Source organism: Pseudomonas sp. AA-38 (assembly GCF_029457475.1).
Classification (GTDB): domain Bacteria; phylum Pseudomonadota; class Gammaproteobacteria; order Pseudomonadales; family Pseudomonadaceae; genus Aquipseudomonas.
In genome coordinates this window covers 173,015-229,803 of record NZ_CP120359.1, presented here as the reverse complement: position 1 = coordinate 229,803, position 56,789 = coordinate 173,015, and the positions used below count along the sequence as shown (strand labels likewise).

Here is a 56,789-nt window from a genome sequence, read left to right as displayed (position 1 = left end):
TCAAACCTAATCCTCGGGGGGTATTTGCGCGGCATTGTTAGCAGCAAGAACCAATACATACTCAGCCATGAAAGCAACATTGCACTCAATGATGTTGCGCATCATACATCTGCTTTTTTCTCTAAAAAAATATCATTCGTGGAGCTTTCAAAAAATTTAGCTAGCCATCTATATACCTCGACACATCATCCCAACATAGCAGCAGGCGATCTTTTTGTAATTCAGTTTGAAAACCTAAAAATAGATGACAAATACAGCCCCGCCATCGGCATTTACAAATCAGAATCAAAACAACAGTACATATCAGCCCACACAGATGGGGGAACTAGAAAACTCGAAGTTTCCAGCGGGATTAACCCCGAACTGATTGATAAAGGTGTTCTTATCATCGAGAATTCCAAAACAATTTATGCCATTGACCGTCTTAGCAGTCGCACAAAGTATTGGATTGATGATTTTCTGAAAGCAAAACAACTTCCAGATGAAAAAACAAAATCTGCTGTGGCTATTGGACTAGTAGAGAAAGTCCGAGAGAACATTGAAAACCCTGCTGCCCGCCATAAATTCTGTGATGAAGTAGCTGCATTATGCGTAGATAGAGATGAGATTCTAAGCAGCGAAATAAAGGAAGTCTCAGAAAAATATGTACCCCTTAACATATGGAATACTGAGCTAAATCGGATCATTGAACGAAAAGGCTTGGTGAACCACGAAGAGATGAGCATCCCAACCAAAAATTTCAACGCAAAGCTAAAAAAGGCTTTGAGTCGTATTGATCTAGGCCACGACATTACCTTGGCAATCCCCAAAAATCTCTCATTTAAAAGTGTGGATTTTACGATCAATGGTCAAACAGTAAAAATAGACGTGACGTTGGAGACTGGCAATGGGTGAGTCATCGAAAACCTCCGGCGAAAACGGAGAAAAAATTACAGAAGAGCTTTTAAAGTTAATTGGATGGAGCAACCTTATTAAGGGACTTAGTGTACCCTGCAACAACAAGACTCACGCTCGAGAAAACACTCATGGAAACGACTTCGTTTTCATCTATAACAACCCACTCCATGACAACCGAACTGACGTCATTTATGTATCGTCAAAAAACGCCAAGAATGGTTATCCAAAAGGAGAGAAAGGAGTCAAAACAGAATTCAAAAAGCATCTCTCCGAGCTTGACGAGATTGTCTCATGTTCAAAAATAAGCCCTGAAATATCTCATAAGTTAAAGACATTCCAAGGCCGTAGCCAAAAGAAGCACATAGGGCTACTTGTGTGGCTCCATGGAGATAGAGGAAGCCTGGACAGGGATATAAAACCCTACCTGAATAATATTCAGCTAGATCTTTCATCAAATTATCCACTTTACCTTATAGATATGTCGCGCGCCTCTTTCATCAAAGAGGCCATCAGCCACTTTCGAGGCATCAAGCAAGGAAAAGAGTACCATTTTTACTATCCAAAGCTAGGGAACGTCATCGCTTCTGCAGATGAGCGCTATGGCGAACTGCTACCAATTGAACTCATAGCTTCCGATCTTATCCCTATCAGGTTCATGTTAGGGGAAAAACCGTCACTCTGCTTATACGCCAAACAATCCTTTTCAGAAGACACTTTGAAAAAACTTTGCAGCCTGGCTTTCGACTTTGCAGATGGCTGGGTAGAAGACATTTTCATTGGATTGGAAAGCTACCATCCTGCTGATGACCTTCAGGAAAAAGACTCCGTTCTCATGGCATACCAAGAGAGGAAGGCAAACATTAAAGTGTTTTGCTACAAAGAGTCCATTCTTGATCTTTTGGAGTACTAGCTATGAAAACAGCAGCCAAGCAATTTGACTACGAGCGCGCTATATTGTGGGGTGATCGTTTACGCATACTTCTGAATAGCGACCACATCAGCCGCGGTGAAATAGTAGAGACGCTAAAAGAGAAAGGAATATTCGTCGGAAGCACCGATAAGTCGGACACTGTACCGCTCCTAAGTGCGTGCCTACTTACTCCAAATGAATTCAAACGTCTCATTGAAAAATCATTCATACGCGAATCCGGCAAGAAATACTCATCTGACAAATTCAAACTCACCTCCCCAGAGGCAGACTGGAAAGCAGAGCTGTTAGATAATTTCGATTCTGTAATCGGTGGTATTACTCTAGATGAAGGACGCGAATTTGCTTCTGAACCCGAAATATCAGTAGATGCTAATGGAGAATTACGAATTGCATACTCACTGCGAGTACTTGACTTTAGCACGGATTTCATAGAGCAAGAAATGACTTATCCAGGCGAGATACGTCTAAAACAATCTGATAACAGTTTGGAAATTGAGGCCAATAAATTCAGAACATCAAAAGACACCAACAGGCTCAATGAAGCATTGACTAGCGCCATTGGAAAATTCTACAAGTCAAGAGGAGTGACAACGAACGAAAAACCAGAGGCTATTATCTTCGATGACTTCACGAACAGTGAGCGAATTCGCTTCTTCCTTCAATTAACGTCCATGAGAACCCCTGAGTTCTCCTTCAAAGAAATTGGAACCTTTGAAATCATCCGAGATCAGGAAGCTGGAGCTTTACCCAAGGAGCAAAGGATAGAGTGGATGGAAGGCCATGTTAATAAAATACAAATAAAAGGTAAAGACTTGGGGAAAATATTTCTTCTTGAAGAACCAGCCTATTATCAGTACTACTACCTGGTAAAAATGACAGCCATTTACGCTTTCAAATTTGGCACAAGCGTTGGCGATTGCAGTATTGAATTTGCTTTCTCCGGCAAGGCTTCAAGGGATGACAACTACTCAAGAACAGTTTTCGACTTCAGCATAGAAAAACTGCCGCGACTGGAAGAAGGTAGTAAAAACCAAGTAAGGAAATCCATTATTCAAGAAATTCAAAAGGGAAGAGATGCAGCTTTTAAACATGTTAAGCCTTCATCATGAAAGAAAAACAGGAATAGCCTTCCCCCGGATCAGTTCCAGAGCACCCTTGGAGAAAATGCTTTATTTCTTCTGTAGTGGTACACCCGGATCGGTGTACCACTACCCGGCACGCATCAGAGCTTAATCCGAACCCGCATCATCCCCTCCACTGATACCAGCCAACTCATCCTCAAAGCGCTTCACAAAGCTGCTCAAGCTAATGCCCAGCACCTGACAGATATCCCGTAGCTGAATCAGATCCAGCCGGCGCAGCCCGCGTTCTACGTCGCTGACGAACGACTGCGGGCGGTCAAGCGCTTTGGCGAAGTCGCCTTGGGTCAGTCCTGCCTCGACCCGACACTGTTTGAGCAATTTCAAGAAAACCAGGTTTTCGTCTCGATAAACCGACTTTTCCACAGGAGGCATCCGTCCGTTGACAGGACAGGTACGGTATATCTAATCTCCAGATATCTGATTTTCAGATAATGCGAGTTAGATTGCTGGAGGCCTTATGGAAGACGCCTATACCCCCATCGTACTAATGCGCCATAACCGCCCCTTACGCGGGGTGATGATCGACCGCCAGCCGTGGGTCTGCGCCCGCGAGTTTGCGCGGTTGCTGGGTCATCGCCACCCGGAGCGCATCTGTCGGTTGATGGATGCCGATCAGGTGCAGGTGGTGCACTTCCAACTGGCCAGCGGGCAGTTGGAAGCGGTGGAGGTGCTCAGCGAGTCGGGCATGTACAGGGCGTTATGGCGCTTCTCGCATCCAGAGAACCGTCATCTACGCCGCTGGCTTAGCCATGTGGCCTTGCCGGCGCTGCGCGACAGTGAGACGGCGGCAGCTCATGAGCCGTCGCGCTGCCTGATGGCATGGGACAACCAGCAGGTCAATCTGCTGGAGTGGCAGGGTGAACTGTGGATCGCGCTAGGCGAGTTACCGCGCTTCCAACGGCAGGCCCGGCCAGTGCCGCACAAGCCTCAATCGTGGTTGGCGCGCTGGTGGCGTGGACGCTTTCGAGCCGGGGCAGCGCGTTGAATGCCAAATAATCCGGGAGATAACAACGCAGGTAGTTTTCAATAACCTGCTAGCCCAAAAGCCCGCGCAAACCTTGCTGCAGGGTAGAGCGGACGGCCGCATCGCTAGCCACCAGTCGATACAACTCCAAGTCCTGGCGGCGACGCATCAACATCACCTCATCGAAAATTTTCTCGAACGCCAGATTCTTGTGGTCATTGTCATGGCTCTGCTGGTACTTGCTCTCGAAGTCCGGATGCTCCTGAATGCCCTTGAGGATGCTGAGAAATTTCACCCGTTTTTCCTCGGTGGTCACACCCCAACCCTGGAACCAGCGCTCGTTGAAGGTGTGGATGATCTCATCCAGCGGATCCTTGTCCTCGTCCCCACCATGAATCCCACGCGGGTTGGGGTTAGCCGGATCCAGTTCGGTATCCGCCTCATCCAGCACGATCTGGTGGTTGAGCTTGACCCGCTCCAGTCCGTAGGACGCCAGATCGACTGAGTTGAGCAGGGCATCGATCTCATCGGCGTCCTTGTCCTGCACCTTGAGCTTGGGAATCAGGAGCTTGAGGAACCAGAACAGCTTTTCCCAGGCAACGATCTCATACGGCATGATCGAAGCCATCTGGCCATAGATCTTCACGAACTGCTTGGCCTTGATCTTGAAGTCGATCTTGGCCTCTTCCTCCAACTCCAGCTCATGGTCGAAGCGTTCGACCGCTATATCGATCAGCACAACTAGCTGGCCCGCCTCGACATTGTCGAAATATTGCCTGGCGAACGCCTCCACCTCGGGCCACTCATACACACCCACCTCGTCGAGCTGATCCTTGAGCTCGTGCAACACGTTGATGTCCGTCGCGCGCGACAGGCTGGTCGCGGTATAGAACGGATCGAAGGACTTCTTGATGGCGTCCACTTCATTGAAGAAGTCGAGCACGAACAGATCCTCGGTTTTCTTGCCCCATTTGGGCGCCGAGCGATTGAGGCGCGACAGCGCCTGTACGGCGAGGACATCCTGCAGCTTCTTGTCCACATACATGGCACACAGCTTGGGCTGGTCGAAGCCAGTCAGATACTTGTTGGCCACCACCAGCAGGCGGTATTCCTCGGTATCGAACCGATCTCGCGTATCGGCCTCGGGAAAGCCATTGATCTGCGCTTCGCTGTACTCGATACCATCGACCAGCTTCTCCCCGGAAAAGGCGATCAGCGCCTTGAATGGCGTGCCGCGCTCCGCCAGCAGGCGGCTTATGGCCTTGTGGTAGCGCACGGCCGCCTCGATGTTCTGGGTGATGGCCATGCCCTTGGCCTGGCCCTTGAGCTTCTTCGGCGTGACGACCTGATCGATGAAGTGCTCCAGCATGATCTCTGCCTTGGCATCGATGGTCTGCTGGTCGCGCTCGACATAGGCACGCAGCTTCTTCTGCGCCTTCAGCTTGTCGAACAGCGGGTTGTCCTGGATGGACTTCTTGATCTCGTAATAGCTGCGATAGGTGGTGTAGTTGGCCAACACGTCGAGGATGAAGCCCTCCTCGATGGCCTGCTTCATCGAATACAGGTGGAAGGGCTCGAAGCGGCCATCGGCCTGCCGCTCGCCGAACTTTTCCAGCGTGCTGTTCTTCGGCGTAGCGGTGAAGGCGAAGTAGGAGGCATTGCCACGCATTTTGCTCTTCTTGATGGCGCTGAGGATCTTCTCCTGCGTGTCATCCAGCTCGTCGCCCCCATTACCCGGTTCATCGTTCCGTGGGCGCTGCCATCCTGCGAACTGTGCGCCTCGTCGATGATCACGGCGAAGCGCTTGCCCGCCATGTCGTCGATGCCATCGACGATCACTGGGAATTTCTGGATGGTGGTGATGATGATGCGCTTGCCCTGCTCCAGGGCCTGCTTGAGATCGGCGGACTTCAGCGCCGGCGCGACGATGTTCTTCACCTCGGAGAACTCGCGGATGTTCTCGCGCAACTGCTTGTCCAGCAGGCGGCGGTCAGTCACCACGATCACCGAGTCGAACAACGGCTCGCTCAACGCCCGCGCGCCAGCAACCGCCAGTGAGGCCGGGTAGGTTTCGATCAACTGATAAGCCGCCCAGGTAATCGAATTGGACTTCCCCGAGCCCGCCGAATGCTGGATCAGATAACGCTGCCCCACGCCATGCTCGCTGGCGTGCTTCACCAGACGGCGCACCACATCGAGCTGGTGATAACGCGGGAAGAACAGCGTGCGCTTGGCCAGCGGTGTCTTGCTGCTGCCATCCATGCGCACGAAATGCTGAATGATGTTGGCCACGCTCTCGCGACTGAAAATTTCGCGCCACAGGTAGGCGCTGCGATGCCCGTCGGGGTTCGGTGGGTTGCCGGCGCCGTGGTTGTGCCCCTTGTTGAACGGCAGGAAGAAGGTTGCGGCGCCAGCCAGCCGGGTGGTCATATAGACCTCGTCGGTGTCCACCGTCATGTGTACCAGGCAACGGCCAAACTGCAGCAGCGGCTGGCTGCTGTCACGTTCCTGCTTGTACTGCCTCTGGCCGTGATAGCGCGCTGTCTGCCCCGTCCAGGGGTTCTTCAGCTCCAACGTGGCGAAGGGCAGGCCGTTGATGAAGAGCACCATATCCAGCTCTTCCAGGGTGTTGCTCAGGGAGTAACGCACCTGGCGCGTGCTGCTGAAGATATTGGCTGCGAACTGCTGCTTGATCCGTTGCGAGCTGTTGGCCAGCGGCGCCGGGTACATCAGGTCGAGATGTACATCATCGATGGCCAGGCCGCGCTTGAGCAGGTGCAGTACGCCGTACTTGCTCACCAGGCGGTCGAAACGCTCCAGGATGCGCAAATCCCAATCGGTGTAGCGCTGCTTGAGGCAGTCCAGCGCTTCGCTCTGGCTGTCCTGCAGAAACTGCCAGAGCACACGGGTATCGACCGCATAGCGGGCATTGAAATCCTGGGCGCGCCCGAGGCGATAGCCATGGTTGGCACTGAAGGGCTGCTCGGCGGCACCCTCGCGAACAGCCGCCAACTCTTCCAGGCAGGTGCCGGTCAGATACTTCTCGATGCTGGCTTCCAGCGCCCGTTCGTTGGTCTTGCTTACCATGCCGGCTTCCTTGTGCCTGTCCTTCTTGCCTGCGCCAGGCTAGCCCGGCGCGGGGTACAAATGTCTAAACCATTTGACCAGGAAGGGCTTAGACATTTGCCATCACCTACCTGAACTGCCACTAACCCACTGATTTATCTGGCATCGCAGCCAGTAGCGGAGCTGGCTGAGCGCCTGCCGAATGTCTAACGAATCGGCTTATTCGTCCAGCGCTAGACATTCAGTCAAATGGCCGGCAAATGAGCGACAGGCCGGCAAGCGCCTAAAACCGGGGCCTTTGGCCTGATTTCCCTGTCGCCAAGAGTGCGCCAGTCAAATGACCGTCAAATGAGATCGGTCAGGCCCAGCAAGGCACATAACGATAAGCCTTGCGGTTGGCAGCCGGATCATACAAACGGATCAACCCCGCCTCGATGGTCTGCTTGATGATACGGCTGACCATGGCGCTATTGCCTTCGTCGATTTGGAAGCGCTGACGCAACGAGGTGTTGTTCATTGGTTCGCGATTCACGTACTTCAGGCAACAGTGCTGGTAGCAGGCACGAATACGATCCTCCTGGCCCATGTCGCGGTAGTCCTGATGGGCGAACAGAACCACGCGGGTGTGTTCGTCGGTCTGCTCGAAGATCGGCGCCGGTAGCTGGTACAGCTCGGTCTGCGCCACCACCTTGTCGATGCCGCTGCCACGTTCCTCACAGATGCCGATGCGGCGCATGAAGGAGGCCAGCCCTTCGTTACGGCTGCGCGGCGGGCTGTCGAGAAAGCGCTGCGGGTCGACCAGCGGCACGCCGGGGTTGGTGATTTCCAGGCGGCGCTCGAACAGCTCGATCATCGGCCCGGTGCCGCTCAGATTGAAGTCCTGGTGGATGATGGCGTTGGCCACCAGCTCACGCAGGGCCAGCTCCGGATACATCGGCACTTCCTGGCGGAACGCCTTGCCGATTTCCTCGTTGGCTGGCAGCAGGGTTTTCAAGGTGTCGATCAAGCCCTCGAAGCCCAGGGCATAGCCCTTGTTGCCGGTCAGCTCGCGCAGGGTTTCCAGCTTGCCGTTGCCCTTGTAGTGAATCAGCCGCACGGCCTTGCGCCCTAGCACTGGGAAGTCCTGCAGACGCTTGGCGAAGAGAATCGCGCCCAGGTTGCAGATATGCCATTGCCCGCTGTCACTGCGCTGGATCATACGATCGGCAGCCAGCGCAGCGAGGATCGCCTCGCGCCCTTCCGGCAGAGGCTGATGGGTAAGGTCGAAGTAGGCCGAATAGTCGAGCAGCTTGAGCACCTGGTCGATGCCAAGATTCTGCGCGGCCAGTTGCTGCTCGAAGGGCACGCGGTCGAACACGCGCCAGAGCGCCCGCTCCTTTTCCGGAAACTCGCGCAGCTTCTTCTTGTAGGAGCCGACGCGGATATATTCCACGCCATCGAACTGCACCGGGGTATGGCGAGCCGCCTGGACTTCCATAATCACCACCGGCAGCCCCTTGGCAGCGACGAACTCGAAGAAGCGGAAGTGGATCTTCGGCGCGGTCTTCTGCAACAACCAGCTTTCCAGCTCCTGCTGCTTATGGCGTGCGGTGGAGGGCTTGAAGGCGGTGCCGGTTACGGCATGGCTGGTATCGTCGATACCCCACAGCAGGTAGCCGTATTCCTTGCCGAGCAAGGCAGCAGCATTGGCCAGGGCGGAGATGTATTCGCCAATCAGCGGCGCATCGTCGTTGCCCTGCTTGAACTCCACCCATTCGGTTTCCTGCGGCAGCGCGCACAGCTCCCGCAGCAGCGATTGCAGATAGCTGAGGTCGCGCTCCACGCTCATCAGGCGAACTCCCGTTCCTCGATCTCGGTTGACTCCACCACACCCGGCACCTTGATCTTGCCGGTCACGGCGCTATTGATCAGGGTGGCTTTGTATTCTTTAAGTTTGGTTATCTGTTGTTCAAGCAGATCGATAGCCTTGTTTAGCTTTCCTGACTCAAGATCAAGGTGTGCCACTATTTCATCCTGTTCCTCACGGTCTGGAAAACCAATTTCCATGGCCATAAACATATGGCCGTAGAAGCGCAGGCGTGAAGAATGCAAGCCAGTTGAGACCTTGTTGTAATGCGCAATATAAGCCGTAGTTTTCAGAGGCATCTCAAGGTACTGCGAATTTAACGAACCTTTTGCCGCGTGATACCCGCCAGCGAAGCCAGCGCGGCCTGCGTCAGCCCGCGATTCAAACGGCGCTGCCGAAGCTGCTCGCCAAGCCGCTGCGTGATAAGGGAATAGTCCATGTTCTGTATACGTGACAATTCAGGTTGGATGTAACGTATACCGAACCCATCCGGGGGAAGCAAAGCGCGAGCAGATCTTGAAAAACCTGGGCGAGGCGGCCAGCGCAATACCGACCGCGACCCCACCCAGGTTTCTGGGATGCACAGCGCCCCAGCCGTTAACTGCCCTCCGTTTCCACCTCCCCTGCCATATAAACGCCACACTTTTCCCTGAACCTTTGCCCTTATCGCCCAGTCGGTTTTAAGAACCGTCGCGCTTCGCGACGCCAGCAAAGGATGCGCGATATGCCAACCCGCGCCAGCAGGATCGACGCCTCACCTTCTCGACTCGAACAGCTATGGCAGTGCTACCAGCGGGTGCGTGCCGCCAGCGAACGGCTCTGCGAGCCGCTGGAACCGGAAGACTATGTGATCCAGAGCATGGCGGACGTGAGCCCGCCGAAGTGGCATCTGGCCCATGTCACCTGGTTCTTCGAGGCCTTCGTGCTAAAGCCCTTCCTGCCGAGCTATCGCTCGCTGGATGAGCGCTACGACCATCTGTTCAATTCCTACTACCAGACCCACGGCACGCCCTTCGAGCGGGCGCGGCGGGGTTTGTTGTCGCGGCCGACGGTGAACGAGGTGTACGCCTACCGCAGCCATGTCGACCTGGCCATGGAGCAGTTGCTCCAGCCCGGCAGCGCGTTGGCCGAGGAGGTGCTGCAACGTATCGAGCTGGGCCTGGAGCATGAGCAGCAGCATCAGGAGCTGCTGCTGATGGATATCAAGCACATCCTGGCGCAGAACCCGTTGCGGCCGGTTTATCGCCGCGACCTCAAGCCGGGCGGCGCAGCGGCAAGCGAGCTGCGCTGGGTCGACTTTCCCGCCGGGCTGCGCCATGTCGGCCATGCCGGCGATGACTTTGCCTTCGACTGCGAGCGGCCGCGCCACCGAGTATTCGTCGAGGCCTTCCAGCTCGCCAGCCGGCCGGTGAGCAATGGCGAGTATCTGCAGTTCATCCGTGATGGCGGTTACCGCAGCACGGCGCTGTGGCTGGCGGACGGCTGGGATCATATCCAACGCGCCGGCTGGCAGGCGCCGCTGTACTGGCTGCGCGAGGGCGACGACTGGCTGGAGCTGACCCTGGGCGGGCCGCGCGAGCTGGATCTGCATGCGCCGGTCTGCCACCTGAGCTACTACGAGGCCGAGGCCTTCGCCACCTGGGCGCAGGCGCGCCTGCCGCGCGAGGAAGAGTGGGAAGTCGCCGCGCAGGATGAGCCGCTGTGGGGCAACTTCGTCGAGAACGATCACCTGCAACCGGTGGCTGCCGGCGCGAGCGATGGCCTGCAGCAGCTCTATGGCGATGTCTGGGAATGGACGGCCAGCGCCTACCGGCCCTACCCCGGTTTTCGACCGCTGGGCGGCAGCCTGGGTGAGTACAACGGCAAGTTCATGTCCGGGCAGATGGTGTTGCGCGGCGGCTGTTGCGCCACGCCGGAAGACCACGTGCGCCCCACCTACCGCAACTTCTTCTACCCCACGATGCGCTGGCAGTTCTCCGGCCTGCGCCTGGCCAAGGAGCTTTGAGCATGGCATTGGCAATCCGCACCCACGAACAATCCCTCAGCCCGGAACAGGAGTCACTGCGCAAGGAAGCCTTGCGCGGCTTCGCGGCCCAACCGAAGGCGATGTCGCCGAAGTTCTTCTACGATCATCGCGGCTCGCAGCTCTTCGAGCTGATCTGCCAGCAGCCGGAGTACTATCCGACGCGCACCGAAGAGACCATCCTGCGTCTGGCGGCCAAGGATATCGCCGAGCTGGCCGGGCGCAACGCCAGCCTGGTGGAGCTGGGCAGCGGCGCCAGCCGCAAGATTCGTCTGCTGCTCGAAGCCCTGCGCCCGGCGCGTTACCTGGGCATCGATATTTCCCGCGAGTTTCTGGAGATCTGCACCCGGCGCCTGGCGGCCGACTATCGCTGGTTGGATGTGCACGCCCTGTGCGCCGACTTCAGCCTACCGCTGAAGCTGCCCGCCGACGCGCTGGGGCAGCGCCCGCTGGCGTTCTTTCCCGGCTCCAGCATCGGCAATTTCGACCCGAGCGAGGCCCGCGCCTTTCTGCGCAACCTGCATCAGGCCTTGCCGGCCGGCAGTGGCTTGCTGATCGGCGTGGATCTGGTCAAGGATCGCCAGGTGCTGGAGCGCGCCTACAACGATGCGGCCGGGGTCACTGCGCTGTTCAACCTCAACCTGCTCGAGCGCATGCGCAACGAGCTGGACTGCGATATCGACCCGCGCCGCTTCGAGCATCGGGCCTTCTACAACGAGGCCGAGTCGCGCATCGAGATGCACCTGGTCAGCCGCCAGGCGCAACGAGTACGCATCGAAGACCGCGTGTTCGACTTCGCCGCCGATGAGACACTGCACACGGAGAATTCCTACAAGTACACGCCGGGCGGCTTTCGCGAGCTGGCAGGCGACTGCGGCTTCGCTTCCGTGGCCATGTGGCGCGACCCGGCGCAGTTGTTCAGTGTGCATTTCTTGCGGCGGGAGTGAGGGGCTTCGCCATTGAGAAGTGGCGGGCCGTAGCCAGGGGCGGATAAGGAAATTGCAGCGATATTTTCTGCCCTCTCCCCCGGCCCACCCTGTGCCCCAGCCCTTCGCAGAGCTCAGGTCGCGACAGCGGGCGAAGCAGTGCTTCGCTGTTTCCGCTGTCGCCCCGCAAGCGGGAGAGGGGAGAAAGCGCGTTCGACGTTATGGGTAGGCGAATGGGCTCGGAACAGACCTCAGCGCTTGGCGATGATGTACACCGCGTGCACGATGCCGGGAATGTAGCCCAGCAGGGTGAGCAGGATGTTCAGCCAGAACGCGCCGCCGAAACCCACCTGCAGAAAAACGCCCAGCGGCGGCAGCAGGATGGCGATGAGGATACGGATAAGATCCATGCGGTGCTCCTTTGCATTCCATGAGGGGTACTTAAACAGACCCGGCCACACGCCTCGCAGTTCAGTTCGCCTTTCTCATCCACTGCTGCCCTCTGCCAGGGCGTGCAAGCACCTGGAAGATCCCCCACTCGGTGAGCGGAGGAACGGCAGATATGCAAAAGCCCCGGGTTGGCAGCCGGGGCTTGCCGTCACCAGCAGAGCGCGATCAGCTCAGCGCATCACGGGTATGCACGCCATCCACCAGGCGCTGGATGCCCAGCGGGTTGGCGTTCTGCAGGGCTTCGGGCAGCACTTCATCCGGGTAGTTCTGGTAGCACACCGGGCGCAGGAAGCGGTGGATCGCCAGGGTGCCGACGGAGGTGCCACGGGCATCGGAGGTGGCCGGGTAGGGGCCGCCATGCACCATGGCATCGCACACTTCCACGCCGGTCGGGTAGCCATTGAGCAGCACACGGCCAGCCTTGGTCTCCAGCAGCGGCAGCAGGTCACGGAAGGCACTCAGATCGTCACGCTCGGCGATCAGGGTGGCGGTCAGTTGCCCGTACATGCTCTGCAGGGCACGGGTCAGTTCGGCGCTGTCGGCGGCTTCGACGACGATGGTGGTCGGGCCGAAGACTTCTTCCTGCAGCAACGGGTCACCTTCGAGCAGCATGCTGACATCGGCCTTGAACAGTTGCGGCTGCGCCTGGTTGCCGGCCTGCTCGTTGCCCGCCAGGTGGGTGACCTTGGCGTGGCCGTGCAGGTGCGCCAGGCCGCTGGCATAGCTGCGCAGGGTGCCGGCATTGAGCATGGTCTGCGCCGGTTGGCTGGCGATGGCGTCGCTGAGGGCCGCGACGAAATCGCTGAACGCGGCGCTGCGTATGCCGATGACCAGGCCCGGGTTGGTGCAGAACTGGCCACAGCCCAGCACCACGGAACCGGCCAATTCCTTGGCCACGGTAGCGCCACGGGTCGCGAGCGCGCCCGGCAGGACGATCACCGGGTTGACGCTGGACATCTCGGCGAATACCGGGATCGGCTGCGGACGGGCGGCAGCCATGTCGCACAGGGCGCGGCCGCCCTTCAGCGAGCCGGTGAAGCCGACCGCCTGGATGGCCGGGTGCTTGACCAGAATCTCGCCGACGCCGCCACCGAAGATCATGTTGAACACGCCCTTGGGCATGCCGGTTTTCTCGGCGGCGCGAATCACCGCATCGGCCACGCATTCGGCAGTGGCCATGTGGCCGCTGTGCGCCTTGAACACCACCGGGCAGCCGGCCGCCAGGGCGGACGCGGTGTCGCCACCAGCGGTGGAGAAGGCCAGGGGGAAGTTGCTGGCACCGAACACGGCGACCGGGCCGACGCCGATCTGGTACTGGCGCAGATCTGGGCGCGGCAGCGGCTGGCGATCCGGCAGGGCGCGGTCGATACGGGCACCGTAGAAATCACCCCGGCGCAGCACCTTGGCGAACAGGCGCATCTGGCCACTTGTACGACCACGTTCACCCTGGATGCGGGCAGCCGGCAGCGCGGTTTCACGGCAAACCAGGGCGACGAAGTCATCACCGAGGGCGTCGATCTCGTCAGCGATGGCCTCGAGGAACTCGGCACGGCGCACGGCCGACAGGCTGCGGTAGCTGGGGTAAGCGGCAGCGGCAGCCTGGGCGGCGGCATCGACTTCTTCCGGCGTGGCCTGGATGAAGCTGTAGGGCAGCGCTTCACCGCTGCTGGCGTCGAGGCTCTGGAGCGAGGTGGTGCCGGCGGCGCGGCGCTCACCGCCGATGTAGTTGTGGCCAGTCAGACTCAGCATGGTGTTCTCCTGTCAGAGGGGGCGACGATGTCACCCGGGGACACTGAATGAGGCCCGGCTGCAGCGCCGGGATGAACAACCGTCTATGCAGTTGTCAGACGTATGATAAGTGACAACAATAGATTTGTCCCCCGGCAGATCCAACAATCGACGGACGCGCTCGGCTGCTGCTCAGGCGCCGCCCTCGAGCGCAGCAGGTGTGAGCCGATAGTGCTGGGGCGACACGCCGAACCAGCGTATGCAGGCTTTGTGGAAGCTGCTCTGGTCACGAAAACCCAGTTGCGCGGAGATGTACTTGAGGCTGCGCGTGCTGTTGCGCAACAGGCTGGACGCATGCCGCCGCCGCGCGTCGTCGAGCAAACGGGTGAAGTTCACCGCGTCGCGCATCAGGCCATGCTGCAGGCTGCGCCTGCTCATGCCGAGTTGATCGGCCACCTCGCCCAGGCCAGGGCTGATACCCAGGCTGAGCTGGGCGCTGAGCACCCGGCGGACTCTGGCTTCGAGCGAGCCGTCGATCTGCTCGTCCAGCCAGGTTCTGGCGTATTCGACATGCAATGGATGCAGAGCTGGCGCTGCCGTCGGCAAGGCAATCGCGCCATCGGCCAGGCTGAAGGTCATGCAGTTCCTGGCAGCGCCGAAGCGCAGCTCGGCGCCGAACAGCCGCCGTAGTGCTCGGGTGTCCTCGGGCTGCGCATAGGTCAGCTCCAGCATCAGTGGCATCGGCCGCTGGAAGGGCGCCAGCCAATGCACCGCAGCCAGTGCCAGGGCCGCCCCGGCATCGATGAAGGCCCGTGGAGCCTGACGCCGCACGGCCCCTATTTCCAGCCCCACCAACCTGAGCTGCTCCTGATCCTGCTCCAGAAACAGGTGCGAGCCATCACTGGTCAGCGGGTGGTAATCCACCATGTGCTGCAATGCGTCCTTCAGGGTCGCGCTGGACATCATGGCGTAGCTCTTCACCCCCAGCAGGCTGGGATGGAAATGTGCGTAGGCACGCAAGCCCAGATCCAGGTCACCGCTCTCGGCCACCTGCGCCTCGAGAAAACGGTAGACCTGCAGCACGGGAATCTGGGCAGCGCTGGCAAGCATCTGCTCCAGCCCCGGGATAGCTGAGTCACGGCCAGCAAAGGCCTTGAGCAGCACCTGGAAGCAGGACGTGGTAAGCGAATGCATCGAAACTCCTGTATCTCGTTCGAGCCACGGGCCAGCGGGGGTGACTCCGTGGACATGCGATTGGTATCTGAGAACACTTCTCCTGCCCAGCCCCGGAATGGGACGATAGTGTCTAGCCGTTCACAGCCTTCGCCGAGAACAGCGGAGGCCTGTCAGCCCACTGCCGCCAGGCTGCCTGCGCGGCGGAGCGCCCTGCCCAGGCAGGCGCAATCGCGACAGCGTCACCACTCTCCAGGCTCTGTTTAAACCCGCATCGGCAAGGGCGTTTGGCTCTCGCCGTCACCCGCGTTGCTCTGCTCGACAACGGCCTCGCCAAAGGAATGAAAGATGTACGGCCCAGCGATATGCAGGTTCTGCCAAGAGGCGCGGGCATGATCCGCACCCCCTCTCTCATGCCGCCCATTGCCCCGGAGGCACTGGACGACCTGCAACGCGCCCATCTGTTCTACGACGAACTGCAGCGCGGACACTTCTGCCTGGCCTTCCAGGCGGTGGTCGCCGCGCATGACCCCGAGCAGATTCTCTATCGAGAAAGCCTGTTGCGCCATGAAGGTGGCGGGCTGGGCTTCAACCCCTTTCCGCTGCTCGAACGCCTGCACGTCATCCGCCCGCTGGATCACCGAGTGCTGAGCACCCTGATCAGCCTGCTGCAGGCGCATCCCACGCTCACCCTGGGCTGCAACATCTCGGCCCTGAGCACGGTCTGGGATCAGGACTGGGACAGCACGCTGGAAGCGCTGGAGGCAGACCATGCGGTGGCTCGGCGGCTGGTCGTGGAAATCACCGAAAGCACCGTACCGCCCTGCCACAGCAGCGCCGTGGAACTGGTGACGCACCTGCGCAACAGCGGTTGCCAGGTGGCGGTAGACGACTTCGGTTCGGGCTTCGGCACATTGGCCTTCATCCAGCAAAGCCAGCCGGACATCATCAAGATCGACCAGAGCTATATCCAGCGTGCCCGCACCACCACACAAGGCGAGCGAACCCTCAAGTACCTGCTGGAGCTGTGCAAGACGCTGGCGCCCTGCGTGATCGTCGAGGGCATCGAGACGCAAGAAGACCTGCAGCGCGCCAGGAGCCTCGGCAGCGACTGGCTGCAGGGTTACCTGTTCGGTCGCCCGGACTTCGCACTCGCCGACCTGCCCGGCATTCAGCGGATACCTCGCTAGCGCTCACCCCGCCCGTCCCGCTGAGCCGAGCCAAGCTCTCCGTTCTGTCATGAGGTTCGTATGTTGTTGAGAAAACTCCGTATCGGTACGCGAGCGGCGGCGGGCTTCGCCCTGCTGGCCCTGCTGGTGTTACTGCTGGGCACCATCACCCTGGCGCAGATGAAGCGCATGGACGAGGCATCCGATGCCATCGAAAGGAAGTGGTTGCCCGCCGTCCTGGCCCTCGAAGACATAAGCATGAACATGTCCAGGGTGCGCGCCTTGACTCTGCGCGCTCATATCATCCGCGACGCCCAGCAACGGGCCGCCGATCAGGCGAAGATAGAACAGTGCAAGCATCTCCTTGAGCAAGCCGAGCAGGCCTATGTCGCGCTGATCAATTCAGACGAAGAGCAGCATGTCTATGAGCGTTTTCGGGATGAGCGCGAACGCTACATGAACACGCAGGCGCAGGTCATGAATGCGATGAGCGCGGGCGATGAAGCTCAGGTTCAACAACTGGTCGCAGGCGACTTGAGCGCGCATGCCAATGCCGTCGTCGTCGCCTTGCAGGCCTTGGTACGGCAGAACGAGAAAGGCGCCAAGCTGGCTTCTAGCGAAAGCAAGTCAGCCTACAGCAACGCCATCGAGGTCGTGCTCATCGCCCTTGTAGCCGCCATCGCCAGCACCATTGTCCTCGCGCTGCTGCTCACGCGGAGTATCACCCAACCACTCGCTCAGGCCGTCAGCATCGCCCAAGACATCGCCGCTGGCGACCTCAACCACGACATCTCCGACGCTGGGACGGATGAACCGGCACAGTTGCTCCAGGCACTCGACGCCATGCGCCATAACCTGCGCGACACCCTGCAACAGGTCGCCGACTCCTCCAGCCTACTGGCCTCCTCGTCCGAGGAGCTGCACGCGGTCACCGAAGACGGCAGGCGTGGCCTGTATCAACAGAATGCCGAAATCGAGCAGGCCGTCACTGCCGTGACCGAGATGACCGCAGCGGTGGAGGAAGTGGCGCGCAATGCCGTGAGCACCTCGCAAGCCACACGCGATACCGATCAGAGTGCGCGCCATGGTCATGCCCAGGTCGGCCGAACCATCGACTCGATCCGCCTGCTGACAGCGGACATCGGCAGCGCGGGGGAAGAAGTCAGCCTGCTCGCCGGCAACGTGCGCAATATCGGTCAGGTGGTCAATGTCATCCGCGCCATCGCCGACCAGACCAACCTGCTGGCCCTCAACGCAGCCATCGAAGCGGCGCGTGCCGGCGATCAAGGACGTGGCTTTGCCGTGGTAGCTGACGAAGTACGGGCGCTGGCCCAGCGCACCCAGCAGTCCACCGGCGAGATCGAGCAAATGATCGGCGCCATCCAAAAGGAAACCGAGCAGGCCGTGGCTACCATGAACGCCAGCATGGAGCGCGCCGACTCGACCCTGGAACTGGCGCAGTCCGCTGGTGCTGCACTGGATACGATCACCGAGGCCATCGGAACCATCAACGAGCGCAACCTGGTCATTGCCAGCGCATCGGAACAGCAGGCGCAGGTGGCCCGCGAAGTTGACCGCAACCTGGTCAATATCCGTGATCTGTCGCTGCAGAGTTCGGCTGGTGCCGACCAGACCACTGCGGCGAGCCAGGAGCTGTCGCGCCTGGCCGTGGCGCTGAATACGCTGCTGACGCGTTTTCGGCTTTAGAGCCGCGCGACTGGAGCTGACAGGCATGCGGGCCTGGCAGCGCAGTCGCCGGGAATCCCCCCGCATGGATCATCGAATGCGGCACAATCGGCCATCGCTGGAATAGGACAGGCCCATGCTGATCGATGAAGAACTGACCCTGAAGAAGCTGGAGGTCTTTCTCGCCTTCATGCGCAGCGGCAATCTGGCGCGCGCGGCCAGCGAGCTGCAGACCAGCAATGTCAGCGTGCACCGCGCCATCCACTCGCTGGAGAGCGCGCTGCGCTGCCCGCTGTTCAAGCACGAGGGGCGCAACCTGATCCCGCTGGAAAGCGCCTACGTGCTGGAGGAGAAAGCCCAGCGGCTGATTCAGGATGCCCAGGAGATGGTGCGCCTGACCCGCCAGGCGGCGGGCTTCGGCGCCGAGCGCTTCAAGCTCGGCGCGCTCTATTCGCTGACGGTGAAGACCGTGCCGCAACTGATCATGGGCCTCAAGCTACGGCGCAGCGAGCTGAATATCGACCTGGTGCTCGGCTCCAACGTCGACCTGCTGTACAAGCTGAAGAACATGGAGCTGGACGCCATCCTCATCGCCCTCGACGACGGCGTCAGCGACCCGGACTGCGAGCAACTGGCGCTGTTCTCCGATGACATCTTCCTCGCCGCACCGAACGACTCGCCCTTCGCCGATCACGCCGAGGTGGATCTGGCCGAGCTGCGCAACGACACCTTCATCACCCTGACTCAGGGCTACGCCACCTTCCGTGACGGCGAGCGGGTGTTCCAGCAGGCCGGCTTCGAGCCCAAGGTGGCGATGCAGGTCAAGGACATCTTCACCCTGCTCAGCATGGTCAGCTCCGGTGTCGGCTATGCCCTGCTGCCGGGGCGGGTGGCGGCGGTGTACGAGAACCGGGTGAAGCTCATCCCGCTGCAGGCCAAGTACCACCTGCAGCAGCATATCGGCGTGGTGTTCCTCAAGGCGCGCGAGCGCGACCCGAACCTGCTGGCGCTGCTGGCCGAGTGCCGGATGTACAGCCGGCAGTCGTCGTGAAGGCGACTGGCAAACCGGCCAGGCCCTGAACCCGCGCAAAGCTCAGGGCACTGGCAACGCGCGACTCAGACCGGCTTCGGCTTGCGCCAGGCCGAGAGCAGCGGGCGCAAGCCCAGCAGCAGCACCAGCACGGTGAAGGCCAGCACGGTCGCGCTGATCGGCCGCTCGACGAAGGTCATGAAATCCCCACGCGACAACAGCATGGCGCGGCGGAAATGCTCCTCCATCATCGGCCCGAGCACGAAGCCCAGCAGCAGCGGCGCAGCGGGGAAACCGAGCACACGCATGGCGTAACCGAAGGCGCCGAACAGGGTCACCACCAGCACGTCGAAGGCGCTGTGATTGACGCTGTAGGTGCCGATGCAGACGAACATCAGCACCGCCGGGAACAGCAGGTGGTACGGCACCATCAGCAGGCGCACCCACAGGCCGATCAGTGGCACGTTGAGGATCACCAGCAGCAGGTTGCCAATCCAGAAGCTGATCACCAGGCCCCAGAACAGCGAGGGCTGCTCGGCCATCAACTGTGGGCCGGGGGCAATGCCGTGGATCATCAAGGCACCGAGCATCAGCGCCATGGTCGCACTGCCGGGAATGCCCAGCGCCAGGGTGGGAATGAAAGCGGTCTGGTCAGCGGCGTTGTTGGCCGATTCCGGGGCGACGATGCCTTCGATAGCGCCCTTGCCGAAACGCTCCGGCTCGCGCGCCAGACGACGCTCGGTGGCATAGGCGAGAAATGCCGCGATGGACGGGCCGGTGCCTGGCAGGGTGCCGAAGAACGAACCGATGCTGGAGCCACGCAGCATCGGCCACCAGGAGCGCTTGAGGTCGTCACGGCTGGGCTTCATCGCCGCCAGGCGCAATGAGCGGCGGTCGACCTGACCACCATCGACCTTGCCGATGCTGGCGATCACCTCGGCGACGCCGAACAACCCCATGGCCAGCGCCACCAGGTTGATGCCGTCGGCCAGGTCGAGCACGCCGAAGTCGAAGCGCCGTGTGCCGGTGTAGATATCGCTGCCAACGGTGCCGAAGAGGATGCCGAAAGCCACCATGATCAGGCCCTTGAGCAGCGAGCCGCCGGAAATGTTCGAGGCCGCCACCAGGCCCAGCAGCATCAGCGCGAAATACTCCGCCGAGGAGAAGCTCAGGGCGTAGTGGCTGATGGTCGAGGCCAGGCTCATCAGCAGGATGATGCCGAACGAACCACCGAAGAACGACGCCACGGTGGTCATCAACAACGCCACGCCGCCGCGACCTTGCTGGGCCATTGGGTAGCCGTCCAGGCAGGTCACCGCACTGGACGGGGTGCCCGGCACGTTGAGCAGGATCGACGCGGTGCTACCGCCGTAGCTGGTGCCGTACCAGATACCGGCGAGCATGATCAGCGCGGCGGTAGGCTCCAGGTGGAAGGTCATCGGGAACAGCATGGAGATGGCCGCCAGCACACCGATGCCCGGGATGACCCCGAGCAAGGTGCCCATGAACACCCCGACGAAGCAGTAGAACAGGTTGTACCAGGAGAAGGCGGTCTCCATGCCGATCAGCAGATTGTCAGCGAAGGACATGCCGGCACCCCTCAGAACAGGTCGAAATTCATATCCAGCGCGAGCTGGAAGATCAGGTAGGCGAGCAGCGCCAGCGCGGCGGCGAGCAACAACGCCTGCTTCGCGCGAGTCTTGCGGTCGGCCATGGCGGAGATCAGCACCACGCCGAGCACGGCCGGGATCAGCCCGGAGAAGGTGACCACCACGGCGAAGAAACCGATGGCACCGAGCACCAGCAGCGCCGGGCGCCACTGTACCGGCATGCCCTCACGCAGGCCCGGACGCCACCAGGCGAACAGGGCCAGCAGCGCGCCGAGCACAGCCAAAGCGGTACCCATGGCGACCGGGAACATGCCCGGCCCCATACGCTGGATGCTGCCGATGTTGTAGTGGTTGACCGCGTACAGCGCGACCACCACGCCGAACCCCGCAATCAGCAGGCCGCTGATCGCGTCCTGATAGTTACGCTGTGACATTGCGAATTCCTCGGCAGGCCGGGCGCGATACACGCTGCGCCCGGCAACTGCAGCCTTAGTTGACAGTGGCGCCGGAGACCTTGATCACGTCGTGCCAGCGCTCGATCTCCTGGGTCAGCAGGTTGGTGAAGTAGGCGCTGTCTTCGTTGAGCACGGTGCTGCCCTCGGCTTCCATGGCCTGACGCACCTTGTCCGAACTCAGGGCTTCGTTGATCACCTTGTTGAGCTGAGCGACGCGCTCGTCGGAGAGCCCTGCCGGGCCGACCACGGCCTTCCAGTCGGCGGTCTCGAAACCGGCGAAACCGCTTTCGGCCACGGTCGGCACGTTCGCCAGGATCGGGCTGCGCTGCGCCGAGGTAACGGCCAGTGGACGCAGCGAGCCGGCGCGGATATGCGGCAGGACGCTGGGCATGCTGCCGATGTAGATGTCGACCACGCCCCCCATCACGTCACTGATGGCCTGGGCGATGCCCGGGTACGGCACGTGGGTCAGCTCGATGCCGGCCTTGCTCTGCAGCAGCTCCAGCGACAGGTGAGCCACGGTGCCCGAGCCCGGCGTGCCGAACAGCAGGCTACCCGGCTCGGCCTTGGCATCGGCGAGGAAGCTGGGCAGATCCTTGATCGGCGAATCACTGCGGGTAACGATGACCATCGGCTGGGTGGAGATCACCGCGATCTGGCGGAAGTCCTTCAGCGGGTCGTAGGGAATGTCCTTGTACAGGCTGGGGTTGACCGCCAGGTTGGAGGTCTGGCCGATGGCCAGGCTGAGGCCATCGGCCTTGGCCCGGGCCAACTGCGCCAGGCCGATGTTGCCGCCGGCGCCGGGACGGTTCTCGACTACGAAGGTCCAGCCGGTGCTTTCGCCGATCTGCTGGGTCAGCTGACGCGCGGAGATGTCGGTGCCGCCACCTGGCGGGAACGGCACGATGAAATCGATATTGCCCTGCGGATAGTCATCCGCATGAGCCGGGAGAGTCGACATGGCCAGGGCAAACAGGGCACTGGCGGTTAGCTTTCTTGTGATTTTGCCGATCATGGGGACGATCCTCGTTGGGGCTTCCTGATAGCCGTGGCAACTACTGCCTTGGCCCTTTTTCTCTATGCAAAGGCGCCCCGGCAAAACCCGGGCGCGCCGTTCTGACGACCGGCAGGCAGGCCGGTCAGATCGTCAAACAGCAGGAGACAGGCGCCAGCCGGGCAGCGGCAGGCGCAGGCTGCGGCGCAAGGCAGCAGACGCATGAGGAGTGGGGCTGATAGCTCGGCGCAGCAGCGCCAATGGACAGCGGGCAAGGCTGCAGCCAGGCGCCCGCCAGGGAGATGCTTCGACTCATGGTGCGAACCTTGTTGTTCTATTTCACCAGGGGCAGATCGGGCCTGCCGCGAATAGGCTGAAGCCTAACATATAGAAATGACATTTCAATAACGACATTTCAGTTTCATTGCAGTCGCGCCCACAGGGAAACCTGTGCAAAGCACACAGATCATGCGGAATGAAATGCTTTATCCCGAAAAAACAGCAGAATCGCGATGAAGGCAACCCACAGCCCAACCAGCCAGCCCCAGGCCACCAAACCATATAAATGAAAACATCGTTCCATTATTTAAAGTCTAGAAACGGTATAGCCGAGCCGGGTTGTCCACCAGACAGGCCTGCAACTGACGGCTATTCAGCTCGCGCTGCAGGAACGCCAGCATGTCCGCCGACTGCGGCAACGGCTCGGCCGTCATCACATGCGGCCAGTCGCTACCCCAGAGGCAGCGTTCGAGGTAGTGCGTGAGCAGATGGCGCAGCGGCGCGGCGAGGTCGTCATAAAGGCCAGGCCGACGACTGACTCGGGTCGGCGCCAGCTTGACCCACACCCGCCCGCTGTCGAGCAGACGGCTCAGGCCGGCGAGATCCTCGGCACTGCCGGGAGCGATCTGGCCGAAGTGATCGAGCACCAACGCCTGCCCTGCCGGCAGTTCACCGAGCCGAGCCTGCAGCGCCGCGTAACGCTGCGGCTCGGTATTCAGCTCGACATGCCAGTCCTGCTCGGCCGCCCGCGCGGCCAGGGCCGGCAGGCGCGGCAGGTCGTTGATACCGAGGCGAGTGCGATCCTGAATGCGGATTGCGCGCACACCGGCGGCGGCCAGATCAGCGAGGTTCTGGCTGTGCTCGTCGATCATCGCCACGCCGCGCAGCTCGATATCCGTGGTATTGCGCAGCACCTCGAGCAGATGGCCGTTGTCACTGCCATCGATCGATGCCTGCACCAGCACCGCACGGCGCATGCCATCGACCTGCGCCTCCTGGCGGAACGCCTCGATGCTCTTGCGCGGCGGCTGATAGCTGGCCTCGGCATAGGCACGAGTCGGCGAGAACACATGGATATGGCAATCGCACATCGGTGCTACGGCTGGCAGGCGCATGATCAGACTCCGCGACGCGCCTGGCGCAGGTGCTGCCAGGCCGCCCCGAGCATGCACAGCAGGGTCACCCCGAGCAGTGCCAGGACGATGGGCGAGTTGAGGAAGATGTCGGCACTGCCGCCACCGGCCAACAATGCCTGGCGCAGGCTCTGCTCCAGCGGCTGCCCGAGAATCAGGCCGATCAACAGCGGCGGCAGCGGGAAACCGGCACGGCGCAGGGCGAAGCCGACACCACCCGCGGCGAGCATGACGCCAACGTCGAACAGGTTGTTGTTCACCGAATAGGCGCCGAACAGGGCGAGAATGGCGATCAGCGGATAGAGGTGGCGCGCCTGAATGCGGATCACGTGCACCGCGCCACGGAACATGGCCAGGCCAAAGATCACGCAGGGGATCGACAGCAGGATCAGCGCCAGGAAGATCGCGTAGATCTCCACGCCGTGGTCACGGAACAGGAACGGCCCGGGGGTCAGGCCCTGCAACATGAAGGCGCCAAGGATCACGGCGGTCACCGCATCACCGGGAATGCCCAGTGCCAGGGTCGGCACCAGCGCCCCGCCGGTCACGGCGTTGTTGGCCGCTTCCGGCGCAGCCACACCTTCCGCTTCACCCTTGCCGAAAGCATCCTTGCGTGACGAGCGCGAGCGCGCCAGGTTGTAGCTGACGAAGGCCGGCACGGTGGAGCCGATGCCCGGCAGGATGCCGACGAAGGTGCCGATCAGCGACGACAGCAGCAGCGTACTGCGCATCCGCCACATGGCCAGAAAGCCCACCTTGCCGCCATCCACCGCCACCGGATCGGCCTGCGGCAGCTCGCCACGACGGCGGTCGAAGACCTGTTGCAGCACTTCGGACATGGCGAACAGGCCGATCAGCACCGGAATCAACTGCAGGCCATCCTCGGCCGAGAAGCTGCCGAAGGTGAAGCGCGGCAGGCCCTCGATGGGATCGAGACCGACGACGCCGGCGGCGATGCCGACCAGCACCATGATCGCCGAATCGAGCCGGGAACCACCGCCGAAGAGGACGATGATCGACAGCGCGAAGAACATCAGCGCAGCCATCTGCGCCGGGCCGAAGTCCAGGGCGAAGGCGGCCAGCGGCTGTGCCAGCAGAACCAGCACCACACAACTGAACAGGTTGCCGAACACGCTGGCATACAGCGCCACGCGCAGCGCTTCCCCCGCTCGCCCCTGTCGCGCCATGGGGTATCCGTCGATCACGGTTGCAGCCGATGAAGGCGTACCCGGCACGCCGAGCAGAATGGCGGAGATCGAACCGCCGAAGATCGCGCCCTGGTAAACCCCCAGTAACAGGATGATCGCCGGAACCGGCGACATGCCGAAGGTCACCGGAATCAGCAGGGCGATGGCCATGGTCGGGCCAAGGCCCGGAATGGCGCCGATGATGATGCCGACGACCACACCGCAGACAGCCGCGACCAGCACCCAGATGTCGAACAATGCATAAAAGGCTTCGAGAAGCATGGCAGGCTCCGCCAGTCAGGGAAGAGGAATGTTCAGCGCGTAGCGCGCACCGAAAGCGACCAGCACGGCAACCGCCAACGGCAGCAGCAGGCCAAACAGCAGCCGCCGCTCACCCAGCACCCAGGCCAGCAGCACACCGACCGCCGTCGCACAGAGCAGAAAGCCCAGCGCATCCATGAGCAGCACGGCAACGGCGATCAGCAGGCCAATCAGCAGCACACGCCCCCAGTCCAGCACCGCGCCCGGCGCCTCTTCGAGGTCTGCGCGCCGCAACCACAGGCGCAGGCCGGTGACCAGCACCAGCAGGGCGAGAATCAACCGTGGGAAGAACCGCGCATCCGGGCCACTGTCGCCGAAGTCGAACACCAGCACCTGGCTCTGCAGGGCCAGCAAACCGGCCAGCGCCAGCAGCAGAATGACCAGGGTAGCCAGGCTCTGCTGGCCGAAACGGCAGGGTTTGGCGGACGCACCGCCGGATAGCTTGGCACTCATCGTTTCAGCTCCTCGGCCAGGTTGCGGTAGACCAGCAGATTGCGCTCGATCACCTCATCCATCTGCGCGCCGGACATGATCCGTACCGGCTGGCTGAGCTTGTCCATGTCACGGGCGAAGGATTCCGACGCCGCCGCTTCGGCGAACGCCGCGCGCAGACGCTCGACGCGCTCGGGCGGCACACCACGCGGCACCATCAAGCCAACGATGGAGGGAAATTCGATGGCATAGCCGGCCTCGGTCAGGGTCGGAATCTGCGGGAAATCCGGGTCGCGACTATCGTCGAGCACACCCAGCAGACGCAGGCGCTCGCTCCTGACCATATCGCGGTAAGCCGGTACCAGAGCGATGTCGATATGCCCGCCGAGCAGCGCCGCGGTGGCACTGGAAGCACTGCTGAAGGGCACGTGCTGCAGATCCGCCTGGGCCTTGCGCGCCAGCGCAGTGAAGGTCAGGCGCGGGCCACTCAGCGCCCCCGCCGTACCGTAGGTCAGGCGCTTGCCGGAAGCTGCCGCGCGGATCAGCTCATCCAGCGAGTGATAGGGACTGTCGGCCCGCACCAGCACACCGTGATAGGGGCCGGAGTAATTCATCAGCGAGACGAAATCGGCAATCGGGTCATAGCCGACCGGGCGCAGCGCCGGGGTCACGAACAGCGGCGACGAGGTGGTGGCGATCAGTGCGTAGCCATCAGGCTTGGCCGCCGCCAGCGCGCGCATGGCATTGATGCCACCGCCACCGGGGCGGTTTTCCACCACCACCGGCTGGCCCAGCAGCGGCTCGGCCAGAGCCGCCAGACGCCGGGCGGAAATATCCGTGGTACCACCCGCGCCGTAGGGCACGATCAGCGAAATGGCCCGGCTCGGATAGTCCGCCGCCTGCGCCATGGGCAGCAGCAGCGACATCAGCAGGGCAGTGGCAGCCAGAAGGCCATGGCGAAGTGCAACCTTCGCAAGCAACGTTTTCATGAGCTTTCCCTTGTTTTTATTGTGGGAATAGCGAACACCGCACGCATGCGGCGCTCAGTGTGAAGCCAGGTATCCGTTCGGGGCGCTAGCGAGCCAGCTCAGGCCGGCTCGTGTCAACGGCCCGCAGCGCCGCTCAGGCCCCTGGCAGCAGGTGGCGGTTGACCACGCAGCGCGGCTCCAGCGTTTCGCCGGCCCAGTGGGCGACGATCTGCTGCACCGCCAGCAGGCCTACGCGATCCTGCGACGCCTGCGTGTTGGCCCCCACATGCGGCGTGGCCACCAGGTTGTCCAGCGACCACAGCTCGCTGTCGGCTGCTGGCGGCTCCTGCTCGAAGGTATCCAGGCCAGCCCCACCGATCTCGCCGGCACGCAGCGCGGCGGCCAGCGCCTGGCTGTCGATCAGCTCACCACGCGCCGTGTTGACCAGGATGCTCTCGGATTTCATCAGCTTGAGCTGCTCGGCGCCGATGAGGTGGCGGTTATCGGCGGTCAGCGGGCAGTGCAGGCTGATCACGTCGCACTCTTCGAGCAGGCGCTGGAAGTCGCTCTCGCGGCTGACATTATCGCGCTCGGGCAGATTTTTCAGGTAGGGATCGAAGATACGCACCTGCATCTTCAGCGGCGCGACCAGATCGAGCAGGATCCCGCCAATCGAGCCCAGACCGACCAGACCCAAGGTCTTGCCGGACAGCTCCACGCCCTTGGCGGTGGCCTTGTCCCAGTGCCCCGCACGCATGCGCCCGTCCAGCCAGGCCACCTGACGGGCCACGGCGAACATCAGCGCGAAGGCATGCTCGGCCACCGACTGGGCGTTGGCCCCCAATGCGATGGTCACCGGAATATTGCGCTCGGCAGCAGCCTGGATGTCGATGGTGTCGTAACCCACGCCATGCTTGGCGATGATCTTCAGATCGGGCGCGGCCTCGATCAGCTCACGACCGAACTTGCCCTGACGGACGATGGCCGCGCCGGGTTTTTCGGCGGCGATGATGGCGAGGAGTTCGTCGAGCGGCGCGTAGGGCCGGGTCGGGATGACCTTGACGCCCTGTTCGGCGGCGAATGCCATGGCAGATGGCGAAAGCGCCGGGCCTGTGACCAGGATGCTTCGATTCATGGTGCGTACCTTGTTCTTTTATGTTCACCAACGGCAGGGCTACCCTGGCCGGAACTGCTGAAAGACTACCATAAAGAAACATCGTTTCAAAAATACGCAATTCAGAAAATCTGACATACGGCCTCAAGCAAGGAATATCCCTGCATCAGGAGGAGAATTAGCGATAACAGGCCAGCCCCAGAATGGATACAGACCATCAAAAAGAAATGCCGTTTCTATAAATGATCATGCGCATGCGTTGGCCGGCCCCTCTCCCTGGAAGGCGGGAACCCGGCAAACGCCTTGGGTACGTTAGCGACGACTCATGAGCTGCGCCCGGTCAGGAAGACTGGCGCTCCGTCACAGTTCTGCAGGCCTTCAGCCCCAGGGGAACTCGGCCTTGCAGCCCAGGCTGCGGGCCAGGCCGGCAGCAGCCTTGCAGAACACCTCGCGAAGAATACCGGCACGCTCGGCGGTGAGCCGGCTGGCTGGCCCGGAGATCATCAGCGCCCCGACCATTTCATCACCCGCACCGAAGATCGGCAGCGCCATGGCTGCTGCATGGGGGTCGGTGACCCCACTGGAGTAGAACGGCTCGCTGAGGCTGAGCGCTTTGTCGATGCTGGTGCGCAAGGCCTGGGCGCCAGCGGCGTTGTCCATCGGCCGCATGTCACCCGGCTGCAGGTGCAGACGCAGACGATGCGGTGAATTGACCCGATACTGGCATAGGCGATAAGCGCCATGACGTACATAGAGGGAGGCGGTTTCACCGGTTTCGTCGGTGAGCGCCTGCAACACGGGCATGACGTGGCGTTCCAGGTCGAGGGCATCCTGGTAGACGGCATTCAGGCGCATCACCTCGCTGGCGAGCTGGTAGCGCCCGTCAGCCATGCGATTGATCAGGCCGAAGGTTTCCAGCGACACCGTCAGGCGCATGATGGTGCTCTTGTTCAGGCCGGTACGCTCGGCCAACTCGGCCAGCCCCAGGGAAACATCACCCACTTTGAATGCCGTCAATACGGTCAGAACGCGGTCGGCCGACGCGACGCCACTGACGGCCGGGCGGGGGCGTGTTTTGATCATCGGGTATTCCTCAGCGACAGGCGATTTATCGGTTTGCCGGGCATTATCGAGCCCCGGCAACCCGATGCGCCAGCCTTGCAGCGAGTTGCGCGTAGATCAGTACCAATACGGCCACGCCTCGGCTCGCGCGCTTAGCTAGCGCTGGCCCCAGCCCGAGGCCATCGGATGCCCCGCCACCGGCAGCTCGGCGCGCAGAATCGAACCGGAATCGGACTCGGTGATATACAACGTGCGTCCGTCCGGCCCGCCGAAGGCGCAGTTGGTGGTGCCCAGCCCCTTGGGCGAGCGCACCACGGCAATCGGAATACCGAGAGCATCATGCACCCACACCAGACCCATGCCGGTCTGACAGACCACCACGCCGTTGTCACGGGTCAACGCCAGGCCGTCGGGGCCTGCACGCCCGCCGGAAAATTGCAGGAACAGCCCGGCCTTGACCACCCGCTGGCTCTGCGCGAGCGGCAACCGCCAGACCGCATTGGCGCGGGTCACCGCGACGTACAGGGTATGGCCGGCCGTATCCAGCACCAGGCCGTTGGGGCTCGGCACCTTGTCGATCAGGCAATCCAGGCGGCCGCTGTCCGGGTACCAGCGATAGACACGGCCACTGGGATCCTGCAGGCCGGTCTGTCCCTGGTCGGTGAAATACAGCGCGCCGTCCGGGCCGAAGTGCAGATCGTTGCAGCCCTTGAAGCCTTCGGTATCGGCATCACCGAGGACGGTCTCGACCTTACCGCTGGCCGGGTCGAGGGTCATGATGCCGTTGCGGAAGTCGGCGATGAAGATGCGCCCCTGGGCATCGATCTTCAGGCCGTTGGGCTGGCCGTCGTATTCGGCCATCAGCTCCACCTCGCCGCCGGGCGAAGCACGGAAGATGCGCCCGAAGGGGATGTCAACGAACCACAGGTTGCCCTGCAGATCGAAGGACGGCCCCTCGATAAAGCTGTCCACCGGCGCACCGCGGCGGTTCTTGTCCGCCCAGTAGGATTGCGCACCCGGGCGGCGCAACGATGCGGGCAATTGGGTGAATACCTCGGCCTCGATCAACAACGGGTCGGGATGGGGAAATGCCATGGTTCAACCTCCGGCGGTCAGATTGGGCAGCCACAGGGCGATATCGGGCACCCCGATGAGCAGCAGCAGGAAGGCCAGGATGATGCCGAAGAACGGCAGCACGCCCATCACCACGTCCTCCACCTTGGTCTCGGAGTCCGAGCCGGCCACCACGAAGAGAATCACCCCCAGCGGCGGGGTCAACTGACCCAGCTCGACCAGCACCACCACGAAGATGCCGAACCAGATCGGATCCACGCCCATGGCCATCAGGGTGGGGAAGATCACCGGCACGATGATGGCGATCATCCCCAGGCCTTCCATGAAGCAGCCGAGGATGGCGAACACCAGCATCAGGATCAGCAGCAGACCCAGCTTGGACAGCCCGGCATGGGACACCCAGTCGACCAGTTGCTCACCCACACCGGACAGCGCAGTGGCATAGGCGAAGATCATCGAGATGAACACGATGAACAGCACGTTGCCGCTCATCAGCAGGGTGCGCGACAGCGCCTCGCTCAGCATCGCCAGGTTCAGGCGCCGGTAGAGCGCGGCGATCAGCATGGCGCCGACCACGCCCAGGGCACCGGCTTCGGTCGGTGTCGCCATCCCGCTGTAGATGCTGCCCAGGATCATCATGATCAGCAGGCCGAAGGGAAACACGTCGCCCAAGGCATGCAGGTAGTCGCGCCACTCGCGCTTTTGCGTGTCGCGCGGCACCAGGTTCGGGTTGGCGATGGCCCGCGCCATGATCAGCAGGCTGTAGCAGGCGCCCAGCAGAATGCCCGGCACCAGGCCCGCCGCGAACAGCTTGGCGATCGAGGTTTCGGTGAAGGTGGCGTAGATGATCATGGTGATCGACGGCGGAATGAGGATCCCCAAGGTGCCGCCAGCCGCCAGCGAACCCGCCACCAGGCGCCGGTTGTAGCCACGTGCCGACAGCGCCGGCAGGGCCACGGTGGACATCGCCGCCGCCGTCGGCGCGCTGCCGCCGGCCACGGCAGCGAACACCCCGCTGCCGACGATATTGGTATGCAGCAGGCCGCCAGGCAGACGCTTCACGAAGGGCGCAATGCCGTTGTACAGACGCCCGCTGAGACCGCTGGCCAGGAGTATCTCGGCCATGAAGATGAACAGCGGAATGGCTGCCAGGGTGAAGCTGTTGGCCGAGCCCCAACTGACCAGGCCGAGGGCCTTCCAGCCAGCGACACCCTTGAACAGAAAGAGATAGACCAGCGCCGCGGCACCGACCGCGAACTGCACCCACAGGCCACCGATGATCAACACCAGCAGCACGATGAAAGCGATGGCAGCATCCATCAGTCGACCCTCCCGCCGCGCAACGTGACGATCAGGTGCTCGACGATGAACAGAGCGATCATCAGCAGGCCCAGCGGTACCAGCAACTGCGGTAGCCACAGCGGAGTCATCAGCGTGGTGGGCGCCACGTTGCCGCGGGCGTAGGAGCTCATGACCAGCTTGAAGGTCTGCCAGATCAGCACGCCGCAGACGCCCAGCGAGACTAGCTGGAAACACAGGTTGAACAGGCGTTGCAGCCCGGCCGACAGCGCATGCAGGACAAAACCGACCTGGAACAGGCTGTTGCTACGCAAGCTGAGGCTGGCACCGAACAACGTGAGGCCGACGACGAGGTAACCCGCCAGCTCTTCCACGACCTTCAGCGAATGGTTGAAGAAGAAGCGCGCCACGATCTCCGCGCACACCAGCAGTACCAGCAGTACCAGCGCCAGCCCGGTGATGCAGCGCACCATCGTCGCCACGCCGTCGAATACGCGGCCAGCCGATATCGGCTGACCAGCATGCAGATGAACTTCGCTCATCGTTCGCTCCAGGCGTTACTTACCGAGGGCTTGCAGCACTTCGCCGAGGATTTTCTCGTAATCGGCACCGGCACCTTTCGCCCATTCATGCCAGAACGGCGCCAGCTTCTGCTGAGCGGCGGCGATGGTCGCGGCATCGACCTCGACGATCTTCATACCGGCCTTGGCCTGGCTCTGCTTCTGCAGCGCTTCGTCCTCGACGAAGCCCTGGTCGATCTTGACGATCTCGTCGCTGACGATGGCATCGAGTTTCTCGCGGGTGGCGTCGGACAGATCCTCGTAGGAGTCCCGGTTGGCGATCAGCGCGCTGAAGGCGTAGTTGACCGGCAGACGGTAGTTGTTCGGCAGGAACTCATGCCAGTTCTTCGCCCCACCGGCGCTGGCGGTCAGCACGCCATCGATCACGCCACGCTCCAGGGCGCTGGGCACATCGGTGCCGGTCAGGGTGATCGCCGAGCCGCCGAAAGCCTCGACGAAGGCCCCCTGCTCCGGCGAAGTGACGCGAATCTTGCGCCCGGCCAGATCGCTCAGCGCGTGCATCTCGAAGCGGGTGAACAGAGTCTGCTGCGGGTAGCGATAGCTGCCCAGGTAGGTCACGCCCTGCTTGGCGAAACCTGCCTTGAGGTAGGGCTGCATGATCTTGTAGGCCTTGTCCCACTCCTCTTCGTTGTTGATCAGCATGGGCAGGTTGAGGATGCGCGCGATCTGCACGTTGCCGGAGAAGAACAGGTCGGCGGCAAAATCGACGATGCCATCACCGGCAGCCTGGGTGATGTCGGTGGAGGAAATCTGCAGAGTCTTGCCCAGGTGCAGGGTGATCGACAGGTCGCCATCGGTTTCCTTGTCGATACGCTGGGAAATCCGCTCCATGCCCTGCACGGCGGCAGTGGTGGAAACGGCGGAATAGGTGTAGCCGGTCCAGTTGGCAGCATGCGCCACACCGGTGGCGGTACTACCGATCAGCAGCAGGCTGGAAAGCAGATAGTTCTTGGCGAATCCCATGATCAGGTCCTCGTGACAACGTCTGTATGGCCGTGGCCTGACGAGATGCCGGTGCGCCACGCAAGCCTCTGCGCGGCATGGCAACTGCGAAAAGCCGTCTTGTTGTAATTGAACGGGGTCAGCGCCCTGCAGCGAAGGCGCTCGTCATGCGGCTTCGTGGCGAGGATGAGAGAGGTACACCAGACCGCTCACGGCAGAACACAACCCGGCGGGCAGCACCTGCCCGAGGCTTGTCAGCAGCGATGGTGGAGAGGCGTTCGTCGAGCGACGCATGGAGCTGAGCCGGACGTTCGGCAGCAGATGCCATGGCAGTTACGGCTGGTGCCGAGCCCGCAGCCAGGATGCTTCGATTCATGGTGCGTACCTTGTTCTTGTTAGTTCGCCTGCTTGCGGGCGGGGAACCCGGCGGCGGTGAATCCAGCCTACCACAAAGAAACGCCATTTCAATATCTCACTTCCCCCACCTGGACAAATGGATGCATCTGGCAGTCCATTCTGTCGATTTGGCACAAAAACCCCACAAACAGCACCCAAGCCAGCCGCTCGGCAGTTGTATATCGACACCTCTCAATGATATTTATGAAATAGCGTTTCATAAAATCACAACAACTGTCATCGACACGAGGTATCAATCATGTCCATCGGATTCAGGGTTCTGTCTGCCAGTCGCAAAGTCAGCGCGGAGTGGGTCGAGCGTTTCCGCAACGTCCCCGTCGCCTGCGTCAGCGACTCGATGAACCGGATGACCGCCGGCGGCTCACGCCTGCGTCCGATGCACGGCGGCGGCGTTCTGGCCGGCCCGGCTCTGACGGTCAAGGCCCGTCCGGGTGACAACCTGATGCTGCACTACGCCCTGGATATCGCCGAGCCCGGCGATGTGGTGGTGGTGGATGCTGGCGGCGACCTGAGCAACGCCCTGATCGGTGAAATGATGGTGGCTTATGCCGCCACGCGCGGAGTTGCCGGCATCGTCATCAACGGCGCGATCCGTGATGCCGCCGCCATCCGCGCGGGTGACTTCCCGATGTTCGCTGCTGGCATCACCCACCGTGGCCCTTACAAGGACGGCCCGGGCGAAATCAACGTGTCAATCGCCATCGACGGCATGGTCATCGAACCGGGCGATCTGGTCATAGGTGACGACGACGGCCTGCTGTGCGTGCCCTACGACGAAGTGGCCGGGGTCTACGAGCGCGCCGACGCCAAGAACCGCGCGGAAATCGCTCAGCTCGAACGCATCACTGCCGGCCAGAACGACCGTAGCTGGGTGATCGAGTCGCTGCGTCAGAAAGGCTGCCAACTGCCTGAATGAAGGCACCTGCCCCTGCCTGCGCGGCTTGGCACAGGCAGGTCTGCCCTCAGAGGGTCGAATAAAAAGCCCGCCATGACGACGGGCGAAAGGTCAGCCCAGAAGGCCGCGCATCAGAAAGTAGAGTAAGGATGGGCCAAGCAGGCAGCCCAGGGCGGTGTAGAAGGCTGCGGTCAGGCAGCCATAGGGCACCAGCTTGGGATCGGTGGCCGCCAGGCCGCCGGCCACGCCGCTGGAGGTGCCCATCAGGCCGCCGAAAATCACCGCGCTACGCGGGTTGTTCAGGCCGATATAAGGCGCCACGAAGGGCGTGGCCACCATCACCAGAATCGCCTTGATCAGCCCGGCGGCAATCGACAGCGCCATCACGTCGGAGCTGGCACCGATGGCAGCCCCCGTCACCGGGCCGACGATATAGGTCACCGCGCCGGTGCCGATGGTGGTGAGGCTGACCACGTCGGTGTAGCCGAAGGCCATGGCCACCGCCACACCGGCGATGAAGGAGGTGAATACCCCGACGAACAGCGCCAGCACTCCGGCGAACCCTGCGCGCTTGAGTTCCTCGACACTGACGCCGAAGCCGGTGGCGACGATGGCAAAGTCGCGCAGCATGGCGCCGCCGAGCAGGCCGATGCCGGCGAACAGCGGGATATCCACCAGGCCCTTCTGCCCACCCGTATAGACCCCGCCGATATAGGACAGCAACAACCCGAGCAGGATGGCGATGGCCGAGCCGTGCAGGCGCCCCTTGGTGAACTTGTCGGAAATCCAGTACGACACCCACATGGTGATGCCGATGATGGCGAAGCCGCTAAGCAGGCCGTAGCCGGTGATGACCTTCATCAAAGATTCGTACATGGCAGTCACCGTGGCGCTTTGGTCAGGGAGGGGGCGGCATCGGTTTCAGGCTTCTTTTGCCCGATACGGCTCAGTGCGGGCACCAGGGCGAAACCGATAACCACCGCAGCGGTGCCGGCAAGAATCGCCATCGGGCCACCCTTGAGGGCACCGTAGACGTTCTGCTGGGCGGCCATGGCGACCACGATGGGGATGTAGATGGCGCTCCAGAACTCCACGCCCTGTTCCGACTTGCCGGTGAACAGGCCGCGTTTGTTCAGGTAACTGCCGAGGAAGATCAGCAGCATCATGGCGATGCCGACACCGCCGACGTTGGCGGGTACGCCGATGAGTTTGCCCAGCAGCTCTCCGATGAAGATGCCTGCCAGGGTGCAGAACGCCAGAAAGGCGACACCGTAGATGATCATTGTTGTTGTCCTCGTTTGAAGTTGTTGTTCTTGTGCTTCGGTAAAGGCTACGGCTCAGCGGTCGCGACTTACCTCCTGACGCAACATGGCGTCGAGTGTATCCAGGCGCGCACCGCTGAAGGCGATGGCCTGGCCTGGCTCGAAGACGCGGCGGGCAAGGCCGGTCAGCACGCTGCCGGGCGGCAGTTCCAGATGCAGGCGCACGCCGCGCTCATAGGCGGTGACGAGCGTGGCCTGCCAGTCGACGACGCGGCTCATGTTGTAAGCCAGGTCGTCGCGCAAGGTTTCGGGGTCACGGATCAGCCGCGCCGAGCTGCTGCTCAGGTAGCGCACCTGCGGCGCGCGCAATTCGATGTGGGTAAAGGCGGCGGCCAACTTGTGGGCCGGCGCATCGAGCAGCTCGCAGTGCGACGGCACGCTCATGGCCAGGCGCCTGGCGCAGCCGGCGCCGAGCACGCGGGCGCGCTCGGCCACCCTGGCCATGGCGGCATCGCTGCCGGCAATGACAAACTGGGTTTCGGCATTGATATTGGCCAGGTACACCGGGCCTTCGGCGTCGGCCAGCAGGCGATCGACGCTGGCCTGGTCGAGGCCGAGGATGGCGGTCATGCCGTAGCCAGTGGGATAGGCACGCTGCATCAGCTCGCCACGCAAGGCGACCAAACGTGCGGCATCGGCAAAATCCAGCGCGCCGGCCACCACGGCAGCGGCATAGGCGCCGATGGACAGCCCCGCGACATAGTCCGGGCGATGGCCGCATGCACCCAGCAGACGCGCGGCGGCCACACCGGCGATCAACAGGCAGAGTTGCACGGCGCGCGTGTCGCGCAGGGCCTCGGCCGAATCCAGCAGGCGCACATCTTCTCCCAGGGCGGCGCTGGCCTGCTCGATACAGGCCTGCACCACCGGTGCATCGGGCAAAGCCTGCAGCATGCCGGGCTGCTGCGCGCCCTGGCCGGGAAAGGCCCAGAGCGTGCTCATGCCGCCACCTGCTGCGTTTGCCAGGGGTCGCGAACCAGCAGCGGGCCGTCCAGGGTTTTCAGCAATACGCGCGACGAGTCGCCGGCCCATTCTCGCAGCGCCACAGCCCCGTACGGGGTTTCCAGTTGCAGGTCGATACGCCCTGGCGCCTCGTCCAGCAACATGCAAAATGCCCGCGCTTCGGCCCGCGAAACCGGCTCGGGCGCGCGCAGCAGCAGGTCGAGATCGCTGTCCGCATGCGCGGCAGCGATGCCGCTGGCCAGCTCGAAGCCCAGGCTGCCGGTGACACCCCAGGCCAGGCCGAGGTCGTCGAGACGTGGCGCCAATTGGCTCAGCGCGCGTAATGCCGGCCAATGAGGCTGAGCATGATTGCGCCAGTGGCCGGCGCGGGCGACCGCCTGTGGACTGACCAGGCGGCGGATATCACTCAGGCGCATCCACGCGGCATAGCGCTGCTCACGCGCCATGCCACGTATGCCGACCGCCACCCAGCCGGGCTCGGCGGGAGCACGCCGCACCACCACCGGCACATGCCCGCCCAGGGCGGCGCAAGCCCAGGCCGGCGCCTCCTGCGGCAGATGCTCAGGAAACAGGCCCCAGAGCAGATCATGTGGACGGGGTGTCGGGTGCATCGATCTTTCCTCTGTAGGGTGCGCCATGCGCACCGATGCGGTTAATGGTGCGCACGGCGCACCCTACGGTGGCCGTGCGCGATCTATTCACCACTGCGCGCGCAAGGCCTCACGTACCTGCGAGGAGGCCGCGCGATTGGCGGCGCCCAGACGGTTACGCAGATCGCGCGGGCTGCCGGCGATATCGGCCAGGGCGCGGCCCAGGGCCTCCTGCACGCGAGCCAGATCGGCACTGGTCGGCTGCGTCGCCTGCTCGACATCGAGCACGTCAGCCAGCAAGCCAAGCGAAGCGTAGTTATCCAGGTCGTAGGCCATCGGCGGCACGCTGGCGGCCAGCGCCTCCAGCTCGTCGACGCTGCGCAGGGTGATGCGCGCGGCAGCGGCCTTGCCCATGGCATGCACCATCACCCCGGCGTCGCGCAGGGCGATCAGGCGGTTGGCCTGGTAGCCATGGGCGAGGAAGGCACCGGACATGGCCTTGCCCACCAGCAGAGCGATCACCCCATGGCCGGCCAGGCGAGCACGGGCATAGGCGTCCACCGCACCGGCCAGCGCCTGATGGATGCCATAGGCTTCCTCGCGGCGCCCGTAGGCCTGGCTGGGCACGTCGACAATGGCGATCAGCGCGCGCTTGTGCGCCTGGTCGCGGTCGGCCTCGATGGCCTCATCCACGGCCTGGGCCAGGCCCCAGCCTTCCAGCAGGCCGACCTCACCGTTACGGGCGCGGGGGAATGGATTGCTGGGATCGGCGATCACGGCCAGATAGCGCACCGCCTGGCCGGCCAGCTCGCCATCGGCCACCCGCAGCGAGGCAGGCAAACCCTGTTGTGGCTTGGCATCGCCAGCCAGGGCCTGGAACCAGTGCAGACCACGTTGTTGCTGAGCAGTTGTCATGTTCATGCTCCCTGGAAGGCGCTGCGCACGGCAGCGGCATCGGCCTGGATCGAGGTGTCGACGGCGCGCAGGCGCTCGAGGAACCAGGCGTGACGACGGCTGCGCTCCAGCTCGGGCTTACCCTTGGCGAACAGCCCATGCAGCTCGCGGCGAATGGCCTCCACGTCGTCGGCCACGTAGCCATCGACCAGGCCGCTGGCGTGGCGCTGCTCGCCGCCGGTCAGGCTCCAGATAAAGGGACGGTCGCGCGAGTCGTACTCCTCGATGCCCGCTTCCTGCTCGATCACCTGCGGGCCGTTGAGCCCCAGGCGCGCCTCGCGGGTGACCAGCAGGTAGCTACACAGCCCGGCGGCGATGGACATGCCGCCGAAGCAGCCGACCGGGCCGGCCACCAGACCGATCACCGGCTGATACTGGCGCAGCTCGACGATGGCGGCCTGGATCTCGGCAATCGCCGCCAGGCCCAGGTTGGCCTCCTGCAGGCGAACGCCGCCGGTTTCCAGCAGCAGCACGGCGCGAGTCGGCGTGCCGCCCTTGTTGTCCTCGGCGGCCAGCTCCAGGGCGCCGGCGATTTTCGCGCCGCCCACTTCGCCCAGGCTGCCGCCCTGGAAGGCGCCTTCGATGGCGATGACCACGGCTGGCTGGCCGTCGATCGCCCCCTTGGCCACCACCACGCCGTCATCGGCCTGGGGCACGATGCCCTGCTTGGGCAGCCAGGGCGACATCAGCCGGGCAAAGGGATCGAGCAGCTCACGGAAGCTGCCGGCATCGAGCAATGCCCGAGCCCGCTCACGGGCACCGAGTTCGGTAAAGCTGCGCTGCGCCAACAGGCGCTGGATATTCTGCTCAGCCATGGTTGAGTTCCTCCAGGCCCTGTTCCAGGCGCAGGCGCACCACGCCGGGGGTGGCGCCGAAATCATGGATGGCGATATTCAGCGCCGGGACTGGTTGCTCAGCGAACATGCGCTCGAACAGCAGTTGCCAGCGCGGCGCGCTGCCGTTGACCGAGGTGACCACCTCGATGGCCAGGATGCCGGCCTGGCCGGGTTCGAGCAGCACTTCCAGGTCGCCGGAGCCGACGTAACCCACCAGCGCGCGACCCTGGGCCGGTTGCCCGGCGGGGAATTGAAAAGACAGGGTTTCCATTTCACAGACTCCCAAGCTGCGCCGGCAGGCCATGCTGCAGGCGGTCGAGGAACAGGGTGGCGGCAAGCAGATCGGCAGCGCCGCCAGGCGAGGCACGCAGGTGCAGCATGTCGCGCTCCAGCTCGCGCAGGCAGCGGCGCCCGTCGAGGCTGGCGCAACCGCCAGCGGCGAGCACCGCGCGAGCGCCGCTCTGCATGCGGGTCAGCCCGGCCATGCCGGCGCGGTAGAGCACGCAGGTGTCGGCCAGTTGGGTCATGATCGCCAGCAACGCATCCAGGCGGGCGTTCTGCTCCCCTGCCCCGGCAGCGCGGCTGCGCGCCAGTTGCGGCAGCGCCTGCTGGATCACCGCGGGAAAGCCAAGCTGCGCTTCTTCGCGGGCGCCATGCACGCCGTACAGACGGCAGACCTGGGCACCATGGCTGTCGCCCGTGACGGGCGCGGCGCGGTCATCGAGCAAGGCCAGACGCGCGGCGCGCAGGGCGACCTGAGCCGGTTCCAAGACGCGGACATCCAGCGCGGCGGCGGCGCTGAGCAAACCCAGCGCCCAGATGGCGCCGCGATGGGTGTTGACGCCGCCGGTGACGCGCAGCATTTCCACTTCGCCTTCGCGACCGATGCGGCCCACCGCTTCACGCAGGTGCAGGTCGATCTCACCATGCTGCTGCGCAGCCTCGGCCATGGCCTTGAAGCTGGGCCACAGGGCCAGCGCCGAGGCGTGCATCAGGCCCAGGTGCAGGTCGGTGTGCGCACCGCTGCCACGCCGGTCGACGAGCCCCGGTTTGGGCGACAGGTCGGCCTCGTCGATCAGCGCGTCGACTACCAGATCCGCCAGCCAATCGCTCAGCGAAAGCTGGGGCTGAATTGCAGTCAGTGCATTCATCACCAGCTCCTGAACTTGGCGGGCGGGTTGTACAGGCCGCCCGACCACTCGACCAGCTCGGCGATGCTCTTGGCCGCGAGCAATTCGCGGCTGGCATCGGTGCGGCGGATGCCGAGGTCTTCGGGCAGGGCGATCAGCCCTTCGCGGCGCATGCGTGCGGTGTCTTTCGGGTCGTGGCGCAGGCCGATTGCGGTCACCCCGGCCACCGCGGCGATCATCGCCTGGCGTTCCTCCAGCGAGCGCGCCTTGTACAGGTAGGCGATGCCTTCCTCGGTGAGCAGGTGGGTGACGTCGTCGCCGTAGATCATGATCGGCGCCAGGGGCATGCCGGCCTTCTTCGCTACGTCGACGGCATCCAAGCGCTCGACGAAGGTCGGTTTGCCGCCCTCCTGAAAGGTCTCGACCATCTGCACCACCAGCTTCTTGCCGCGTTCGAGCAGGGTCACAGGCTCGGTCATATCCAGCCAGGCCGGGGTGGCGTGGCGACGGCCACGCGGATCGTGGCCCATGTTCGGCGCGCCGCCGAAGCCGGCCAGGCGGCCACGGGTGACGGTGGAGGAATGGCCATCGCCGTCCACCTGCAGGGTGGCGCCGATAAACAGGTCGACCGCGTACTGCCCGGCCAGTTGGCACATCATGCGGTTGGAGCGCATCGAGCCGTCGCGGCCGGTAAAGAACACGTCCGGGCGCTGAGCGATGTAGTTTTCCATGCCCAGCTCGGTGCCGAAGCAATGCACGCTCTCCACCCAGCCGGTCTCGATGGCCGGGATCAGCGTCGGGTGCGGGTTGAGCGTCCAGTTGCGGCAGATCTTGCCCTTCAACCCCAGCGATTCGCCGTAGGTCGGCAGGATCAGCTCGATGGCGGCGGTGTTGAAACCGATGCCGTGGTTGAGCGACTGCACGTTGTGTTTCTGGTAGATGCCACGGATCGCCATCATCGCCATCAGCACGTGCACCGGCTTGATATGGCGCGGGTCGCGAGTGAACAGAGGCTCGATATAGAACGGCTTGTCGGCCACCACCACGAAGTCGACCCAGGAAGCGGGAATGTCCACGCGCGGCAGTTCGTCGACGATCTCGTTGACCTGGAAGATCACGATGCCATCAGAAAACGCGGTGGGCTCCACCAGCGCCGGAGTGTCCTCGGTGCTCGGGCCAGTGTAGATGTTGCCGTGGCGGTCGGCCTGGAAGCCGGCGACCAGGGCGACATTGGGGATCAGGTCCACCAGCAGGCGCGAGTAGAGTTCGATATAGGTGTGGATGGCGCCGACTTCCATCTGCCCGTCTTCGAGCAGTTGGCCGATGCGCAGGCTCTGCGGCCCGGCGAAGGAGAAGTCGAGCTTGCGGGCGATGCCACGCTCGAACAGATCCAGGTGCTCGGCGCGGCTGACGCTCGGCATGATCATGTGCAGGTCGTGCAGGCGGCCGGGGTCAGCCTTGGCCAGCGAGCGGGAGAGAAAGTCCGCCTGCTTCTGGTTGTTGCCTTCAAGCACCACGCGATCGCCGGGGGCGATCAGCGCTTCGAGCGCCGCGACTATCTGGTCGCTGGGCAGCACCACGCCATCGGCGAGCTTGCGCACCTGATCGAGCCGCCGCGCCTTTTCCGCGCGACGACGCGACCACTGCGGCGGTGGGGATATTGTTGTTGTCATCGATGACTCCACGAGTTCCGCTGTCGTGGAGGCACCTTAGGAGCCTGACTGCGAGGTCATCAATCAAGCAGCGAGCGCTATCGTTACGCTCAGGTTAATGATGGCTCAAGCCTGGGCATCGGCGGCATCGTCGCGGATCGAGTGGGCAGGCGCCTTGGCCACTTCCAGCCGGTCACGTCCAAGCTGCTTGGCCTGATAGAGCAGCTTGTCCACGGCGTTGAGGAAATCCAGCGGACGATCCTGCGCGCCCGGCACGATGGTGCCCACGCCGAGGCTGATGGTGAGCAGGGACGACACCGATGAGCGCTCGTGGGGTATGCGCTGCTGGCGCACCTGCTGACGGCAGCGCTCGGCGATATGGAGGGCAGCAGCCTCGTCGGTCTCCGGCAGCACCAGCACGAACTCCTCGCCACCGAAGCGGCCGAGGAAGTCCCGTGGCCGGCTGGCAGCACGGCTCAGCGCCTGGCCGACGCTCTTCAGGCAATCGTCGCCCTGGATATGGCCGTAATGGTCGTTGAACTGCTTGAAGTGATCGATATCCAGCAGGATCAGCGACAAGGGCTGTTGGGTACGCTGGGCGTTGGCCCACTCGCCGGCCAGCACCGTGTCGAACATGCGCCGGTTGGCCACGCCGGTGAGACCGTCCTTGTAGGAGTATTCTTCCAACTGCTTCTGCAGGGTCAGCAGTTGTTCCTCGGTCTTCTTGCGTTCGCTGATGTCGAACATGAAGCCGATCAGCGAATCCACTTCGCCCTTGTCGTTGCGCACCACATGCACCACGTCGCGAATCCACACATAGTCGCCAGCGGCGGTCAGCGCGCGGTAGTCGGCCTCATGGTCGACGCCGTTCTGCGATTGCGAGATGCAGAACTCCACGACCCGCTCACGATCATCCTCGTGTATGCGCGCCGCCCAGTCCTCGGCGCTGACCCAACTGGCCTGCGCCCAGCCCAGCAGACTCTCGATCTGCGGGCCGATGTAGGCGAAGGTCATGGTCTTCCAGTCGATCTTCCAGGGGATCGCTCGGGTCGACTCCAGCAGGGTCTTGTAGACCGCCTGATCAGTTGCTTCGCTCATGCCGTCACCTCTGCCCGACTAGCGCTTGTTTATAGCGCAAAAGCGGGTCGCCAAGGTGACGAGCTAGAGAATGTTCATCAGGTCTCGCTGGCTTTCAACCCGGCATACAGGCGGGTCAGTTCGTTGAGCTGACGGAACAGCGAGTCGGTGCTGACGGTGATCACGGTAGGGACGAAGTCCTGCTCGGCGTGCAGGTCGATGCCCTTGAGGGTGAAGCCCCAGTGGGCGCGCGCGCGGCGCTGGGCGGCGGCGATTTCTTCGTTCGGCGTGCCACGCGCTTCCAGTTCGCCGAGGATGGTCTCGAAGTCCTTGACCGATTTGTCCAGCTTGGCATCGAGATCGGGCACCTGCACGCGCCAGGACTTGGCCATGTAGAGCATGGCGATGCGCTGGGTCTGCACGCGCGCCCAACCGCTGCGGTTGACCGTGGCGCCCATCTCGCCGAGGTGCTTGGCCATCGCATCGGTCACGGCCTGGGTCTGCTGCAGCAGGGTCTCGCTGGTGGCCAGCAGGGCGGCGGCCTTGGCCTGCTCCGGCTTGGCCTCGAGTTGCTGGCGATAGGTGGCCCAGGTGGCATCGACCTTGGCCAACGCGGCCTTGATCTCGGGGTTGGGCGCATACTCGCCCAGCGCCTTCTGGCTGGCCTCGAAACGCTCGATGGTTTCCTGCAACTGGCGCTGGGCGGCGTCCACACGCACGTCCGCACCTATCATCAGGTAGTCCTTGGCCATGCGCTGGCCCAGGGAGCGCTGCAGGCCAGCCATGTTCATGGCTTCCGAATCCGTGGGCACGGCGGCCCAGAGAGGCGCACTCACCAGCGCCGTGAGGCCCAGGGCGAGGAGGATCAGGTACTTCTTCAACACGTCGGTACTCCAATTCGGGAACGAGGCAATGCACCGGAGGCATGCGCCACCGGCAACGGTTGAACCCTTGAGGCGGGATTCTTGTAGGAATGAGACTGGCAGCGGCGGCGGGCATCAGGGCCCAGTGGCTGCGAGAAAGGGCGCGATAATAGCTGTTAAAGCGCCATCATTCTGTGCGAGCAGTCAAGAAGCGGACGACTGGTCGCATACTCACCGCAGGTCTACCCCCACCCCTCCAAGCGCATGCTTGCCCGCACCAGGCGCTGCTCTTCCTGCTCGATCTCCTGCAGGTTGTCGCGGATGCTGTGGATATGGTCGCGCGCCGCGCGCTGAGCCTGTTCCGGCAGGCGTTCGATCACCGCGTGGTACAGGCGCGAATGCTGGCGGTCGATCTGCCGCTTCTGCGCCGGGCGGTGGTAGAGGTTGTTCACCGAGGCGAACACGGTGCTGAGCATCAGGTCGGTGAGCGATTGCAAGGTGTGCACCAGCACCGGGTTGTGCGAGGCCTCGCAGATGGCCAGGTGGAAGGCATGGTCGAGGCGCGCGTGCTCGCGCGGGTCGACCGGCTGCTCCTGGGCATGGGCAGCCAACATTTCTTCGTAACGCCGGGTGAGCAGTACGAAATCCGCATCGGTGCCGCGCAACGCCGCCAGGCGTGCCGACTCGCCTTCGAGCAGGCCGCGCACTTCCAGCAGGTCATATAGGGTGCGCGGCTGTGAGTTGAACAGGTGCATCAGCGGGCTGGCGTCACGCTTGCCGCTGAGCTTGGCCACCCGTGAGTCGCGGCCCTGGGCGGTGTCGATGATGCCGCGCCCACGCAGTACCTTGAGCCCTTCGCGCAGCGCCGAGCGGGAGATGCCCAGCTTCTCGCACAGGCGCCGTTCCGAAGGCAGCGGCTGGCCCACCTTGAGTACACCATCGACGATCAGCCGCTCGATACGCTCGGCCACCACGTCACTGACCTGACGTCTTGCCGTGTTCTGTTTCACCTCCATCACGCCCTCGCTCACTGGTCGTACCAGTCGATCAGATGCTTTCCAGCCTTAGCCAGCCCTTGCCATGAAGCCTTATACCACGCGCATCTCATGCCTTTTAAGCTGAAAGTCTGGCGAAAGAAACTGGTCGTACCAGTACCAGCAAAGATGGACGAAGGGCAGCAGGCCGCCTAAACATGCGGGCCAAGGTCGCGACATGACCGCCCATAACAAAAGCGTCCACGAACGAGCCTGCCATGAGCATTCTGTACGACGAGCGCATCGACGGCGCGCTACCCGAGGTCGACAAGGCCGCCCTGCTGGCCGAGCTGCGCCAGCGCCTGCCCGACCTCGACATCCTGCACACAGAGGAAGACCTCAAGCCCTACGAGTGCGATGGCCTGTCCGCCTACCGCACCACGCCCATGCTGGTGGTGCTGCCCGAGCGCATCGAGCAGGTGCAGCAGTTGCTCAAGCTCTGCCACGCCCGTGGCGTGCCGGTGGTGGCGCGCGGTGCCGGTACGGGGCTTTCCGGCGGCGCGCTGCCGTTGGAGAAAGGCATCCTGCTGGTGATGGCGCGCTTCAACCAGATTCTCGAGATCAACCGCGAAGGGCGTTTTGCCCGCGTGCAGCCCGGCGTGCGCAACCTGGCGATCTCCCAGGCCGCCGCACCGTTCGACCTGTATTACGCCCCCGACCCGTCCTCGCAGATCGCCTGCTCCATCGGCGGCAACGTCGCCGAGAACGCCGGCGGCGTGCACTGCCTGAAGTACGGCCTGACCGTGCACAACCTGCTCAAGGTGGACATCCTCACTGTCGAGGGCGAGTTCATGACCCTCGGCAGCGACGCCCTGGATGCGCCGGGTTTCGACCTGCTGGCGCTGTTCACCGGCTCCGAGGGCATGCTCGGCATCGTCACCGAGGTGACGGTCAAGCTGCTGCCCAAGCCGCAGGTGGCCAAGGTGCTGCTGGCGGCCTTCGACTCGGTGGAAAAAGCCGGTCGCGCGGTGGGCGACATCATCGCCGCCGGCATCATTCCCGGCGGCCTGGAGATGATGGACAACCTGGCAATCAGAGCGGCGGAGGACTTTATCCACGCCGGCTACCCGGTGGAGGCCGAAGCCATCCTGCTCTGCGAGCTGGACGGCGTGGAGGCCGACGTCGCCGACGACTGCGAGCGCGTCCGTGAAGTGCTGGAAAAGGCCGGTGCCACCGAAGTGCGCCTGGCCCGCGACGAAGCCGAGCGGGTGAAATTCTGGGCCGGGCGCAAGAACGCCTTCCCCGCGGTCGGGCGCATCTCGCCGGACTACTACTGCATGGACGGCACCATCCCCCGCCGCGAGCTGCCCGGCGTGCTGCGCGGCATCGCCGAGCTGTCCGAGGAATACGGCCTGCGCGTGGCCAATGTGTTCCATGCCGGCGACGGCAACATGCACCCGCTGATCCTCTTCGATGCCAACGTGCCCGGCGAGCTGGAGCGCGCCGAGGCCATCGGCGGCAAGATCCTCGAACTCTGCGTCAAGGTCGGCGGCAGCATCACCGGCGAGCACGGCGTGGGCCGCGAGAAGATCAACCAGATGTGCGCGCAGTTCAACAGCGACGAGATCACCCTGTTCCACGCAGTGAAGGCGGCGTTCGACCCCAGCGGCCTGCTCAATCCGGGCAAGAACATCCCCACCCTGCACCGCTGCGCCGAGTTCGGCGCCATGCACGTGCACCACGGCCAACTGCCCTTCCCGGAACTGGAGCGCTTCTGATGCAGCATGATTTCGATGCCAGCGCCGCGCTGCTGGAACAGGTCAACCACGCGCTCAATAGCGCCACACCGCTGCGCATCCAGGGCAGCGGCAGCAAGGCTCATCTGGGTCGCGCCACCCCGGGTGAGGTGCTGGATACCCGCCAACATCGCGGCATCGTCAGCTATGACCCCACCGAGCTGGTGCTGACCGCCCGCGCCGGCACGCCGCTGGCCGAGATCGAGGCCGCGCTGGAGGCCAACAACCAGATGCTGCCGTGCGAGCCGCCGCACCTGGGCGATGGCGCCACCCTCGGCGGCATGGTCGCCGCCGGGCTGTCCGGCCCGCGCCGCCCCTGGGCCGGCTCGGTGCGTGATCAGGTGCTCGGCACCCGGGTGATCACCGGCCAGGGCAAGCTGCTGCGCTTCGGCGGCGAGGTGATGAAGAACGTCGCCGGCTACGATCTGTCGCGGCTGATGGCCGGCAGCTTCGGCTGCCTTGGCCTGCTCGCCGAAGTGTCGCTCAAGGTGCTGCCCAAACCGCGCCAGGTACTCAGCCTGCGCCTGGAAGTGGACGCCCTGCATGCCCTGAACAAGCTCGCCGAATGGGGCCAGCAGCCGCTGCCGATCAGCGCCGCCAGCCACGACGGTGCGGCGCTGCACCTGCGCCTGGAGGGTGGTGAAGGTTCGGTACAGGCCGCACGCCAACGCCTGGGTGGCGAAGAGATCGACAACGGCTACTGGCATGAGCTACGCGAACAGCGCCTGCCGTTCTTCGGCGCCAGCGGCACCTTGTGGCGTCTGTCGCTGCCGGCCAATAGCGGTCTGCTCGACCTGCCCGGCCGCCAGTTGATCGACTGGGGCGGCGCGCAGCGCTGGCTGAAGACCGATGCCGATGGCGAGCTGATCCAACGCGTAACGGCCAAGCTCGGCGGCCACGCTACCTGCTTCGCTGCCGGCCACGCCCACCCCTTCCAGCCGCTGGCCGCACCACTGCTGCGCTACCAGCGCCAGCTCAAGAACCAGCTCGACCCCCAGGGCATCTTCAACCCTGGCCGCCTATACGCCGAGGTATAAGACGTGCAGACCAATTTGAGTGAACAGGCCAAGCGTCTGCCGCGCGCCGAGGAAGCCGAACGCATCCTGCGCTCCTGCGTGCACTGCGGCTTCTGCAATGCCACCTGCCCGACCTATCAGGTGCTCGGCGACGAGCTGGACGGCCCGCGTGGGCGCATCTACCTGATCAAGCAGATGCTCGAAGGCGGCGAAGTGACCGCCAAGACCCAGCAGCACCTGGATCGCTGCCTGACCTGCCGCAACTGCGAAACCACCTGTCCCTCCGGTGTGCAGTACCACAACCTGCTGGATATCGGCCGCGAGGTCGCCGAAAGCCAGGTAGCTCGACCACTGAACGAACGCCTGCTGCGCCAGGGCCTGCGCGCCGTGGTGCCACGACCGGGGCTGTTCAAGACGCTGACCCAGGCCGGCCTGGCCCTGCGCCCGCTGCTGCCGGCCACGCTCAAGGCCAAGCTGCCGCGCGAAGTTCGCCCGGCCAAACCGCGACCAACCACGCAACATGCGCGCCGCGTGCTGATGCTCGAAGGCTGCGTGCAACCGGGGCTGTCGCCCAACACCAATGCCGCCACCGCGCGCGTGCTGGATCGCCTCGGCATCAGCGTCACGCCGATCCGCGAAGCCGGCTGCTGCGGCGCCGTGGACTATCACCTGAACGCCCAGGAAGCGGGCCTGCAACGCGCCCGGCAGAACATCGACGCCTGGTGGCCGGCCATCGAAGCCGGCATTGAGGCCATCGTGCAGACCGCCAGCGGCTGCGGCGCCTTCGTCAAGGACTACGGCCATCTGCTGGCCGGTGACCCGGCCTATGCAAGCAAGGCAGCGCGGGTCAGCGCCCTGGCCAGAGATCTGGTCGAGGTGCTGCAAAGCGAGGCGCTGGAAACGCTACAGGTACGCGCCGAACAGCGCCTGGCCTTCCATTGCCCCTGCACCCTGCAGCATGCACAAAAGCTCGGCGGCGCTGTTGAAGGCGTGCTGACGCGCCTCGGTTTCGGCCTGACTGCCGTGCCGGACAGCCACCTGTGCTGCGGCTCGGCCGGCACCTATTCGCTGACCCAGCCAAAGTTGTCCAGGCAGCTACGCGACAACAAGTTGAACGCCCTGGAAAGCGGCAAACCGGATGCCATCGTCACCGCCAATATCGGCTGCCAGACCCATCTGGACGGCGCTGGGCGCACGCCGGTGCGGCACTGGATCGAGATAGTCGAGGAGGCCATGCACTGATCACGCCGTAGCCCGGATGCAATCCGGGAAACCCATGCCGCAACTCCCGGATTGCATCCGGGCTACGAGACTTCATCGATCCACCAAAGCGGTGGATGTAAAAAGCGACATCCACCCTACAACTGAACCCCCTCCTGCAAGCGGGAAAGGGGAGAAAAACCAAGAACACGAGGTATGCCATGCAACACAAAGCCGTACTCAGCCAGCGCGAAGTCAGCCAGATCCTCCTGGCGGCCCGCAGCGAAGCGCAGCAACAGGGCTGGGCCGTGGCCATCGCCGTGGTCGACGACGGCGGCCACCCGCTGGCCCTGGAACGTCTGGATGGCTGTGCGCCCATCGGCGCCTATATCGCCACCGAGAAGGCCCGCAGCGCCGCCATCGGCCGCCGCGAGACCAAGGGCTACGAGGAGATGGTCAACGGCGGCCGCAGCGCCTTCCTCAGCGCGCCGCTGCTCACCTCGCTGGAGGGCGGTGTGCCGCTGCTGGTGGACGGCCAGGTGATAGGCGCCGTGGGCGTATCCGGGGTCAAGGCCGAACAGGATGCACAGGTGGCCAGGGCGGGGATTGCCGCTCTTTAAACATGCGGCGCAGCCGCCAACTGATGCCCTTCTCCCTTCGGGAGAAGGTGTCACGAAGTGACGGAAGAGGGTGCCAACAGGCAACGCCCAGGCCCTCTCCCCCAGCCCCTCTCCCAACGGGAGAGGGGCGCGAACAGACAGGAGAACAGGAAATGACCGAACGCGTGCAATGTCAGCGTCTGCAGGTAGCCGCCGAGCTCAAGCAGTTCATCGAAGACGAAGTGCTGCCCGGCAGCGGTATCGAGGCGGCGGCCTTCTGGAGCGGTTTCGACGCCCTGGTGCATGACCTGGCACCACGCAACCGCGCCCTGCTGGCCGAGCGCGAGCGCCTGCAGAGCGAGCTGGATACCTGGCATCGCGCCAACCCCGGCCCGATCCGCGACATGGCCACCTACCGCACCTTCCTCGAATCCATCGGCTATCTGCTACCGCAACCGGAGAAGGTCAAGGCGACCACCGCCAACGTCGACAGCGAGATCGCCACCCAGGCCGGCCCGCAACTGGTGGTGCCGGTGATGAATGCACGCTACGCGCTGAACGCCGCCAACGCGCGCTGGGGCTCGCTGTACGACGCCCTGTACGGCACCGATGCGATCAGCGAAGAGGGTGGCGCCAGCAAGGGCCCGGGCTACAACGAAGTACGCGGCGCCAAGGTGATCGCCTTCGCCCGCGCCTTCCTCGACCAGGCCGCGCCGCTGGCCCAGGGCTCGCACGCCGAGGCCAGCGCCTACGCCGTGGTCGCCGGGCAGTTGCAGGTGACCCTGCGCAGCGGCGTGCAGACCTCCCTGGCGCAACCGGAAAAATTCGTCGGCTACCAGGGCGAGGCCGCCACGCCAAGCGCCGTGCTGCTGAAGAACAACGGCCTGCACGTCGAGATCCAGATCGACGCCAGCAGCCCCATCGGCCGCACCGACGGCGCAGGCGTCAAGGACCTGCTGATGGAAGCGGCGCTGTCGACCATCATGGATTGCGAGGACTCCGTGGCCGCCGTCGACGCCGCCGACAAGGTGGTGGTGTACCGCAACTGGCTGGGCCTGATGAAGGGCGATCTGGCCGAGGAGCTGGAAAAAGGCGGCAAACGCATCACTCGCCGCCTCAATGCGGATCGCGTCTACACCGCCGCCGATGGCAGCGAACTGACCCTGCATGGCCGCTCGCTGCTGTTCGTGCGCAACGTCGGCCACCTGATGAGCAACCCGGCGATTGTCGATAGCGAAGGCAATGAGATTCCCGAGGGCATCCTCGATGCGGTGGTCACCAGCCTGATCGCCCTGCATGACCTCAAGCGCCGCAGTAACTCGCGTACCGGCAGCGTTTATATCGTCAAACCGAAGATGCACGGCCCGGCCGAGGTGGCCTTCGCCGACGAGCTGTTCGGCCGTGTCGAGCAACTGCTGGGCATGCCGGCCCATACCCTGAAGATGGGCATCATGGACGAGGAGCGACGCACCAGCGTCAACCTCAAGGCCTGCATCGAGGCGGCCAGCGCGCGGGTGGCCTTTATCAACACCGGCTTTCTCGACCGTACTGGCGACGAGATGCACACGGCGATGGAAGCCGGCGCCATGCTGCGCAAGGGCGATATGAAGTCCAGCGCCTGGATCCAGGCCTACGAGCGCAACAACGTGCTGGTCGGCCTGGCCTGCGGACTGCGTGGCCGCGCGCAGATCGGCAAGGGCATGTGGGCCATGCCGGATCTGATGGCGGCCATGCTGGAACAGAAGATCGGCCACCCGAAAGCTGGTGCCAACACCGCCTGGGTGCCGTCGCCCACCGCCGCCGTGCTGCACGCCGTGCACTATCACCAGATCGACGTGCAGGCGGTGCAGCGCGAGCTGGAGCTGATCGACCTGGCCAGCCAGCGCGACACCCTGCTGGGTGACCTGCTCAGCGTGCCGGTCAGTGCCGAACGGCCGTGGAGCGCCAGCGATATCCAGCAGGAGCTGGACAACAACTGCCAGGGCATCCTCGGTTACGTGGTGCGCTGGGTCGAACAGGGCGTGGGCTGCTCCAAGGTGCCGGATATCCATAACGTCGGCCTGATGGAAGACCGCGCCACCCTGCGCATTTCGGCTCAGCACATCGCCAACTGGCTGCACCACGGCGTGGTCAGCGAAACCCAGGTACGCGAGACGCTCCGGCGCATGGCCAAGGTGGTGGACGGGCAGAACGCTGGCGATCCGGCTTATCGCCCCATGGCGCCGAACTTCGAGCAGTCCCATGCCTTCCGTGCTGCCAGTGAGCTGGTGTTCAAGGGCCGCGAGCAGCCGTCCGGCTATACCGAGCCGCTGTTGCACGCCTGGCGTCTGCGCTTCAAAGCTGAGGTGTGAATGACTGTGGGAGGGGCTTCAGCCGCGACAAACCAGCTACTGCACGAGGCAGGATGCCAGAGCCGAAAGCCCCTTCCACTGAGCAGTAACAAGCCCTGACGGTTGCTGACCGTCAGGGCTTTCGAGCATGAGCGCGGCGCTGGGTGATCCCTGGCGTCGCGGCTCGCGGAAAGGCTGGCGCCATGCTGCCCGGCCTTCCAGATGCGTGGCGCCGGGTTACCCCCCGGAAAACTGTGGTTCACAAGAACAAGAAGGAACCAATCCATGAGTCAAACGCTGCTGTCCATCCTGGCCTTCGTGCCGCTGGTGCTGGCGGGTGTGCTGCTGATCGGCTTTCGCTGGCCGGCCAAGTACGCGATGCCGCTGGTATTCGTCCTCACCGCCCTGATCGGCCTGCTGGCCTGGGACATGTCCCTCAACCGGGTCATCGCCTCCAGTCTGCAGGGGCTGATTCTCACCGCCGCGATCCTGTGGATCATCTTCGGCGCCATCCTGCTGCTCAATACCCTCAAGCACTCAGGAGGGATCGCGGCAATTCGCCGGGGCTTCTCCAATATCAGCCCGGATCGGCGCGTGCAGGCACTGATCGTCGCCTGGCTGTTCGGCTGCTTCATCGAAGGCGCCTCCGGTTTTGGCACCCCGGCCGCAGTGGCCGCGCCGCTGCTGGTGGCCCTGGGCTTCCCGGCGCTGGCCGCGGTGGTGCTGGGGATGATGGTGCAGTCCACGCCGGTATCCTTCGGGGCGGTGGGCACGCCGATCCTCGTCGGCGTCGGCGCCGGCCTGGACAGAACCGGCATCACCGAGCAACTGGTGGCCAACGGCAGCACCTGGGAAACCTTCTTCCACCTGATCTACTCGCGGGTGGCCATCACCCACGGCCTGATCGGCCTGCTGATGCCGCTGATCATGGTGATGATCATGACGCGCTTCTTCGGCCGCAATCAGAGCTGGAAGGAAGGCCTGGCCATCGCGCCGTTCGCCATCTTCACCGCCTTCGCCTTCTCCCTGCCGTACATGGCAGCCGGCGTGTTCCTCGGCCCGGAATTTCCCTCGATGATCGGTGCGCTGGTCGGCCTGGCCATCGTGGTGCCGGCGGCCAAGGCCGGCTTCCTGCTGCCCAAGGACAACTGGGACTTCGCCGATGCCAAGGACTGGCCAGCGGAGTGGATGGGCAGGATCGAAATGAAGCTGGACGAGGTGGCCGGCAAGGCCCCGGTCTCGGTGCCCATGGCCTGGGCGCCCTACCTGCTGCTGGCGGTGTTCCTGGTGATCTCGCGCAGCTTCCCCGAGGTGAAGGCGGCGCTGATGAGCTTTACCTTCGGCTGGAAGGACATCCTCGGCGAGACGGGTGTATCCGGCACCATCGAGCCACTGTACCTGCCCGGCGGCATTCTGTGCATGGTGGTGCTGGTGACCTTCTTCCTGCACCGCATGCGCCTGGCCGAGCTCAAGGCGGCGGTGGGCGAGTCGAGCAAGACCCTGCTGGGCGCCGGCTTCGTGCTGATCTTCACCATTCCCATGGTGCGCATCCTGATCAACTCGGGGGTCAACGGCAGCGAGCTGGTGTCCATGCCGGTGGCCATGGCGCAACTGGTGGCCGACAGCGTCGGCGCCATCTACCCGTTCTTCGCCCCGGCGGTGGGCGCCCTGGGCGCCTTCATCGCCGGCTCCAACACCGTCTCCAACCTGATGCTGTCGCAGTTCCAGCTCAACGCCGCGCAGTTGCTCGGCGTGTCCGGGGCGATGATGGTGGCGGTGCAGTCGGTGGGCGCGGCGGCGGGCAACATGATCGCCATTCACAACGTGGTGGCAGCCTCGGCCACCGTGGGCCTGCTCGGGCGCGAGGGCATCACCCTGCGCAAGACCCTGCTGCCAACGCTGTACTACCTGATCATGGCCGGCGGCATCGCGTTGCTGGCGATGTACGGCATGGCGCTGAGCGATCCGCTGATGGCCAGTGGCTGAGGCTAGTGCGCCGCATGACCCGACTTTGGTTGGCCGCCGGCTGGCGACGATTGTCGCCGGCCGGCTTGGCGCATGCGCGCAATTGCGGTAGCTTGCCGGCACCGTGAGATTCACCCGAGGGTCGATATGAAGAAGTGGCAGTGCGTGGTCTGTGGGCTGATTTACGACGAGAGCCAGGGTTGGCCGGATGACGGCATCGCACCCGGCACCCGCTGGGAAGACGTGCCGGAAGACTGGCTCTGCCCCGACTGCGGCGTTGGCAAGATGGATTTCGAGATGATCGAGATCGGCTGAACGATTACAGCGTCAAGCAAAACGGCGACCTTCGGGTCGCCGTTTTTATTGCTGCGGGCCTTGGGCCGGCCCGTAGCAGTTTGTTGAAAAACTACCTACGTTGGCAATACCGCGTTAAAAATGGCCTCGCGTGCGAGCCCAGTCAAAATGCTCATTTACAGCACGTAAACCCGAGTGCGGGCCCAGTGCTTTTTTTGGCCATTTTTGCGGGGCCGCCATCGGTATTGTCTTGCCTGCCTCGCCGACGTTTTTCAACGGCCTGCTAGCCCGGATGCATTCGGGACGATGCCGGGCGTGTCCCGTGCTATTCGCCACCCACAGCGAAGTTGGGCAGGCTGTTGACCGGCTGGCTGAAACTGAAGGGAATGGATTCGACGGCCAGGCCGACGTTGCGCTGTACCACGAAATGCAGATGCGGGCCGGTACTGTTGCCGGTATTGCCGGAGCGCGCCAGCAGGCTGCCGGTCTCCACACGCTGGCCTTCACGCACTGTCACCGAGCCCTTCATCAGGTGCAGGTAGACGCCCATGGTGCCGTCGTCATGCAGGATGCGCACGAAGTTGCCGGCCGGGTTGTTGCCGCGCCCGCTCTGCTGGTTCTCGGTCTTGACCACCACACCGGCGCGGGCGGCGACGATGGGCGTGCCTTCGGGCATGGCGATGTCCACCGCATAGCGGCCCTTGGCGGTGAAGTGGCTGTAGGTGCCATTGGCGCCCTGAGTCTGGCGGAAGGGGCCACCGCGCCAGGGTAGCGGGTAACGATGGATACTCGGTTGCAGGCGCGGGTCGCCCAGGGCATAGCGCAATTTCGGCTTGTAGTGCAGGGGTTTGCCGGGGTCTTCGGCGGTCAGCGTGGCGAGACGGATTTGGCTGCGCGGCGGCAGCACCCAGCGGATGGGTTTTTCCGGGGCACCGATGGTGTTCTGCACCTGTTCCAGCTTCAGTTCGACCTCCACCGGCGCGAACAGGTCGTTGCGCACCAGCAGGGTTTCGCCGGCCTCGTGCTTGCGGGTTTCCAGCTTCACCTGGGTGTCCAGGCGCTCGACCATGCGGTCGTTGAACACGAACACCTGGGCGCCAGGCGCGGCCTGGTCGCTATAGGTCACCACGCCGTTCTGGTCGACGTACTTATAGATGGTCAGCGCAGTGGCCTGGCCGCTCAGGGCCAGCAGGCTGCAGAGAAGAATAAGACGCCCTAGCATGACAACTCGGAATTTATGGCTTTTCGCTATCCGGGCCATGAAGACTAGCAGCGCTGCCTGGTACATGCGAGGTACCGACCGTCAGGCTGTGAACCGGCTCACCGCCGCTGGTCGACCTGCTGCGCAAGAGCCCTGGATTGCATCCGGCTACGCGCCAGGGCTGAAATGCTTCTGCGCGGTGCCTCGGGCAATCAGGCGCGACAGGTAGTCGAGCTTCTGCGGGTCACGGTCGACGAAACGGAAGGTCAGTTGCAGCCACTCGCTGTCCGGTTTGGGCTCGAACGCCGCCACGGCATGCAGGTAACCATTGAGCCGCGCGGTTTCCGCCGCTTCGCCCTGCTCCAGATCGAGCACGGCGCTCTCCAGCACCTGGGGTAACAATTCTGTGCGCTTGACCAGTAGCAGCGCCTCCTTGAGGCTCAGCGCCTTGATCACGCAGGCCATGGTGCCGCCAGGCAGACGTAGCTGGCCCTGGCCCCGTCCCGTGGGAGCCGCCGCCTTGGCCGTCGGCGCTGCCGGTTTGGCGAAAACGGCGGCGGCATCGGCGGCGGGTTTTGCCGTCGGCTTGACCACCTCGGCCTTGCCCCCGGTCAGGGCCGCCAGCGAATCGTTGGCCAGCGCACCGCTGCCGAGCAGCTTGGGCGCCGCACCGGAAAGCAGCGCCTGCAGCTTGCCGGCGCGGCTCATGGCCTTCTTCACCTTGGTGACCAACTGCTCGTTGGAAAAGGGCTTGCCGATGAAGTCCGACACCCCGGCCTGGATGGCCTGCACCACGTTCTCCTTGTCGCCGCGGCTGGTCACCATGATGAAGGGCGTGGTCTTGAGGTTGTCCTGCTCGCGGCACCAGGTCAGCAGTTCGAGGCCGGACATTTCCGGCATTTCCCAGTCGCAGAGCACCAGGTCGATGCTCTGCCGACTCAATAACTGCTGGGCCTTGCGCCCATTCACGGCTTCTTCGATCTGCACGCCGGGAAAATTATCGCGCAACCCCTTCTTGACCAGATCACGGATGAAGGTCGCGTCATCCACCACCAGCACACTGACTTTGCTCATCGGCCACTCCTGTTTCAATGGCGTTAAGCATAGTCATGGCCAGTCGCCTAAGGCCAATGGAAAACCACGGATATCGTGCAAATTACCGATGGGCTGCGGCAGCAGGTGCTCTGGTGCGGCTTGCAGGTGAGTGAAAGCCTAACCGGTCTCAAGCACAGCCAAGAACCCAAAAACCGATACCCATCCCTGGCACCGGTTTCTCTGGGAGCCCCGAGCGAGGCTCAACCGCTCAGGAGTCAGTTATCCGACTTGCCTTCTACCTCTTCGCGCATACGGGTCAGGCCCATATGGCGAACGTCGGTGCCATGCACCAGGTAGATCACCAGTTCAGCGATATTGCGCGCATGGTCGCCGATGCGCTCCAGCGAACGCAGCACCCAGATCACGCTGATCACGCGGGAGATCGAACGCGGGTCTTCCATCATGTAGGTGACCAGTTCACGCAGCGCGGTCTTGTACTCGCGGTCGACGGTCTTGTCGTGTTGCGCCACGGCCAGAGCCAGTTCGGCATCGAAGCGGGCGAAGGCGTCCAGGGCATCACGCACCATCCTGCGCACCTGATCACCGATGTGACGAATTTCCACGTAGCCCTTCGGCGCTTCACCTTCCTCGCTGAGCTGAATGGCACGCTTGGCAATCTTGGTGGACTCGTCGCCGATGCGCTCGAGGTCGATCACCGACTTGGAGATGCTGATGATCAGGCGCAGGTCGGAGGCCGCCGGCTGACGACGGGCGAGAATGCGCACGCACTCCTCGTCGATGTTGCGCTCCATCTGGTTGATCTGATCATCGATCTCGCGCACCTGCTGAGCCAGGCCGGAATCGGCGTCGATCAGCGAGGTGACGGCGTCGTTGACCTGCTTCTCCACCAGGCCACCCATGGCCAGCAGGTGACTGCGCACTTCTTCCAGCTCGGCGTTGAACTGCTGGGAAATATGCTGGTTCAGGTTTTCTTTGTTGATCATCTTCGTCGCTCCGCGAGCTTCAAGCTCCATGCTTCAAGCTGCAAGTTAATCGTCGTCAGGTTCGCGCTTGCTTGCCGCTTGAAACGTGCGGCTTGTAGCTGCACTCAACCATAGCGACCGGTGATGTAGTCTTCGGTCTGTTTCTTGGCCGGGTTGGTGAACAAGGTGTCGGTGTCGCCAAATTCGATCAGCTT

Annotated in this window: 54 protein-coding genes and 1 pseudogene (2 of these 55 running past the window's edge); 17 read left to right on the top strand and 38 right to left on the bottom strand. The window is 63.2% G+C overall.

Features of this window, described 5'->3' with window-relative positions:
- The 3 genes in view from PVE35_RS01060 to PVE35_RS01050 are tightly spaced (at most 2 nt apart) and all read left to right on the top strand, a layout consistent with a single transcriptional unit that may run on beyond the window.
- Window positions 1-894, top strand: partial view of a nucleoid-associated protein gene (locus PVE35_RS01060; protein ID WP_277373498.1) — the 3' portion only. It extends 114 nt beyond the left edge of the window; the window shows 894 of its 1,008 coding nt (coding positions 115-1,008); its start codon lies off the left edge, out of view; it ends in the stop codon at window positions 892-894.
- Complete coding sequence (locus PVE35_RS01055) at window positions 887-1,807, top strand: hypothetical protein (RefSeq protein WP_277373497.1); 921 nt, start codon at window positions 887-889, stop codon at window positions 1,805-1,807. The genes PVE35_RS01060 and PVE35_RS01055 overlap by 8 nt, the downstream gene beginning before the upstream one ends.
- Before the next feature lie 2 nt (window positions 1,808-1,809).
- Window positions 1,810-2,937, top strand: a complete 1,128-nt coding sequence (locus PVE35_RS01050) for a hypothetical protein (RefSeq protein WP_277373496.1) — start codon at window positions 1,810-1,812, stop codon at window positions 2,935-2,937.
- Window positions 2,938-3,057: 120 nt separating this feature from the next.
- Here PVE35_RS01050 and PVE35_RS01045 read toward each other — a convergent pair whose 3' ends face one another.
- Window positions 3,058-3,333, bottom strand: a complete 276-nt coding sequence (locus tag PVE35_RS01045; protein ID WP_277373495.1) for a helix-turn-helix transcriptional regulator — start codon at window positions 3,331-3,333, stop codon at window positions 3,058-3,060.
- Between the two features lie 94 nt (window positions 3,334-3,427).
- On the opposite strand from PVE35_RS01045, the gene PVE35_RS01040 reads away from it, so the two are divergent.
- Window positions 3,428-3,955, top strand: coding sequence for a Bro-N domain-containing protein (locus PVE35_RS01040; RefSeq protein WP_277373494.1), 528 nt, complete (start codon window positions 3,428-3,430; stop codon window positions 3,953-3,955).
- Between the two features lie 49 nt (window positions 3,956-4,004).
- Here PVE35_RS01040 and PVE35_RS01035 read toward each other — a convergent pair whose 3' ends face one another.
- The 5 genes and pseudogenes from PVE35_RS01035 to PVE35_RS01015 form a co-directional block, all read right to left on the bottom strand.
- Complete coding sequence (locus PVE35_RS01035) at window positions 4,005-5,603, bottom strand: hypothetical protein (RefSeq protein ID WP_277373493.1); 1,599 nt, start codon at window positions 5,601-5,603, stop codon at window positions 4,005-4,007.
- A complete protein-coding gene (locus PVE35_RS01030) occupies window positions 5,486-7,021 on the bottom strand; it encodes a DEAD/DEAH box helicase family protein (RefSeq protein WP_277373492.1) in 1,536 nt (511 codons plus the stop codon). Before PVE35_RS01030 ends, PVE35_RS01035 begins: the two co-directional genes overlap by 118 nt.
- 337 nt (window positions 7,022-7,358) lie before the next feature.
- A complete protein-coding gene (locus PVE35_RS01025) occupies window positions 7,359-8,828 on the bottom strand; it encodes an ATP-binding protein (RefSeq protein ID WP_277373491.1) in 1,470 nt (489 codons plus the stop codon).
- The gene (locus tag PVE35_RS01020) at window positions 8,828-9,145 is read right to left on the bottom strand and encodes a hypothetical protein (protein WP_277373490.1); all 318 of its coding nucleotides are present in this window, start codon (window positions 9,143-9,145) and stop codon (window positions 8,828-8,830) included. Before PVE35_RS01020 ends, PVE35_RS01025 begins: the two co-directional genes overlap by 1 nt.
- A 23-nt stretch (window positions 9,146-9,168) precedes the next feature.
- Window positions 9,169-9,285, bottom strand: a pseudogene (locus PVE35_RS01015) (helix-turn-helix transcriptional regulator); the annotation flags it as partial.
- 276 nt (window positions 9,286-9,561) lie between these two features.
- Between PVE35_RS01015 and egtB the strand changes: the two are divergent.
- On the top strand, window positions 9,562-10,851 hold the full coding sequence (gene egtB, locus PVE35_RS01010) for an ergothioneine biosynthesis protein EgtB (RefSeq protein ID WP_277373489.1): 1,290 nt from the start codon (window positions 9,562-9,564) through the stop codon (window positions 10,849-10,851).
- Between the two features lie 2 nt (window positions 10,852-10,853).
- A complete protein-coding gene (gene egtD / locus PVE35_RS01005; RefSeq protein ID WP_277373488.1) occupies window positions 10,854-11,816 on the top strand; it encodes an L-histidine N(alpha)-methyltransferase in 963 nt (320 codons plus the stop codon).
- Window positions 11,817-12,046: 230 nt separating this feature from the next.
- Here egtD and PVE35_RS01000 read toward each other — a convergent pair whose 3' ends face one another.
- From PVE35_RS01000 to PVE35_RS00990, 3 genes are all read right to left on the bottom strand, one after another.
- Window positions 12,047-12,205, bottom strand: coding sequence for a YqaE/Pmp3 family membrane protein (locus PVE35_RS01000; RefSeq protein WP_003084988.1), 159 nt, complete (start codon window positions 12,203-12,205; stop codon window positions 12,047-12,049).
- Between the two features lie 205 nt (window positions 12,206-12,410).
- Window positions 12,411-13,994, bottom strand: coding sequence for an aldehyde dehydrogenase (NADP(+)) (locus PVE35_RS00995; protein WP_277373487.1), 1,584 nt, complete (start codon window positions 13,992-13,994; stop codon window positions 12,411-12,413).
- Window positions 13,995-14,165: 171 nt separating this feature from the next.
- Window positions 14,166-15,167, bottom strand: coding sequence for an AraC family transcriptional regulator (locus PVE35_RS00990; RefSeq protein ID WP_277373486.1), 1,002 nt, complete (start codon window positions 15,165-15,167; stop codon window positions 14,166-14,168).
- A 371-nt stretch (window positions 15,168-15,538) separates the two neighbouring features.
- On the opposite strand from PVE35_RS00990, the gene PVE35_RS00985 reads away from it, so the two are divergent.
- The 3 genes from PVE35_RS00985 (at window position 15,539) to PVE35_RS00975 (ending at window position 19,052) form a co-directional block, all read left to right on the top strand.
- Window positions 15,539-16,336, top strand: a complete 798-nt coding sequence (locus PVE35_RS00985; protein WP_277373485.1) for an EAL domain-containing protein — start codon at window positions 15,539-15,541, stop codon at window positions 16,334-16,336.
- A gap of 60 nt (window positions 16,337-16,396) precedes the next feature.
- Window positions 16,397-18,022: a methyl-accepting chemotaxis protein gene (locus tag PVE35_RS00980; RefSeq protein WP_277373484.1), complete on the top strand. Its 1,626-nt coding sequence runs from the start codon at window positions 16,397-16,399 to the stop codon at window positions 18,020-18,022.
- Between the two features lie 115 nt (window positions 18,023-18,137).
- Window positions 18,138-19,052, top strand: a complete 915-nt coding sequence (locus PVE35_RS00975) for a LysR substrate-binding domain-containing protein (RefSeq protein WP_277373483.1) — start codon at window positions 18,138-18,140, stop codon at window positions 19,050-19,052.
- 65 nt (window positions 19,053-19,117) lie between these two features.
- On the opposite strand, the gene PVE35_RS00970 is transcribed toward PVE35_RS00975, so the two are convergent.
- From PVE35_RS00970 to dctP, 13 genes are all read right to left on the bottom strand, one after another.
- Entirely contained in the window at window positions 19,118-20,620 is a 1,503-nt protein-coding gene (locus PVE35_RS00970; RefSeq protein ID WP_268180455.1) for a tripartite tricarboxylate transporter permease, read from the bottom strand.
- Between the two features lie 11 nt (window positions 20,621-20,631).
- Window positions 20,632-21,075, bottom strand: a complete 444-nt coding sequence (locus PVE35_RS00965; RefSeq protein WP_268180453.1) for a tripartite tricarboxylate transporter TctB family protein — start codon at window positions 21,073-21,075, stop codon at window positions 20,632-20,634.
- A gap of 55 nt (window positions 21,076-21,130) precedes the next feature.
- The gene (locus PVE35_RS00960; RefSeq protein WP_277373482.1) at window positions 21,131-22,111 is read right to left on the bottom strand and encodes a tripartite tricarboxylate transporter substrate binding protein; all 981 of its coding nucleotides are present in this window, start codon (window positions 22,109-22,111) and stop codon (window positions 21,131-21,133) included.
- 572 nt (window positions 22,112-22,683) lie between these two features.
- Window positions 22,684-23,484 carry an amidohydrolase family protein gene (locus PVE35_RS00955; protein ID WP_277373481.1) on the bottom strand — a complete coding sequence of 267 codons (801 nt, stop codon included), beginning with the start codon at window positions 23,482-23,484 and terminating at the stop codon, window positions 22,684-22,686.
- 2 nt (window positions 23,485-23,486) lie between these two features.
- A complete protein-coding gene (locus tag PVE35_RS00950; protein WP_268180447.1) occupies window positions 23,487-24,971 on the bottom strand; it encodes a tripartite tricarboxylate transporter permease in 1,485 nt (494 codons plus the stop codon).
- 15 nt (window positions 24,972-24,986) lie between these two features.
- Window positions 24,987-25,463: a tripartite tricarboxylate transporter TctB family protein gene (locus PVE35_RS00945; protein ID WP_277373480.1), complete on the bottom strand. Its 477-nt coding sequence runs from the start codon at window positions 25,461-25,463 to the stop codon at window positions 24,987-24,989.
- Complete coding sequence (locus PVE35_RS00940; protein WP_277373479.1) at window positions 25,460-26,431, bottom strand: tripartite tricarboxylate transporter substrate binding protein; 972 nt, start codon at window positions 26,429-26,431, stop codon at window positions 25,460-25,462. The genes PVE35_RS00945 and PVE35_RS00940 overlap by 4 nt, the downstream gene beginning before the upstream one ends.
- Window positions 26,432-26,564: 133 nt before the next feature.
- Entirely contained in the window at window positions 26,565-27,545 is a 981-nt protein-coding gene (locus PVE35_RS00935) for a hydroxyacid dehydrogenase (protein WP_277373478.1), read from the bottom strand.
- 357 nt (window positions 27,546-27,902) lie between these two features.
- Complete coding sequence (locus PVE35_RS00930) at window positions 27,903-28,607, bottom strand: helix-turn-helix domain-containing protein (RefSeq protein ID WP_268180439.1); 705 nt, start codon at window positions 28,605-28,607, stop codon at window positions 27,903-27,905.
- 135 nt (window positions 28,608-28,742) lie between these two features.
- Window positions 28,743-29,681 (bottom strand): SMP-30/gluconolactonase/LRE family protein, encoded by a 939-nt coding sequence (locus PVE35_RS00925; RefSeq protein ID WP_268180438.1) that lies wholly within the window; start codon window positions 29,679-29,681, stop codon window positions 28,743-28,745.
- 3 nt (window positions 29,682-29,684) lie between these two features.
- A complete protein-coding gene (locus PVE35_RS00920) occupies window positions 29,685-30,980 on the bottom strand; it encodes a TRAP transporter large permease (protein WP_268180436.1) in 1,296 nt (431 codons plus the stop codon).
- Entirely contained in the window at window positions 30,980-31,501 is a 522-nt protein-coding gene (locus tag PVE35_RS00915) for a TRAP transporter small permease (protein ID WP_268180434.1), read from the bottom strand. The genes PVE35_RS00920 and PVE35_RS00915 overlap by 1 nt, the downstream gene beginning before the upstream one ends.
- Before the next feature lie 15 nt (window positions 31,502-31,516).
- Entirely contained in the window at window positions 31,517-32,503 is a 987-nt protein-coding gene (dctP, locus tag PVE35_RS00910) for a TRAP transporter substrate-binding protein DctP (RefSeq protein WP_268180432.1), read from the bottom strand.
- 634 nt (window positions 32,504-33,137) lie between these two features.
- Between dctP and PVE35_RS00905 the strand changes: the two genes are divergently transcribed.
- Entirely contained in the window at window positions 33,138-33,815 is a 678-nt protein-coding gene (locus PVE35_RS00905) for an RraA family protein (RefSeq protein ID WP_268180430.1), read from the top strand.
- 90 nt (window positions 33,816-33,905) lie between these two features.
- Here the strand turns inward: PVE35_RS00905 and madM are convergent, their stop codons facing one another.
- The 12 genes from madM to glcC form a co-directional block, all read right to left on the bottom strand.
- Entirely contained in the window at window positions 33,906-34,670 is a 765-nt protein-coding gene (madM, locus tag PVE35_RS00900; RefSeq protein ID WP_268180428.1) for a malonate transporter subunit MadM, read from the bottom strand.
- A gap of 5 nt (window positions 34,671-34,675) precedes the next feature.
- Window positions 34,676-35,077 (bottom strand): malonate transporter subunit MadL, encoded by a 402-nt coding sequence (gene madL / locus PVE35_RS00895; protein WP_268180427.1) that lies wholly within the window; start codon window positions 35,075-35,077, stop codon window positions 34,676-34,678.
- Between the two features lie 54 nt (window positions 35,078-35,131).
- Window positions 35,132-36,058 carry a malonate decarboxylase subunit epsilon gene (gene mdcH, locus PVE35_RS00890; RefSeq protein ID WP_277373477.1) on the bottom strand — a complete coding sequence of 309 codons (927 nt, stop codon included), beginning with the start codon at window positions 36,056-36,058 and terminating at the stop codon, window positions 35,132-35,134.
- The gene (locus PVE35_RS00885) at window positions 36,055-36,690 is read right to left on the bottom strand and encodes a malonate decarboxylase holo-ACP synthase (RefSeq protein ID WP_277373476.1); all 636 of its coding nucleotides are present in this window, start codon (window positions 36,688-36,690) and stop codon (window positions 36,055-36,057) included. The genes mdcH and PVE35_RS00885 overlap by 4 nt, the downstream gene beginning before the upstream one ends.
- An 87-nt stretch (window positions 36,691-36,777) precedes the next feature.
- Window positions 36,778-37,584, bottom strand: coding sequence for a biotin-independent malonate decarboxylase subunit gamma (mdcE, locus tag PVE35_RS00880; protein ID WP_277373475.1), 807 nt, complete (start codon window positions 37,582-37,584; stop codon window positions 36,778-36,780).
- A 2-nt stretch (window positions 37,585-37,586) separates the two neighbouring features.
- Window positions 37,587-38,438 carry a biotin-independent malonate decarboxylase subunit beta gene (locus PVE35_RS00875; RefSeq protein WP_277373474.1) on the bottom strand — a complete coding sequence of 284 codons (852 nt, stop codon included), beginning with the start codon at window positions 38,436-38,438 and terminating at the stop codon, window positions 37,587-37,589.
- Window positions 38,431-38,730 (bottom strand): malonate decarboxylase subunit delta, encoded by a 300-nt coding sequence (locus PVE35_RS00870; RefSeq protein WP_277373473.1) that lies wholly within the window; start codon window positions 38,728-38,730, stop codon window positions 38,431-38,433. Before PVE35_RS00870 ends, PVE35_RS00875 begins: the two co-directional genes overlap by 8 nt.
- Before the next feature lies 1 nt (window position 38,731).
- The gene (locus PVE35_RS00865; RefSeq protein WP_277373472.1) at window positions 38,732-39,610 is read right to left on the bottom strand and encodes a triphosphoribosyl-dephospho-CoA synthase; all 879 of its coding nucleotides are present in this window, start codon (window positions 39,608-39,610) and stop codon (window positions 38,732-38,734) included.
- Entirely contained in the window at window positions 39,610-41,262 is a 1,653-nt protein-coding gene (gene mdcA, locus PVE35_RS00860) for a malonate decarboxylase subunit alpha (protein WP_277373471.1), read from the bottom strand. The genes PVE35_RS00865 and mdcA overlap by 1 nt, the downstream gene beginning before the upstream one ends.
- A gap of 105 nt (window positions 41,263-41,367) precedes the next feature.
- Complete coding sequence (locus tag PVE35_RS00855; protein WP_277373470.1) at window positions 41,368-42,339, bottom strand: GGDEF domain-containing protein; 972 nt, start codon at window positions 42,337-42,339, stop codon at window positions 41,368-41,370.
- Window positions 42,340-42,416: 77 nt separating this feature from the next.
- On the bottom strand, window positions 42,417-43,202 hold the full coding sequence (locus PVE35_RS00850) for a type IV pili methyl-accepting chemotaxis transducer N-terminal domain-containing protein (protein WP_277373469.1): 786 nt from the start codon (window positions 43,200-43,202) through the stop codon (window positions 42,417-42,419).
- A gap of 221 nt (window positions 43,203-43,423) precedes the next feature.
- Window positions 43,424-44,197: a transcriptional regulator GlcC gene (glcC, locus tag PVE35_RS00845; protein ID WP_277373468.1), complete on the bottom strand. Its 774-nt coding sequence runs from the start codon at window positions 44,195-44,197 to the stop codon at window positions 43,424-43,426.
- Between the two features lie 236 nt (window positions 44,198-44,433).
- On the opposite strand from glcC, the gene glcD reads away from it, so the two are divergent.
- From glcD to PVE35_RS00810, 7 genes are all read left to right on the top strand, one after another.
- Window positions 44,434-45,933: a glycolate oxidase subunit GlcD gene (gene glcD / locus PVE35_RS00840; protein WP_277373467.1), complete on the top strand. Its 1,500-nt coding sequence runs from the start codon at window positions 44,434-44,436 to the stop codon at window positions 45,931-45,933.
- Window positions 45,933-46,988, top strand: a complete 1,056-nt coding sequence (gene glcE, locus PVE35_RS00835) for a glycolate oxidase subunit GlcE (protein ID WP_277373466.1) — start codon at window positions 45,933-45,935, stop codon at window positions 46,986-46,988. Before glcD ends, glcE begins: the two co-directional genes overlap by 1 nt.
- A 3-nt stretch (window positions 46,989-46,991) precedes the next feature.
- A complete protein-coding gene (glcF, locus tag PVE35_RS00830; protein WP_277373465.1) occupies window positions 46,992-48,209 on the top strand; it encodes a glycolate oxidase subunit GlcF in 1,218 nt (405 codons plus the stop codon).
- Window positions 48,210-48,388: 179 nt separating this feature from the next.
- The gene (locus PVE35_RS00825) at window positions 48,389-48,787 is read left to right on the top strand and encodes a heme-binding protein (RefSeq protein ID WP_277373464.1); all 399 of its coding nucleotides are present in this window, start codon (window positions 48,389-48,391) and stop codon (window positions 48,785-48,787) included.
- Window positions 48,788-48,939: 152 nt separating this feature from the next.
- Complete coding sequence (locus PVE35_RS00820) at window positions 48,940-51,117, top strand: malate synthase G (protein WP_277373463.1); 2,178 nt, start codon at window positions 48,940-48,942, stop codon at window positions 51,115-51,117.
- Between the two features lie 264 nt (window positions 51,118-51,381).
- On the top strand, window positions 51,382-53,082 hold the full coding sequence (locus PVE35_RS00815; RefSeq protein WP_277373462.1) for an L-lactate permease: 1,701 nt from the start codon (window positions 51,382-51,384) through the stop codon (window positions 53,080-53,082).
- A 126-nt stretch (window positions 53,083-53,208) separates the two neighbouring features.
- The gene (locus PVE35_RS00810) at window positions 53,209-53,376 is read left to right on the top strand and encodes a rubredoxin (protein WP_003242223.1); all 168 of its coding nucleotides are present in this window, start codon (window positions 53,209-53,211) and stop codon (window positions 53,374-53,376) included.
- 304 nt (window positions 53,377-53,680) lie between these two features.
- Here the strand turns inward: PVE35_RS00810 and PVE35_RS00805 are convergent, their stop codons facing one another.
- From PVE35_RS00805 to pstB, 4 genes are all read right to left on the bottom strand, one after another.
- Entirely contained in the window at window positions 53,681-54,577 is an 897-nt protein-coding gene (locus tag PVE35_RS00805; RefSeq protein ID WP_268180394.1) for a peptidoglycan DD-metalloendopeptidase family protein, read from the bottom strand.
- Window positions 54,578-54,724: 147 nt separating this feature from the next.
- Window positions 54,725-55,630 (bottom strand): response regulator, encoded by a 906-nt coding sequence (locus PVE35_RS00800; protein ID WP_268180392.1) that lies wholly within the window; start codon window positions 55,628-55,630, stop codon window positions 54,725-54,727.
- A gap of 236 nt (window positions 55,631-55,866) precedes the next feature.
- Window positions 55,867-56,595, bottom strand: coding sequence for a phosphate signaling complex protein PhoU (phoU, locus tag PVE35_RS00795; RefSeq protein WP_268180391.1), 729 nt, complete (start codon window positions 56,593-56,595; stop codon window positions 55,867-55,869).
- A 104-nt stretch (window positions 56,596-56,699) separates the two neighbouring features.
- A protein-coding gene (gene pstB / locus PVE35_RS00790; RefSeq protein WP_268180389.1) for a phosphate ABC transporter ATP-binding protein PstB crosses the window boundary here: on the bottom strand, window positions 56,700-56,789 show its end. The gene runs 744 nt beyond the window's last position; 90 of the gene's 834 nt are visible here — the last part of the coding sequence; its start codon lies off the right edge, out of view — the gene reads right to left on this strand; it ends in the stop codon at window positions 56,700-56,702.

Coding starts and splice junctions, on each gene's coding strand:
- PVE35_RS01055 (WP_277373497.1), top strand. CDS start 887: ATGGGTGAGTCATCGAAAACCTCCGGCGAAAACGGAGAAAAAATTACA.
- PVE35_RS01050 (WP_277373496.1), top strand. CDS start 1,810: ATGAAAACAGCAGCCAAGCAATTTGACTACGAGCGCGCTATATTGTGG.
- PVE35_RS01040 (WP_277373494.1), top strand. CDS start 3,428: ATGGAAGACGCCTATACCCCCATCGTACTAATGCGCCATAACCGCCCC.
- PVE35_RS01035 (WP_277373493.1), bottom strand. CDS start 5,603: ATGCGTGGCAATGCCTCCTACTTCGCCTTCACCGCTACGCCGAAGAAC.
- PVE35_RS01030 (WP_277373492.1), bottom strand. CDS start 7,021: ATGGTAAGCAAGACCAACGAACGGGCGCTGGAAGCCAGCATCGAGAAG.
- PVE35_RS01025 (WP_277373491.1), bottom strand. CDS start 8,828: ATGAGCGTGGAGCGCGACCTCAGCTATCTGCAATCGCTGCTGCGGGAG.
- PVE35_RS01020 (WP_277373490.1), bottom strand. CDS start 9,145: ATGCCTCTGAAAACTACGGCTTATATTGCGCATTACAACAAGGTCTCA.
- egtB (WP_277373489.1), top strand. CDS start 9,562: ATGCGCGATATGCCAACCCGCGCCAGCAGGATCGACGCCTCACCTTCT.
- egtD (WP_277373488.1), top strand. CDS start 10,854: ATGGCATTGGCAATCCGCACCCACGAACAATCCCTCAGCCCGGAACAG.
- PVE35_RS01000 (WP_003084988.1), bottom strand. CDS start 12,205: ATGGATCTTATCCGTATCCTCATCGCCATCCTGCTGCCGCCGCTGGGC.
- PVE35_RS00995 (WP_277373487.1), bottom strand. CDS start 13,994: ATGCTGAGTCTGACTGGCCACAACTACATCGGCGGTGAGCGCCGCGCC.
- PVE35_RS00990 (WP_277373486.1), bottom strand. CDS start 15,167: ATGCATTCGCTTACCACGTCCTGCTTCCAGGTGCTGCTCAAGGCCTTT.
- PVE35_RS00985 (WP_277373485.1), top strand. CDS start 15,539: ATGATCCGCACCCCCTCTCTCATGCCGCCCATTGCCCCGGAGGCACTG.
- PVE35_RS00980 (WP_277373484.1), top strand. CDS start 16,397: ATGTTGTTGAGAAAACTCCGTATCGGTACGCGAGCGGCGGCGGGCTTC.
- PVE35_RS00975 (WP_277373483.1), top strand. CDS start 18,138: ATGCTGATCGATGAAGAACTGACCCTGAAGAAGCTGGAGGTCTTTCTC.
- PVE35_RS00970 (WP_268180455.1), bottom strand. CDS start 20,620: ATGTCCTTCGCTGACAATCTGCTGATCGGCATGGAGACCGCCTTCTCC.
- PVE35_RS00965 (WP_268180453.1), bottom strand. CDS start 21,075: ATGTCACAGCGTAACTATCAGGACGCGATCAGCGGCCTGCTGATTGCG.
- PVE35_RS00960 (WP_277373482.1), bottom strand. CDS start 22,111: ATGATCGGCAAAATCACAAGAAAGCTAACCGCCAGTGCCCTGTTTGCC.
- PVE35_RS00955 (WP_277373481.1), bottom strand. CDS start 23,484: ATGCGCCTGCCAGCCGTAGCACCGATGTGCGATTGCCATATCCATGTG.
- PVE35_RS00950 (WP_268180447.1), bottom strand. CDS start 24,971: ATGCTTCTCGAAGCCTTTTATGCATTGTTCGACATCTGGGTGCTGGTC.
- PVE35_RS00945 (WP_277373480.1), bottom strand. CDS start 25,463: ATGAGTGCCAAGCTATCCGGCGGTGCGTCCGCCAAACCCTGCCGTTTC.
- PVE35_RS00940 (WP_277373479.1), bottom strand. CDS start 26,431: ATGAAAACGTTGCTTGCGAAGGTTGCACTTCGCCATGGCCTTCTGGCT.
- PVE35_RS00935 (WP_277373478.1), bottom strand. CDS start 27,545: ATGAATCGAAGCATCCTGGTCACAGGCCCGGCGCTTTCGCCATCTGCC.
- PVE35_RS00930 (WP_268180439.1), bottom strand. CDS start 28,607: ATGATCAAAACACGCCCCCGCCCGGCCGTCAGTGGCGTCGCGTCGGCC.
- PVE35_RS00925 (WP_268180438.1), bottom strand. CDS start 29,681: ATGGCATTTCCCCATCCCGACCCGTTGTTGATCGAGGCCGAGGTATTC.
- PVE35_RS00920 (WP_268180436.1), bottom strand. CDS start 30,980: ATGGATGCTGCCATCGCTTTCATCGTGCTGCTGGTGTTGATCATCGGT.
- PVE35_RS00915 (WP_268180434.1), bottom strand. CDS start 31,501: ATGAGCGAAGTTCATCTGCATGCTGGTCAGCCGATATCGGCTGGCCGC.
- dctP (WP_268180432.1), bottom strand. CDS start 32,503: ATGGGATTCGCCAAGAACTATCTGCTTTCCAGCCTGCTGCTGATCGGT.
- PVE35_RS00905 (WP_268180430.1), top strand. CDS start 33,138: ATGTCCATCGGATTCAGGGTTCTGTCTGCCAGTCGCAAAGTCAGCGCG.
- madM (WP_268180428.1), bottom strand. CDS start 34,670: ATGTACGAATCTTTGATGAAGGTCATCACCGGCTACGGCCTGCTTAGC.
- madL (WP_268180427.1), bottom strand. CDS start 35,077: ATGATCATCTACGGTGTCGCCTTTCTGGCGTTCTGCACCCTGGCAGGC.
- mdcH (WP_277373477.1), bottom strand. CDS start 36,058: ATGAGCACGCTCTGGGCCTTTCCCGGCCAGGGCGCGCAGCAGCCCGGC.
- PVE35_RS00885 (WP_277373476.1), bottom strand. CDS start 36,690: ATGCACCCGACACCCCGTCCACATGATCTGCTCTGGGGCCTGTTTCCT.
- mdcE (WP_277373475.1), bottom strand. CDS start 37,584: ATGACAACTGCTCAGCAACAACGTGGTCTGCACTGGTTCCAGGCCCTG.
- PVE35_RS00875 (WP_277373474.1), bottom strand. CDS start 38,438: ATGGCTGAGCAGAATATCCAGCGCCTGTTGGCGCAGCGCAGCTTTACC.
- PVE35_RS00870 (WP_277373473.1), bottom strand. CDS start 38,730: ATGGAAACCCTGTCTTTTCAATTCCCCGCCGGGCAACCGGCCCAGGGT.
- PVE35_RS00865 (WP_277373472.1), bottom strand. CDS start 39,610: ATGAATGCACTGACTGCAATTCAGCCCCAGCTTTCGCTGAGCGATTGG.
- mdcA (WP_277373471.1), bottom strand. CDS start 41,262: ATGACAACAACAATATCCCCACCGCCGCAGTGGTCGCGTCGTCGCGCG.
- PVE35_RS00855 (WP_277373470.1), bottom strand. CDS start 42,339: ATGAGCGAAGCAACTGATCAGGCGGTCTACAAGACCCTGCTGGAGTCG.
- glcC (WP_277373468.1), bottom strand. CDS start 44,197: ATGGAGGTGAAACAGAACACGGCAAGACGTCAGGTCAGTGACGTGGTG.
- glcD (WP_277373467.1), top strand. CDS start 44,434: ATGAGCATTCTGTACGACGAGCGCATCGACGGCGCGCTACCCGAGGTC.
- glcE (WP_277373466.1), top strand. CDS start 45,933: ATGCAGCATGATTTCGATGCCAGCGCCGCGCTGCTGGAACAGGTCAAC.
- PVE35_RS00825 (WP_277373464.1), top strand. CDS start 48,389: ATGCAACACAAAGCCGTACTCAGCCAGCGCGAAGTCAGCCAGATCCTC.
- PVE35_RS00820 (WP_277373463.1), top strand. CDS start 48,940: ATGACCGAACGCGTGCAATGTCAGCGTCTGCAGGTAGCCGCCGAGCTC.
- PVE35_RS00815 (WP_277373462.1), top strand. CDS start 51,382: ATGAGTCAAACGCTGCTGTCCATCCTGGCCTTCGTGCCGCTGGTGCTG.
- PVE35_RS00810 (WP_003242223.1), top strand. CDS start 53,209: ATGAAGAAGTGGCAGTGCGTGGTCTGTGGGCTGATTTACGACGAGAGC.
- PVE35_RS00805 (WP_268180394.1), bottom strand. CDS start 54,577: ATGCTAGGGCGTCTTATTCTTCTCTGCAGCCTGCTGGCCCTGAGCGGC.
- PVE35_RS00800 (WP_268180392.1), bottom strand. CDS start 55,630: ATGAGCAAAGTCAGTGTGCTGGTGGTGGATGACGCGACCTTCATCCGT.
- phoU (WP_268180391.1), bottom strand. CDS start 56,595: ATGATCAACAAAGAAAACCTGAACCAGCATATTTCCCAGCAGTTCAAC.